Annotated in this window: 35 protein-coding genes and 4 pseudogenes (2 of these 39 running past the window's edge); 22 read left to right on the top strand and 17 right to left on the bottom strand. The window is 61.7% G+C overall.

What is annotated here, in order from left to right:
• Both LE197_RS30320 and LE197_RS30315 read right to left on the bottom strand, forming a co-directional pair.
• Window positions 1-2,028 carry the 5' portion of a tyrosine-type recombinase/integrase gene (locus LE197_RS30320; protein ID WP_003160966.1) on the bottom strand. The gene continues 1,032 nt to the left of window position 1, outside the view, so 2,028 of the gene's 3,060 nt are visible here — the first part of the coding sequence; its start codon is at window positions 2,026-2,028; its stop codon lies beyond the left edge, outside the window.
• Between the two features lie 68 nt (window positions 2,029-2,096).
• Entirely contained in the window at window positions 2,097-3,443 is a 1,347-nt protein-coding gene (locus LE197_RS30315) for a hypothetical protein (protein WP_226033789.1), read from the bottom strand.
• 296 nt (window positions 3,444-3,739) lie between these two features.
• Here LE197_RS30315 and istA point away from each other — a divergent pair, with 296 nt between their 5' ends.
• A complete protein-coding gene (gene istA / locus LE197_RS30310; protein WP_126621873.1) occupies window positions 3,740-5,425 on the top strand; it encodes an IS21 family transposase in 1,686 nt (561 codons plus the stop codon).
• A pseudogene (gene istB / locus LE197_RS30305) lies at window positions 5,313-6,061 on the top strand (IS21-like element IS1474 family helper ATPase IstB). The gene istA and the pseudogene istB (LE197_RS30305) overlap by 113 nt, the downstream one beginning before the upstream one ends.
• 78 nt (window positions 6,062-6,139) lie before the next feature.
• Here the strand turns inward: istB (LE197_RS30305) and LE197_RS37385 are convergent.
• A complete protein-coding gene (locus LE197_RS37385) occupies window positions 6,140-7,189 on the bottom strand; it encodes a hypothetical protein (RefSeq protein ID WP_413247418.1) in 1,050 nt (349 codons plus the stop codon).
• Window positions 7,186-7,653: a hypothetical protein gene (locus LE197_RS30300; RefSeq protein ID WP_071535073.1), complete on the bottom strand. Its 468-nt coding sequence runs from the start codon at window positions 7,651-7,653 to the stop codon at window positions 7,186-7,188. Before LE197_RS30300 ends, LE197_RS37385 begins: the two co-directional genes overlap by 4 nt.
• A 658-nt stretch (window positions 7,654-8,311) precedes the next feature.
• On the opposite strand from LE197_RS30300, the gene LE197_RS30295 reads away from it, so the two are divergent.
• Window positions 8,312-8,863, top strand: a complete 552-nt coding sequence (locus tag LE197_RS30295) for a hypothetical protein (protein WP_003292749.1) — start codon at window positions 8,312-8,314, stop codon at window positions 8,861-8,863.
• Between the two features lie 122 nt (window positions 8,864-8,985).
• Here the strand turns inward: LE197_RS30295 and LE197_RS30290 are convergent, their stop codons facing one another.
• The 3 genes from LE197_RS30290 to LE197_RS30280 are packed head-to-tail and all read right to left on the bottom strand — an operon-like array spanning window position 8,986 to window position 10,150.
• Window positions 8,986-9,564: a DUF6088 family protein gene (locus tag LE197_RS30290; protein ID WP_306305319.1), complete on the bottom strand. Its 579-nt coding sequence runs from the start codon at window positions 9,562-9,564 to the stop codon at window positions 8,986-8,988.
• A gap of 29 nt (window positions 9,565-9,593) precedes the next feature.
• Entirely contained in the window at window positions 9,594-9,857 is a 264-nt protein-coding gene (locus LE197_RS30285; RefSeq protein ID WP_071535074.1) for a BPSL0761 family protein, read from the bottom strand.
• Between the two features lie 5 nt (window positions 9,858-9,862).
• On the bottom strand, window positions 9,863-10,150 hold the full coding sequence (locus tag LE197_RS30280) for a hypothetical protein (protein WP_044286366.1): 288 nt from the start codon (window positions 10,148-10,150) through the stop codon (window positions 9,863-9,865).
• Between the two features lie 452 nt (window positions 10,151-10,602).
• Between LE197_RS30280 and LE197_RS30275 the strand changes: the two genes are divergently transcribed.
• Window positions 10,603-13,950 carry an STY4851/ECs_5259 family protein gene (locus LE197_RS30275; protein WP_023086886.1) on the top strand — a complete coding sequence of 1,116 codons (3,348 nt, stop codon included), beginning with the start codon at window positions 10,603-10,605 and terminating at the stop codon, window positions 13,948-13,950.
• Between the two features lie 5 nt (window positions 13,951-13,955).
• Window positions 13,956-20,171 carry a DEAD/DEAH box helicase gene (locus tag LE197_RS30270; protein WP_003160970.1) on the top strand — a complete coding sequence of 2,072 codons (6,216 nt, stop codon included), beginning with the start codon at window positions 13,956-13,958 and terminating at the stop codon, window positions 20,169-20,171.
• Window positions 20,172-20,287: 116 nt separating this feature from the next.
• Here LE197_RS30270 and LE197_RS30265 read toward each other — a convergent pair whose 3' ends face one another.
• Window positions 20,288-21,106 carry a hypothetical protein gene (locus LE197_RS30265; protein ID WP_023086884.1) on the bottom strand — a complete coding sequence of 273 codons (819 nt, stop codon included), beginning with the start codon at window positions 21,104-21,106 and terminating at the stop codon, window positions 20,288-20,290.
• Window positions 21,107-21,694: 588 nt separating this feature from the next.
• On the opposite strand from LE197_RS30265, the gene LE197_RS30260 reads away from it, so the two are divergent.
• Window positions 21,695-21,925: a helix-turn-helix domain-containing protein gene (locus tag LE197_RS30260; RefSeq protein WP_023086883.1), complete on the top strand. Its 231-nt coding sequence runs from the start codon at window positions 21,695-21,697 to the stop codon at window positions 21,923-21,925.
• Window positions 21,926-21,948: 23 nt separating this feature from the next.
• On the opposite strand, the gene LE197_RS30255 is transcribed toward LE197_RS30260, so the two are convergent.
• From LE197_RS30255 to LE197_RS30235, 5 genes are read right to left on the bottom strand one after another with little or no spacing between them, the layout of a single operon-like run.
• Window positions 21,949-22,935, bottom strand: a complete 987-nt coding sequence (locus LE197_RS30255; RefSeq protein WP_003160972.1) for a Wadjet anti-phage system protein JetD domain-containing protein — start codon at window positions 22,933-22,935, stop codon at window positions 21,949-21,951.
• A complete protein-coding gene (mukB, locus tag LE197_RS30250; protein WP_003160973.1) occupies window positions 22,935-27,359 on the bottom strand; it encodes a chromosome partition protein MukB in 4,425 nt (1,474 codons plus the stop codon). Before mukB ends, LE197_RS30255 begins: the two co-directional genes overlap by 1 nt.
• Entirely contained in the window at window positions 27,356-28,036 is a 681-nt protein-coding gene (locus LE197_RS30245) for a chromosome partition protein MukE (RefSeq protein WP_003160975.1), read from the bottom strand. Before LE197_RS30245 ends, mukB begins: the two co-directional genes overlap by 4 nt.
• On the bottom strand, window positions 28,033-29,340 hold the full coding sequence (locus LE197_RS30240) for a condensin subunit F (protein WP_003288359.1): 1,308 nt from the start codon (window positions 29,338-29,340) through the stop codon (window positions 28,033-28,035). Before LE197_RS30240 ends, LE197_RS30245 begins: the two co-directional genes overlap by 4 nt.
• Window positions 29,341-29,397: 57 nt before the next feature.
• Window positions 29,398-31,677, bottom strand: coding sequence for an AAA family ATPase (locus LE197_RS30235; RefSeq protein ID WP_003160977.1), 2,280 nt, complete (start codon window positions 31,675-31,677; stop codon window positions 29,398-29,400).
• 929 nt (window positions 31,678-32,606) lie between these two features.
• Between LE197_RS30235 and LE197_RS30230 the strand changes: the two genes are divergently transcribed.
• The 7 genes from LE197_RS30230 to LE197_RS30200 all read left to right on the top strand — a co-directional run bounded on the left by LE197_RS30230 (window position 32,607) and on the right by LE197_RS30200 (window position 40,577).
• Window positions 32,607-33,746, top strand: coding sequence for a transporter substrate-binding protein (locus LE197_RS30230; RefSeq protein ID WP_003160979.1), 1,140 nt, complete (start codon window positions 32,607-32,609; stop codon window positions 33,744-33,746).
• Window positions 33,743-34,345 (top strand): ANTAR domain-containing response regulator, encoded by a 603-nt coding sequence (locus tag LE197_RS30225; protein ID WP_003160980.1) that lies wholly within the window; start codon window positions 33,743-33,745, stop codon window positions 34,343-34,345. Before LE197_RS30230 ends, LE197_RS30225 begins: the two co-directional genes overlap by 4 nt.
• Complete coding sequence (locus LE197_RS30220) at window positions 34,342-35,190, top strand: ABC transporter permease (protein ID WP_003160981.1); 849 nt, start codon at window positions 34,342-34,344, stop codon at window positions 35,188-35,190. Before LE197_RS30225 ends, LE197_RS30220 begins: the two co-directional genes overlap by 4 nt.
• Window positions 35,190-36,116 (top strand): ABC transporter permease, encoded by a 927-nt coding sequence (locus tag LE197_RS30215; RefSeq protein WP_003160982.1) that lies wholly within the window; start codon window positions 35,190-35,192, stop codon window positions 36,114-36,116. Before LE197_RS30220 ends, LE197_RS30215 begins: the two co-directional genes overlap by 1 nt.
• A 19-nt stretch (window positions 36,117-36,135) precedes the next feature.
• Window positions 36,136-37,743, top strand: coding sequence for an ABC transporter substrate-binding protein (locus tag LE197_RS30210; protein WP_003160983.1), 1,608 nt, complete (start codon window positions 36,136-36,138; stop codon window positions 37,741-37,743).
• A gap of 61 nt (window positions 37,744-37,804) precedes the next feature.
• A complete protein-coding gene (locus tag LE197_RS30205; protein WP_003160984.1) occupies window positions 37,805-38,752 on the top strand; it encodes an acetamidase/formamidase family protein in 948 nt (315 codons plus the stop codon).
• A gap of 88 nt (window positions 38,753-38,840) precedes the next feature.
• The gene (locus LE197_RS30200) at window positions 38,841-40,577 is read left to right on the top strand and encodes an ABC transporter ATP-binding protein (protein WP_003160985.1); all 1,737 of its coding nucleotides are present in this window, start codon (window positions 38,841-38,843) and stop codon (window positions 40,575-40,577) included.
• 217 nt (window positions 40,578-40,794) lie between these two features.
• Here the strand turns inward: LE197_RS30200 and LE197_RS30195 are convergent.
• From LE197_RS30195 to LE197_RS30185, 3 genes and pseudogenes are all read right to left on the bottom strand, one after another.
• Window positions 40,795-41,214: pseudogene (locus tag LE197_RS30195) on the bottom strand (NrdJb); the annotation flags it as partial.
• A gap of 192 nt (window positions 41,215-41,406) precedes the next feature.
• A pseudogene (gene istB, locus LE197_RS30190) lies at window positions 41,407-41,982 on the bottom strand (IS21-like element ISPst3 family helper ATPase IstB); the annotation flags it as partial.
• A gap of 163 nt (window positions 41,983-42,145) precedes the next feature.
• Window positions 42,146-43,231 (bottom strand): IS5-like element ISPst12 family transposase, encoded by a 1,086-nt coding sequence (locus tag LE197_RS30185; protein ID WP_031633778.1) that lies wholly within the window; start codon window positions 43,229-43,231, stop codon window positions 42,146-42,148.
• Between the two features lie 1,560 nt (window positions 43,232-44,791).
• Here LE197_RS30185 and LE197_RS30180 point away from each other — a divergent pair.
• The 8 genes and pseudogenes from LE197_RS30180 to LE197_RS30145 all read left to right on the top strand — a co-directional run bounded on the left by LE197_RS30180 (window position 44,792) and on the right by LE197_RS30145 (window position 56,024).
• Window positions 44,792-45,310 carry an Hcp family type VI secretion system effector gene (locus LE197_RS30180; RefSeq protein WP_003083317.1) on the top strand — a complete coding sequence of 173 codons (519 nt, stop codon included), beginning with the start codon at window positions 44,792-44,794 and terminating at the stop codon, window positions 45,308-45,310.
• A 182-nt stretch (window positions 45,311-45,492) separates the two neighbouring features.
• Window positions 45,493-48,552, top strand: a complete 3,060-nt coding sequence (locus LE197_RS30175; protein ID WP_023083885.1) for a type VI secretion system Vgr family protein — start codon at window positions 45,493-45,495, stop codon at window positions 48,550-48,552.
• Between the two features lie 3 nt (window positions 48,553-48,555).
• On the top strand, window positions 48,556-49,053 hold the full coding sequence (locus LE197_RS30170; RefSeq protein ID WP_003118123.1) for a hypothetical protein: 498 nt from the start codon (window positions 48,556-48,558) through the stop codon (window positions 49,051-49,053).
• Window positions 49,050-51,206 carry a DUF3274 domain-containing protein gene (locus tag LE197_RS30165; RefSeq protein ID WP_003118122.1) on the top strand — a complete coding sequence of 719 codons (2,157 nt, stop codon included), beginning with the start codon at window positions 49,050-49,052 and terminating at the stop codon, window positions 51,204-51,206. The genes LE197_RS30170 and LE197_RS30165 overlap by 4 nt, the downstream gene beginning before the upstream one ends.
• Entirely contained in the window at window positions 51,206-52,792 is a 1,587-nt protein-coding gene (locus tag LE197_RS30160) for a DUF2875 family protein (protein ID WP_010792406.1), read from the top strand. The genes LE197_RS30165 and LE197_RS30160 overlap by 1 nt, the downstream gene beginning before the upstream one ends.
• A gap of 41 nt (window positions 52,793-52,833) precedes the next feature.
• Window positions 52,834-53,978 (top strand): annotated as a pseudogene (locus tag LE197_RS30155) (IS3 family transposase); the annotation flags it as partial.
• Window positions 53,979-54,241: 263 nt separating this feature from the next.
• The gene (locus tag LE197_RS30150; RefSeq protein ID WP_226033788.1) at window positions 54,242-55,174 is read left to right on the top strand and encodes a DUF4347 domain-containing protein; all 933 of its coding nucleotides are present in this window, start codon (window positions 54,242-54,244) and stop codon (window positions 55,172-55,174) included.
• Window positions 55,175-55,337: 163 nt separating this feature from the next.
• The gene (locus LE197_RS30145) at window positions 55,338-56,024 is read left to right on the top strand and encodes a YoaK family protein (RefSeq protein ID WP_003106170.1); all 687 of its coding nucleotides are present in this window, start codon (window positions 55,338-55,340) and stop codon (window positions 56,022-56,024) included.
• Between the two features lie 19 nt (window positions 56,025-56,043).
• On the opposite strand, the gene LE197_RS30140 is transcribed toward LE197_RS30145, so the two are convergent.
• Window positions 56,044-56,466, bottom strand: coding sequence for a hypothetical protein (locus LE197_RS30140; RefSeq protein WP_057386692.1), 423 nt, complete (start codon window positions 56,464-56,466; stop codon window positions 56,044-56,046).
• 196 nt (window positions 56,467-56,662) lie between these two features.
• Between LE197_RS30140 and hudA the strand changes: the two genes are divergently transcribed.
• On the top strand, window positions 56,663-57,671 hold the 5' portion of the coding sequence (gene hudA / locus LE197_RS30135; protein WP_057386691.1) for a UbiD family decarboxylase HudA. 482 nt of this gene lie beyond the right edge of the window; 1,009 of the gene's 1,491 nt are visible here — the first part of the coding sequence; its start codon is at window positions 56,663-56,665; its stop codon lies off the right edge, out of view.

Raw genomic sequence — 57,671 nt, 5'->3', positions numbered from 1 at the left:
CCGGGTAGGGCCGTCTGTGGGCAGCATTGCTTTGCGCAATCTGAGGTCATCCCTCAGCCAGCGTACTGTCAGGGGTAGATCATGGAAAAACAGCTCGGGTGAGAGGCGGTTATGCGCCGCCATCAGTTTGAAAAACAGCCATGTCGCGCAGGAATGTCGCAGGTGGTGGTAGTGCAGGAACTCAGAGCCAGTCACTGCGCGCATACAGTTGTGCAGGGCCGGGAACAGAGCGCTTTCGCTGATCCATTGAGTTTTCAACTGCGGGATACAGAACAGGAAATCCGAGGTTGGTTTGATGCGCTCCTCAGCCCGCCGCTCCCGATACCATTCAATCAGCAATTGGAGTTCTTCTGGTTCGAGCAGCACCCGCAGTGGGAGATTCCGGACCGCATTGAGGGTTTTTAGTTGGCGCAGGACATGAGGGCGAATTAGCAGATCAACGGGCAGCTCTAGTCCGGCCAGTTCATCGCTGGATAGTCTGCGCATGTTCGGGTGGCGCGCCTGAATACGTGCTGCGTCCTCTGTCGAATACTCGGGCAAATGCAAATCGCATAGGCGCAGCTTTAGAGCCTCGTTGCGCCGCAAACCCAACCGAAACCCCAGTATCAACAACAGTCTCGCTGCTGTGACCAAGCGCGGTGTACGCAACTCCAGACCGCAGGTGCCAAGCGTCTGCAGAACAGACTGGTACTGATCCTCGCTGATAATGCGAGCATCCACCCGGGGCACGCCTTTGCCGATGCCTAGGATGGAGTAGGGGCTGACTGGCGGATAGTTGAACCGACGCTGCAGAAACGTATGAAACTCGTGGATTGCCTTGGCCAGAGTACGCCTTTTGCTATCTGTGGCCTGCGCATCCAATGTGGATTCATAGACAATTTCCAGCGCGTCAATTTCGAGCTCGAAAATGCTTATGCCATCCAGCTGAGAGGTAAGTGCTGCGCCTAGTACCCGGATATATCGATCTATGGTGCTGCGCCCGGCACTGTGGCCGTATGCAGAGGCGCCGCCCAGCATGTAGGCAATCCAACTCTGGATTAGGCCGGGAAGCTCTCCGGAACCCTCTGCCTGCAACGGCATCTCGATGGGCAGGTTATCCCGGACCCGATCGCGCAGCTCCAGCAACCATGCGGGTGGGTCAGGGCTATCCTCAGGTCCATCCGAAACAGATTCATCGTCATAAGTCCCCGCCGGATCCTCGAGATCCTCTTGGCCGCAGATATTGCCCCACGATGAGGGGCGCAGGGATTGAGAGACAAACTCTTGTCGGCAAGCAAAATTCACCAGCACCTGCGGAAGCCGCAGTTGCATTTGCATCCTAAACAGATCAAACAGCTCACTAAGATTTTGTGGCTGATCCTGTTCAGGTATATCGACCTTCCTCAGAAATGCATCCACACAGCGCATGTGCCAATTCCTACGATGCATCTTGTAACTGCTTTTTTGAACATCATCCGCGCAGCGAATTAACAGGGCCAGCGTGGCGGGGTCAGGGAACCACTGCCGAAATTCCGCGCCGGTCTTGCCACGGATTGATAAAGGCAGACGTATCTCGGGAATTCCCGCCACCCACTCAATGCTTTCCAACGATGAGCCGAGCATCGCATTCAGCTGAGCCACATCGAGCAATCCGCCGCTGTAGGCTGCGCTCAGCAGCAGTAGACCGATACGCTCTTCTCTACTCAGCGCGTCGAGATCCATTTTCAGGCCCTGTTGCAGAGCTTGAACCAGTTGGCCGCTGCGTTGAATTCTCTCGGCTGTGTAGACGTCCGGATTGATCGGGTTCGCTGCCCGCTTGATGGCAATAGCAATTCGCGCTAACGGGAACCCTGGAATCTGATCTCTGATTCGTTGGGTGATGCTACGCAATACGTTACGCAGCGTGTGATTCGTGCCGAGCCACGCCTCAAATTCACGTACGTGCGCCTTCGAAATCCCGGATATGCCACTTTCACTCAGTAGCCATCTTCCGAACGCTGTGCCTGACTCCGCAGCCTTCGATTTCAGAAGTGCCCGCATCTCAGGCATCCATTCCGGCTCATGAAGCAGAGCCGACCATATGACACTGCTCTGCTGATCGTTTAGGCGGGGCAGGTTCATTCGGTCACCCACTGGCTGCTCAGGGCTGACCAGCCAAGTTCCCGCAGTAGCGGGGTAATCCATTCATCGAGAACATTGGCATATGCCGCAGGGCAGAACGACGAATAGGCGTCTTGCGGCTCTTCGCCCCTTAGCCAGTGCCCCATGAGCGCAGTCAGAGCCTCGGGAGGGCAGCCCCGCTCAGTGAGCTCCGTACGTAGGAACTTCCGGTAACTATTGACTCGATGGCCGGTATAACCGGCTACCTGCACCATCTGTTGAACAATTGTGTCCGGGGCAATTTCAGCACGACGTATTCCAGTCGGACTAATCCACAGGAAAAAACCTCGTGACCATCTATCGCGATCATCATCCCGTGACAGATAGCCGATCAATTGCCTACTGATAGATGCGCAGTGCTCGAGGTAATTTGTTATTTGCCGCCTCAACATCGGAGGCATGCAAATCAGCCGACTCATATGACGATCATCGGCATCCTTGTCTGACAGCGCGCCCATACCCAACACAGAATCAAACTCGTCGATGAGCATCAGAGGGTTGCGGATCGCCCTACAGGCTGTAATCAGCGAAAACATCTGCACTGACCATAGGGTGTAACAGTTGTGCCAAGCGAGCATATCGCTGAGACGCCCGTTCGCTTTCTTCCGCAAAACCGCGGCCATTGCACTTACATTGTACGCAATGGTTTCGGGCAGCAGGCAGTGAGTTGCTCCCAGCCCGCCCTGTTGATCAGGATTGAGGCCGACAGGTTCATACGCCAGACCAGCACATGCATAAACCTGCGTCAGCACTCGCACCAGTGAGGTCGTATAAATGTTGCGGAGGTGGTTGGCATCGAGCTGTAGGTAATAGCGCGGGGTTTGCGCCGAGGGGATTTCAACGCCTGACAGCATGGATGCCGCTGCTACGTCCTGAGTGTCAGTGACTATTTGGTGAAACAAATAACTGCGCAGTTTGGTTCGCGTATAGCGTCGGTCGTCTTCACCCAATTCCAGCAGGAGTGCTTTGATCTCGGCGTCCAGCTGCTCAGTTTGATAGGTGAATACCTGGTTGGCAGAGTGAGGAAATGCCTTGAGCAGCTGCTTTACCAACTGGGCACTACCAGCGAGATCGGGCAATAGAATTCGCAGCAACGATAGTCGGACACCAGAAGAGGCCTGCCAACGATCGTCGCCAGCCAGGTCTGGGCGCCTGACGACCATACTGAACAGCGCCGAATCCCCTAGGATCAATGCCAGACCATCGGCGTCATCTGTTTCATCATCAACGACGGATAACTGGACGACCTGCGTCATCGACTGCCCCAGCCACAGGCTGATATGCAGAGCAACAATCGCCTCCATTCGTAGCTGGATCCGAGCTGGGTCTTTTGTGCAGGACAGTTCTTGCAGACACGAGTGGAATAGGTCGCTGGTGCGGATTTCGGAGCATCGTGACCGGCCGTTTCGGTAGATCGTGACCGGTCATTTCGCTAACGCGTGACCGCTCATTTCGGTAGCAACGTGACCGATTTTCCGCCCGTTCCGAAACCGGCGGTCACGGCTTACCGAAATCGCCGGTCACGGCTTAGCGAAAGCCTTCCCTCTCGTTGCGCATGACCTGATGCGCCGTCACCCTCGCCCGATTTCGGGAGGGGAAGATGGCGGCGCCGCGAGTAGCCATGCGAAACATCAAAGAATGTCTGCGCCTCAAGTTCGAGGCCGGTTTGTCCCACGAGAAGATCGCCCGCGCCTTGCAGTTGTCCAAAGGCGTGGTCAGCAAATACGTCACGGCGGCGCGCGTGGCCGGACTGGACTGGCCGGCGCTGGCGGCCATGGACGAGGCCGCACTGGCGGCCGCCTTGTTTGCGTCGGCGCCGACAAACAAGCCGCGCGGTGAGCGGGTGCCACCCGACGTGCTGAGCATCCACCGCGAGCTGCGGCGCAAGGGCGTGACCTTGCAGCTGCTGTGGGAGGAATATCTCGCCGCGCATGCGGGCCAGCCGACCTACCGCTACACCCAGTTCGTCGAGCACTACCGGCGCTACGCCCAGACGCTCAAACGTTCGATGCGCCAGGTGCACCGCGCGGGCGAGAAGCTGTTCATCGACTATGCAGGGCCGACGCTGCCGGTGGTCGACCCGGCCACCGGCGAAGTCCGCCGGGCGCATATCTTCGTCGCCGCCCTGGGCGCCTCGAATTACACCTATGCCTGCGCGACGCCGGGCGAAACCCAGGTGGACTGGCTGACTTCGCTGGGCCAGGCACTGACCTACTTTGGCGGTGTGCCGGAGATGGTTGTGCCGGACAATCCGCGCGCCCTGGTCGCCCAGCCAGATCGCTACGAGCCGGGTCTGAACCGGGCAACGCTGGAGTGTGCGCGGCATTACCAGACGGTGATCCTGCCGGCCCGGCCACGCAAACCCCAGGACAAGGCCAAGGCCGAGGTGGCGGTGCAGGTGGTCGAGCGCTGGATCATGGCGCGACTGCGCCACCGGCAGTTCTTCAGCCTGCATGCGCTTAACCAGGCCATCGCCGAGCTGCTGGAGGAGCTGAATCGACGCCCGTTCAAGCGCCTCGATGGCTGCCGGCGCGACTGGTTCGAGCGCCTGGATCGCCCGGCCTTGCGAGCGCTGCCGGTACATCCCTACGAGGTCGCCAGCTTCAAGCGCTGCAAGGTCAACATCGACTACCACATCGAGGTCAATGGCAGCTTCTACAGCGTGCCCTCCGCCCTGGCCCGGCAGAGCGTCGAGGTGCGGCTGACAGCGCACACCCTGGAAGTGCTGCATGGCAACCGGCGCGTGGCCAGCCATGTGCTGCTGGGCCGTCGCGGCGCCTACAGCACCCAGCGCGAACACATGCCCGCCGCACACCAGGCCCATCGCGAATGGACGCCGCAACGCCTGCTCGACTGGGGCGCGCGGATCGGCCCCTACACGCGCCAACTGATCGATCACCAGCTGACCCACAAGCCGCATCCGGAGATGGGCTACCGCGCCTGTCTCGGCCTGCTCTCGCTGGCTCGTCGCTACGGCAATGCACGCTTGGAAGCCGCCGCCGAACGGGCCGTCCAGCTGCGCGCCTTCACCGGGCGCAGCGTGCGCAACCTGCTCCAGCAAGGCCTGGATCAGCAGCCGCTGCCCACGCGCACCGCCGAAACGAGCTTACCCAGCGACCACGAGAACGTCCGTGGCGCCGACTACTACCACCCCCCGCAACAGGAGCTGTTCGATGATGCTGCAACACACCCTGAATCAACTGCACCAGCTACGCCTGGACGGCATGGCCCGCGCCCTGGAAGAGCAATGGACGCTGCCGGCCAGCCACAGCCTGAGCTTCGATGAGCGCCTCGGCCTGCTGCTCGACCGCGAACTGGCCTGGCGTGACAACCAGCGCCTGGTACGGCTGCGCAAGAAGGCCAAGCTCAAATATGCCAACGCCTGCCTGGAAGACCTCGACCGCCGCCCTGGCCGCGGCCTGGATGAGCGCCTGATCGCCAGCCTGGCAGGCGGCGACTGGATCCGCCAGCAGCACAACCTGCTGCTGACCGGCGCGACCGGCGCCGGCAAGACCTGGCTGGCCTGCGCCCTGGGCAACCAGGCCTGCCGCCAGGGCTACAGCACTCTGTACCTGCGCACCCCGCGCCTGTTGGAGCAACTGCGCATCGCTCATGGCGACGGCAGCTTCGGCCGTACCCTGCAACAGCTGGCCAAGGTCGATGTCTTGGTGCTGGACGATTGGGCGCTGGCCCCGCTGGAAGAAGGTGCCCGGCACGACCTGCTGGAAGTGATCGACGACCGTGCCGGCAACCGCTCCACCATCCTGGCCAGCCAGTTACCAATCGAACACTGGCATGGCTGGATCAACGACCCGACCCTGGCCGACGCCATCCTTGACCGCCTGGTGCACAGCGCTTACCGACTGACGTTGAAGGGCGAGTCACTGCGCCGGAAAAAGCTGAGGAGCAAACCGCATCGTGACCGATGCGATTACAATCCACAACCCGCGCAACCGGGGCGGAAGCACCGGTCACGTATTAGCGAAACGCTCGGTCACGTTCACCGAAATCCGCAGCTGGCGCCAAACAACAAATTCCGCAACTCCACCAAGGTGAGCTGGTTGTACGAAAATGGCAGGAACTGTCTGCTTCGTACTATATGCGCCTCAACATTTTGTTGGCCTAGGAGATCAGCAACATACGGACGCTCGCAACCATCATCATCGAGCACCCAAATCTCAGTTGATGGGCTGATCTCACCGGGTGCCAGATCACTATCAACGGTGTCTGTATGCCCCACTAGGATGTCGTAGTGACCAGGTAGCTGGTCAGGATCATCGGGATCACCCAGCACAAATCCCCGGGGATCCTCTGTTATGAAGTTGATCAGTTCTGGTCGACTCTGCTCCTTACGCTGGCCTCTATGTCCGCCTCCGCCGCCACCCACACGTGGCGACTCGCCGTTGCAGTAACGGACAAATCGGGCGATTGCAGCAAAACTCTCGGCATTCTCTGATCCCGACTTTCCAGGCAAAAATCCTCTACAGCTCACCACAAACTTCTCGGAGGTGTCCCAGACCTTTAACTCAGGTGGGATGAAGAAGTTTCGCTGTTCGCATAAGTTGCCGAGCGCTTTGTAAACCTCGTAGCGCTGACTGATCAGGCGATCGGTGCCTGTTTTATGAGATGCAATGAGCAACTGCGCGAGCAGTCGCTCGTAGTCCTGAGCATTTTCGTAGTCTCTGAATATGTGCAGAAAAGAGGCATAGGGAAATCCAAAAATTTTTACACCGCGCTGGTGGACAGGATTCCTTGCCGACCTGTTGTTCCCCAGCCAAAACTGCTCGCCCAAAAGCACTCGGATGTTGGGTTGGCGGGATAGGGAGATAAGCCATTCGCAGGCCTCATGTAAAACGATGTCATCAGAGTTTTCTAGACCAATCGGCACACCAACATTGCATGTGCGGAGCACTCGTACGAGCTGATCAATCGCACGTGGCAGGTCAATTAGTTCGGGGTGAAAACCTAGCAGATTGAGAATTTCACTGACGATCCAAGGAGACTGTCCCTGCTCAGAGGCGAGCCTCAACAGGATTTCGCGCTTGCTCATTTCTCACCCCCACAGCCCTTGAGCGGTTTTACCCCGACCAGCCGAGCTAGGTGGGCGTGACTCCGATATTCGTGAGGCCACTGCTCCTTTGCAGATCCGATGTTGGCGTATAAATCTCGTACCTGTTGCCGCGTAATCTGAGCCAGGGCAGGTGCAACCAAGCGCTCAATCAGTACGAGTTGGTAGGCGAACTGCTTGATTCGTCCCTTCGGCCACTCAATACAGCGCACTGGTGTTTCGGGATCCGTGTGCGCCTTGAGCCAGCGATATAGCGTCGTCTGGCCGATACACAGTGCATCTGGGCCACAGATCACCAATGGGTAAACCTCATTGATCCGAGTGGCCAACGCCTTGGGTATCAGAGCTGGATCAGGAAGGCCTATGGGGGCCAGATCCAACTCGCACTCGACACGAGAAAAATCGGGATGAATTCCGTGGATGTCGCCTAATTTGATCGTCAGCATGACGCCTCTCGCTAGTGTGGGAACTACTAGACAATGCGAGGCGTTAGTACCCTGTTTGAGGGGTGAATTGATGGACACGTGAGCTTGGGTTCGGCCGGATGGCGTGAAATACCCACTCAGTGCCAATAGCCGTTTCTACTGATTCCGCGCATGCGCGGAAAATTCCCCATGTCCTGACCGGGAAACCACCCTGGCGCGATGGAAGCCTGAGCGACGAATTCAGCCAGGATGGGGGCTTTTTGACCAAACGGGGCATCAACCAGCCAACCATCACCACCTTGCTCATGCTGGCTAAACCCCTGGGCTGCACGGGCAGCAGAAATCATCGACGAGGTAGAGCAACTCGTTGCACACCATCCCTGAGCATCGCTGCCCTTCGGCTGACCACACACCAACTGAAACGGACGTCTTGGTGGCCTATCTCCTGAGCCCTCTCTACCCCCAATCCAATCCTGCTCACCCTTGCGAAATTCCGCGCATGCGCGGAATTTCCTCCGCCTTCCCGCAAGCAATTTCATTAGCGCTGTTTCCTTGGCAGGACCTGGAACCGAAAGCTATGCCAATGCGATCTGGTAATCAGGGGTATTTCAAGGGGCACTCTTAATACAAGGCCGTATGCAAATCGAGCGAGGCCAGCCTCGGATTAGGAGCGAGCACAATGAGTGACTGGAAATCATACGCAGGGGAAATGAGCGATCGTGAAGTGGCCAGGCGTTTTGGTATCGGCGCCAGCACTGTTCGGCGCTTCCGTCATTCCAGCGACATTCCAAAGTTCTTCCCCGGAAGGGCCGAGCTTCCCGCGGCGCTGGTTACGCAACTGGCGATGGAAACCAATCATCGACTTGCGAAAGGATTCGGTGTTTCCATCAAACGTATCGAACAAGCCAGAGCAGAGCTTAAGATCCCAGAGCCAAAGACAATTCGAGAGCGCTTCAAGCCTCTCGAGGACATTTGGACCAGCGAGGCCATAGCACTGCTAGGAAGAATGCCGGACACAGAGGTTGCTGACCGGCTCGGCGTCAGCAATTTCCCGGTCAAGAAAAAGCGCAAGGAGCTTGGAATACAGTCGTACAAACGACCGCTGCCAGAAATAACCCCCGAAATTGCATCGGAGTTCGGGGGCGTTTCTGATGCAGAGCTTGCGCGCCGGTTCAATGTGTCGGTGAGCTTTATACGCAGGGCGCGGATAAAGATGGAAAAGGGCAGCTAGCAATAGACGCAGATCCGACACTGATTGGATGGGCAGCCAAACTGACTGGCTGGCTGCCTCTTACCGGTTCATGCAAGCATGCCTGCGCCATGTCAGCGGCATATCGACCAGATTCGGGCGGCTCATGTTGTCTCCAGCGCTGCGCGCATCCATTTCGGCATTCTGCAGGCCACTAATTTGCTCAGGTCTTCGGGGCTGAGAGCTTTTTTGATTACAGCAACATGTTCCGGAGTAGTACCACCTTTGCCGAGATAAAACAGTGCGCTGATGGCCACCCCCACCCTGGTCCCTGCATGCTGCATCAGCATTGGGGCGGCATGCACGAGCCTGATCTCGGCTTTCCCCACAAACAGAGATCGACTGGAGCCGCTCGTGTAATAGATCGGGATGACCGGCATCTGTGTACTCAGCCCGAAACGTCTCACGGCATCAGCGCCATGGATCTGCAGTGCCCAACGGTTCTGCCTGGCAATCAGATGCACCAAGTCCCAAGGCCCAGAACGACGAACCCGGCCGGTGTAGTGGCTGTATTTCGGCCGCATGTAGATGCCACGGTACACACGCTCAAGCTCACCGCGACGAACCAGTTGGGCGACTGCCTTGGAGATGGCCGAGCTCGAACCAAGCTCTGCAAGACACCTGATGCTGAAAGGCCTCCCCTTGCGCAGAAACTTAACCCGCTGCGTGACGAGGTGAGACACCGGCGGCTCAGAATGAGGGCGGGACATTGCTATCGTGTCGACTCCAGCGACGAGCAGAGCAACGGCTGATGGAAAGCGATTACCCGACGTCGATACTCATCTTCAGGCCCATCGCTTACCAGGCATTCCTCAAGGCGCCCCAGCGAGAAAATTTGATCGGCAGATGGATAGTGCCTGAGCAGGCTTTTCGCATAGCTGCGGATATCCTGCGGTAACCCCGAATGACGGGAGAGTTCACGCAGGAACTCCTCTGTTTTGACGATGGCGCGTGTTCTTTCATAAGGAAGAGTCAATCTCGTTATCTCCTGGTCATGAACTCAAAGTCCCAGACAGCTGGCTCGCCAGCGCCCGCCACCCAGCGCGCAGTTAAGCGCCGCGGCCATTGAGGCGAAAGTACCAGCACGCCCTTGATTAGCTCCAGTGGGTAGAACAGCAGTCCATCAACCTGGAATTCCTGCAGGCCTTCCCGCCCGCTGTGAAACCGCTCCAGATAAGGTGCAATGCCAATTAGTGTTTGCCGTGCAGAAAGCGGCAAAGCCTGCAGTCTTGGGCATGCAGACCAACCCGGATCTGTGTGCTCAATCATGACTGCACTCCGTCTTGGCCTCCTGCCGCTCCATCCACTTGGCCAGGCCCCACATCGTGCTTCCTAGCGACAGCAAAGACCAAAGCAGCCATTGCGGGATTTGGTATTCGGTACTTAGCCAAAGCCCGATGCCACCGCAAAATATCGCTACGCAAAACCATCTCATCAGCGTGCACTCCCACTCCCGATTACCTACGAGATACCACGGTAACCCGATGTTCGGTTGTGTTAACGCTGGTGCCAGAAATTTCGTCAGATCCCAGGCTGGGAAACGAGAATGATCTATTGGTGGATATGAAACACCGCCATCCAACATGGCCCAGTTATCGGACACCTCGTCCCAAGCACCACGAGCTAGATGAATCTGTCGCCTTGTTTTGAGATTGAAAAAAGGACACGATCCAAGGACAGCCTTTGAGGCAGCTCACTCGTTCACAAAAAAGGAATTATGTGTGCCGCTTGTCCAATGGATTTCAGACTTTTTATCTAGGCGTGGACTGCAAGAGCCGGATGGTCGCCCCCTATTCGCCTATAAGACCTCATCAGAAGAATTCGAGACACTGCGTCAGCTCTTGCATGGGCTCAACCTGGGGCAACACGCGCATCCCGAATATGCTCAGGCCTGGCTACTCTTTGCGGCCGAATGGTGGAAGCGCGAATATCCGGGAGGAGCATGGCGTTGGGGACCACTGTGCGAGGCAGCTGGCCAGAGAAAGGTAGCTCATGAGAAGACCCGCAGCCTGGTAATTGATGGGCGTCGTCAGTGGCGTCTGCAAACCACTATAAAAAGTGAAGGCAAACGTTTCATCGGCCTGGTCGCGGTGAATGGCGGCCTGCCCATGCGCCTTGTCGAGTCGGCACAGGGCGGGTTATCCCGCCTGCTACGCATGGTCACTGAGCAGGCACTGGAATACCGCCTGCAGGATGAGCGTCTGCGCCAGGCCATCGAGGCCCAGGCCGAGCTTTTGCCCGCCTGCTACCAGCAGGCGCCGGTCTACGAACTGCTCGACAGCTTGGTCAAGGCGGTGCTGCACATCCGCAAGGCCTATGCCCTGCAGAGCGCCCAAGACCCAATCGCCCGGCTGCAGGAAGAGTGCCCTCACTGGGAAGAGCTCTTCCCCATCGCCCTCGATTCCCAGGCCGCCGCCAGCCTGATCAAGGGTCTGGTCCGGGATACAGTCAGCATCACGCCCCAGTCGCGGCGGCCTCCTTTCCAGATCCAGCGCGGCCTGCGCTTCAGTTCCGATGGCTCCATACCCGTCTACGAGCTGTCCTTCGTGATGCAGGCTCAGGCCAGGCGCGATCAGGTTGCCGAGGCGCTGGGGATGGCCGTGGATGCGCTGCCGCCACACTTCCAGCTCCTGCTGCGCATCGGCGAGCGGGAATACCTGGTCGGCGAAGCCCTGCTTAGAGACGAGGAATACCAGCTGATCGCCAGGCCGCTGCCGGCCATCCACAGCCTGCACAATGCCGCGCAGCTGATCGTCAGCCGCTGGGGCGCCACCCTGCACATTGCCAACCTACCGGGCGGCGAAGCCTTGAGCCATGACGAGCCGCTGATCTTCGAGAATACCTACCCCTTTGCCCGCCTGCTCGCCCAGGGCGATGCGCTGGTCAAGGGCGAGTCGGCACTGGCGGCCATGCCGGCAAGAACCATCGTGTATGCCGAAGAAGGCGAGGCTCGCGAGCTGCATGACTGCCTGGCCGACGGGCAAATGCTGATGGAACTTCCCGCCGGTACCACCCGGCTCACGTACAAACAACAGCCCTTCGTTGTCACCATCAGCGCCAGCGCTACCCGCCACCCGGAAGCCTACTGGCATGGCAACAGTCTGGAGGCGCTCTCCGTGCCGGGGCTGCTGTTCCGTGGCACGCCGCGCCTACGCATTGAGCAGGGAACGGGCTTTTCCAGCTATGCGCCCGCCCATGAGCTGTTTGTCCGCACGCAGGGCAAGGAGCTGCCGCTCGCCCAAGCCCGGGCGCCGGGGCTGTGCCGGCTGATCTGGCGCAAGGATGGCCAGCGCCTGCTGAACACCCGCGCCGTGCTTCTCCCGGACGAAGCCTCCATCACCTACGCGCCGGGCGCCACTACCCTCGAGGGCAGCATTCGCCTTCACCACTGGCCTGATGTGCCCGTGCGCTGCGAGAGCGAACAGATCGCGCTGGAGCGCCGCCATGATGGAACAGGCCTGACCCTGCGGCTGAAGAGCACCGGCAGCCGGCCGGCCACCACGGTTCCGCTGTGCCTGCAGTGGCCCGACGGCGAGCAGAAGCTCACTCTGCCCTTCCCCGGCTATGGCGTCACGCTGCTGCGCAACGACACTCCTCTCAAGCTGAATCAGGCCCTGACCATCGAAGAACTGATCGGCTGCCGCGCGGTACTGATGTCGGCTCAGGGCGCCGAAAACTGGCGGATTCGCCTGACCTCCAGCGGCACCGACTCACGCTCCACCCTGTCGCAGGAAATTCGCTACACCGGGATCCGCGAAATCCGTCTGTTCGAGCTGATTCCGGCGATCCAGCAGATGATGTCCTGCCACCCGGGGCTCGATCATGTCGTGCAGCTAGAGTTGATTCATGCCCACCAGACCCACGCTCGCCTACAGGTGGGCCGCTACTCGACGCGCATCCGCCTGCACAGCCAGCGCGAGATGGCGTCACTGAACGATAGCGGCTCCGACGTTCTGCTTGAGCAGCCGCATGCCGAGGGTCTGATATTGGGCCTGCCACTGGCAGAACCGGAACATGACCCGGTCAGCCTGCCGCTGCATTTTTCCGAACAGGTGTTCACCGGCAGCTGGCTGGTCAGCCTGCCAGACGATGCCGTCGGCCCTTGGTTGCTGTACACCTCTGCCGAGTCACCGCTACACAGCCGTGCGACCATCGTGCCACCGACCGCGAGCCAACTGTCGAAGCCCCTGACCCCGCTGCGCGAGGCGCTCTGCGAAGGCGATGGCGAAGAGCGCATGCGCCAGCTCAGGGCCGCGCTGCGCGCCATGGCCGCAGACCCGCAGGCTGATGACTGGCAAACGCTGGAGCTGCTGCTGGATCGGCTGCACCACCTGCCGCTGGCCAGCCTGGATATCTGCCAGGCACTAATCCGCGAGCCGCAGGCGCTGACCATGGCCACCCTGCTGCTGGATGATTTCTCCAGCCGCCTGGCCGAGCGCCTGCCCTGCGAGCTGCCCTTCGAGTGGCTGCTGATCGCCCCGGAGCACTGGTTCGGCACCTTCGCGACACTGCGCCAGCAACTGGCCGCCGACAATCCGCGCATGCTGTCGGTAATCCGCAACGACATCCAGAGCAAGAGCCAGTTCCTGTCCCGCTGGCAGCCCGCGCTGCGCTTCATCTTCGATCAGGGCCTGCACCACTCCTTCGATCTGCAAAGCCCGGATGTGGGGTTCTTCCTGAAAAACCCGGCGATGCTCACCGCCTCCTGGCAGTCGTACCTGTTTGATGGCGAGAACTCGGCCATGCAGCAGATGTTCCGGCGCAACCCCGCCGAAACCCATCAATATCCCGGCAGCGGCAATACGGATATCGGAGCCTTCCTGAAAACGCCCCACGGGCAAATGCTCCTCCGCTGCTGCAAGCTCCCGGCCAATGACTTCAAGCTGGCCACGGTCATGCTGCCCTTCATGGCCGCCTTCGATACCTACGCCGGCCGCGGGCAGCAATGGCAAGCCGACCCGCCACGCCTGTTCAGCCTCAGAAACGCTCGCCAGTTCGATACCGTCTGGTTCGACTCGGTCTATCAACTTGGCCTGGCCATGGCGCAAGCCGCCTCGATGCAGAAGTGAATCCCATGCTCTATCAGAAGAACTATTTCTCCGCTCTCACCGGCAACCTGAGCACCCGCAGCGAGCGCGCCGCCCAGGGCCTGCTCAGTCTAGGCAATCCGCAGCTGCGGCAGTTCCTGCATGATCAGCTGACCGCCGCCCCCGGCACTCCGGGCGCCTGGCTGGCCGACCCGGTCTTCGAACCGACCTTCGGCTGGCAGGAAAGCTCTGAAACCATGAGTTCGCTGGCCGGCGGTGACCTACTACACCGACGCCTTGCCGAAGCCATGGCGGCCCCGCCCAAGGAGCCCCATGATCTTGCAGAGGAATATGCCTTCCCCAGCAATCGCCATCCTTTCACCCACCAGTTGGCGGCCTGGGAGATTCTCAACCGTCCCGAGCCGCAATCGCTGGTGGTGACCAGCGGCACCGGCTCGGGCAAGACCGAATGCTTCCTGGTGCCGGTCCTCAACCAGCTGGCCAAGGCCATCGACGCGGGCGAAGACCCGGAAGGCGTTCGCGCCCTGTTCATCTATCCGCTGAACGCGCTGATCAACTCGCAGCAGAACCGCCTGGATGCCTGGACAGACGGCTTCGGCGGGCAGATTCGCCACTGCCTGTACACCGGCGCGCTGGAGAATGAGCGCAAGACGTCCGACCAGCAGTACAAGGGTCAGGTGATCGACCGCAAGAGCCTGCGCGCCAGCCCGCCGCAACTGCTGGTGACCAACGCGACCATGCTGGAGTACATGCTCATCCGCAAGGATGATGAGCCGATCCTGCAGAAGTCGGCCGGCAAGCTGCGCTGGATCATTCTGGACGAGGCGCACACTCACATCGGCTCCCAGGCCGCGGAGATGGCGCTGCTGCTGCGCCGGGTGATGCTGGCCTTCCAGGTCAAACCGCAGGATGTGCGCTTCGTGGCGACCTCGGCCACCTTCGGCTCGGATACCCAGACCATCGAGAGCCTGCGCACCTTCCTCGCCGATATCGGCGGAGTGGATCCGCAGCAGGTGCATGTCGTGCAGGGTCATCGGGATATCCCGGCGCTGCTGAACGCCACGCCCGATGCCGAGCAGGACACCCCTGAAGCCATCGGCGCCATCGAGGCGGACCAGGAGCAGTCGACGCTGCGCTACCGGCGTCTGGAGGCCAGCCCCACCGCTCGGCGGCTGCGCGCCCTGTTCATGCCTGATGGCCAGGTGAAACCACAAAGCCTGCAAGGGCTGATCCGTGAGTCCGGTCTACCCTCGGCGCAGGTGCTCGCCTGGCTGGATCTGCTGTCCGGCACCAAGAGTGCCGAGGGCCTGTCCTTCCTGCCGCTGCGCGCACACCTGTTCCATAACGTGATTCCGGCAATCCGCGCCTGCGTGGACCGCCACTGCAGCCACAAGGCCGGCACCGCGCTGGCACATGCCGACTGGCCGTTCGGCATGGTCTATCTGGAGGAGCGGACTCACTGCCGCTGCGGCGCGCCGCTGATGCCACTGGTGTCCTGCGAGGAGTGCAACGAGAGCTTCCTGCAGGCGGCCACCAAAAGCAGTAGCAGTGCTCTGGTCGATCCGACACAGCAACAGGACGACGAGTTCGCTCTCGAAGATGAAACCACGGAGGCCGATGATCAGACCAAGGATAAGGATACTGTGTCATCCATCCAGATCCTGATCACCAATCGCGCCGTCAAGAATGGCAGTGCAGACTTCCTCGATCGCGCCACTCACCGACTGACGCCCAATCGTCCGGCGGATGGTGGCATCGAGCTGCAGCTCTTCCGCACTGCCAAGAACGAATGCCCCTGCTGTGGCGCCAATATCCAGGGCCGCAGCCTGCTGCGCCCCACGCGCATCGGTACGCCCTTCACCCTCAGCACGGTGATCGGCACCCTGCTGGAGTTCTGCCCGCCGGATCCGATGCCGACCGGCAAGCCGTTCCAGGGCCGCAAGCTGATCTCCTTCACCGACAGCCGCCAGGGCACCGCACGGATTGCCATCAAGCTGCAGCAGGACTCCGAGCGCAACCGGATTCGCGGGCTGATCTATCAGCGCCTGCTGCAGGCACAACCCGTCAATGGGCTGTCCGCAGAGGACTTGCAGGACCTGCAAGACCTTCAAACAGCAACGCAACTGAGTCGTATCGAGCAGAAACACCTGCAGTCTTTGCTCGACAGGCAGGCTGAAGCTACAAAGGGCGCGGAAATAAGCTGGACAGATATGGCCAACCATCTGGCCGGCACGCCTGAGCTACAGATGGGCATGCTCGACTACTACAACAACCTCGCGCCGAACACCTTCGGCAAGCAGGACAGTGTCGCCCTGGCCAGCATGCTGCTGGCGCGCGAGTTCTATCGCCGCCCGAAGCGCGCCAACAGCTTGGAAACCCTGGGCCTGGTACAGGTCTGCTATCCCAAGCTGGCCAACGTCACCGGCAAACCCATGGCCTGGCCCGCGCACCTGGATGCCGAGTCTTGGCGTACCTACCTGAAAGTGCTGCTGGACTTCTTCGTCCGCGAAAACACCATCCTGAACATCAACGAACGCTGGCAGTCACTGATCGGCGCACGCATTCGCCCCAAATGGGTAGTTGCGCCGGTCTTGGGGGAAAAGCCTGAAAAGCTGCAGAGCCGCTTTGTCCGCTGGCCGGCGGTCAATACCGTCAATGGCATCCAGTCGCGGGCCATCCTGCTGCTCTGCAAGGCGTTCAACTGGTCGACCGCGGCCCATCAGGACCAGATCGACTCGATCCTGAGCGAGGCCTGGCGGGTACTGACCCAGCAGGCAAAGCTGCTGATTTCGTCAGGCGACGGCTATCAGCTCGACCTCAAGGACCTGAGCTTCCGGCTGCCCGAAACGGTCTACCAGTGCCCGGTATCGCGGCGCTTCATCGACACCCCGTTCGAGCAGCTCAGTCCCTATACGCCACGTACCGACCGCGAGATGGTCGTCAAGGTGACGCCCTACACTCTGCCGCGTCCGCCCGAGGCGCTCCTGCATGTGCCGGGTGATGAGGGCCTGCTGGCGATCCGCGACTGGCTGAACAGCGAGCCGCAGATCCAGCAGCTGCGCAAGGACGCGCTCTGGTCGGACGTCATGGACCGGGTCATCGAGGGGGGCCACTACTTCCGTGCCGCCGAGCACTCGGCGCAGCAGCCGAAGAGCAAGCTGGACAGCTACGAAGGCCTGTTCAAGACCGGCAGGCTGAACCTGCTGAGCTGCTCGACCACCATGGAAATGGGCGTGGACATCGGCGGCATCAGCGTGGTGGCGATGAACAACGTGCCCCCGCACCCGGCCAACTACCTGCAGCGTGCCGGCCGTGCCGGGCGCCGCCGCGAGGGACGCTCGCTGGCCCTGGCCGTCTGCAAGAACACCCCGCACGACCAGAGCGTGTTCAACAACCCGCTCTGGCCGTTCAACACGCCCATGCGCATGCCCAAGGTGTCCCTGCAGAGCCCCGATCTGGTACAGCGCCACGTCAATGCCTGGCTGCTGTCGCACTGGCTCAAGCACGTGGTCGCCGCCCAGGAAATCAAGTCGATGACCGCCGGTGCCTTCTTCCTCGACGGCGAACTGCCTATGTCGCTGGCCGCGCGTTTCTGCCTGTGGTGCGACAACCAGGCGGTCGATACCGAAACGCTGGTGGGACAGGCCCTCAAGGACATCACCCGCCGCAGCATCCTCGACACCACCCCGCAGCCCGAGCTGTTCAAGCATGCCAGCCGCCGCATGAAAGAGATCATGCAGGCATGGCAGCAGGAATACTCGGCCAGCCACGCCCAGCTGCTGCAGATTGCCGACAAGAAGGCCGCTGCCTACCGCGCCATGGATGCACAGCTCAGCCGCATCGCGAAGGAGTACCTGCTCAGCGAGCTGGCTGACCGGCGCTTCCTGCCGGGCTACGGCTTCCCGACCGACATCGTCAGCTTCGACAACCGCTGCATGCAGACCTTGAAGCGGGAGGACGGCGACCAGCGCGAGGACAACCGCGCCCGTTACCGCTCGCTGGCTTCCCGCGACCGCATCACCGGCCTGCGCGAATATGCGCCGGGCGCCGAGCTGGTCATGGATGGGCTGGTCTACAAGTCCTCCGGCATCACCCTGAACTGGCACGCTCCCGCGTCTGCCGAAAACGTCAAGGAGCTTCAGCTGTTCAAGAAGGCCTGGCGCTGTGGGCAATGCGGTGCCAGTGACTCGGCCATCAATCCCGGACTGGAGATCAACTGCCAGGAATGCGGCGCGCCGATCGAGCGCGACAACATCCGTGAATACCTGGTGCCTGCAGGCTTTGCCGTGGACTTCTTCGACGAGCCGCACAACGACATCAGCCGCCTGCAGTATGTGCCGGTCAATGCGCCCTGGCTGAACGTGCCGGCCAGCTGGGTCTGCCTGGCCAACCCGGCACTCGGCCAGTTCCGCGCCAGCCAGCAGGCGCAGCTGTTCAACTACACCTCGGGCGCCAACCAGAAGGGCTTTGCCATCTGCCTGGAGTGCGGCAAGGCCGAGCCCATGCTGAGCTATCCCGATGCATCCGCCCCTGCCAATGAACAGTATCTGCCGGCTATTTTCCGCCAGAAGGCACAGCACCGCCGCCTGCGCGGTGGCAAAAGCAATGAACAAGGCGACGGGACAAACATCTGCCCCGGCAGCCACAACAGCTGGAAGATCAAACAGAACGTCCACCTTGGCCATGACAGCCTGACCGATGCGCTGGAACTGGTGCTGCGCAACCCTACCAGCGGCGAACTGCTCAACGACGATATCACCGCCTACTCGATTGCCGTGGCGCTGCGCGAGGCGATTGCCGCCGATCTGGGCATACAAACCGAAGAGCTGGGCTGCGCAAGCCATCCGATCAAGGTCGATGGCCAGCCAACCCGCGCCATCCAGGTGTTCGACCTGCGCAGCGGTGGCTACACCACCCAGGCCGCGGAGCGGCTGAATGAAGCCAGCCTGTGGCGAAAGGTCATCGCTCGTCTGGACAGCTGCAACTGCTCGCATGCCTGCCAGAACTGCCTACTCAGTTTCGATACCCGCTTCGAGGCCGAGCGCCTCAATCGTCACGTCGCGCTGGAGTGGATCAATCAGACTTGGCTTGCCGGCCTGGCGCTGCCCGCCGAGCTCGCTGTCTTTGGTCCGAAAAGCCAGGCAGAAATCGCCACTCTACAGGAAGCGGTCGAAAGAGCGATTACTAGGGACGACAACGCGAAGACCGTAGCCATTTACTTCACTGCACCCGCCGAAGAGTGGGATCTTGCTGTCGCACGCCGCCTGAGGCATCAACTGCATAGCTGGGAAAGCGTCGGACACCTAGTGCAATTACATTTACTGGAAAGTACCGTTTCCAGCCTGCCAAGAGACCAAAAGGAATGGTTGGCAAAGCTAGCCTTCAACGGAGTACAGATATGCCTACACAATTCCATACCGGATCTCGGGGCGCTGGCACTCAATGTCTCACTGCAAGGCCCACAAGGCTGCATTGCCTGGGCTAGCGACAATACGAACCTGGCCGCACCTGGCCACACATGGGATCTAGCGGAGGCCGGTGCACGGATCATCCGAGGCACCCCCTCCGACCTCAAGGCAGAGCGCATCTTGAATGCTGCCGATCTCATGCCGGCCCCACCCCCTGGCTTGATCAAGATCGAGATCGGCAATCAGCTGGATGGCTCGCTCGACAACTTTGCTCGTCGGTTCTGGGAGCACCTAGGTACTGAGGCCAATGGCCTGATTAATGATGCCCTCACAGGCAAGGATCCAATTACAGAACTGGTTTACAGCGACCGTTACGTATGCAGCCCGCTAGTTGTGAATCTGTTGGTCAGCGTGATCCACGAGCTCGGACGGCTGAGTGATGCAGATTTCGCTATCCGAATCCTAGGCCGACAATATCAGCGGGAAGACAATCGCTCGCCTTGGCAGTACCGGCATGACTGGCACTCAGCTCGCGAGCGCGATGAGGCCCTCCGCCAGGCTCTGGCGTACTGCGGCCGCGAGGGAGAGGTGCTAAGCCTGCCTACCTTGCCGCACTACCGCCGGCTACAGCTTAAGCTGCGCTCCGGTAATCAACTGACCATCCAGTTTGATCAGGGGCTTTCGTATTGGGAAGCCGAGCGCAGCGAAAAGTCTTACCAGCTCAGGTTCGACTTTGCATCACGCGAGCTTGGAGAAGAAATCATGGAGCGCATCAGGTGTAAAGTTTCGGCGGCTGGGGAGGAAAACACTCAGATATTCCTCTCTTCCTCTTGAGAGCGGCTCAACTGGTATGAGTATCGGAGGCAATTGCCCAAATTTCAGAACTCCGATACGCACAGTAGCGAAATAAGCCCCTGTTCAATGCAAATTTGGACAGGGTCTCTTACGATTTACGGATTACCAGCCATCTGTCGAGCGTAATTGCGATCGCTGAGGTCTTTCTTGGGGTCAGCTTTGACCCAGCGCTCAGGTCTGTTGCAGGTCGCGCAGGTCAGTATCTGCTTATCAGGGCTGAGGCTATATAGGCGGTTCTCAGAGCCGACTTTGACTTTCAATCCAACATCTGAGACCTCGAACCCTGGTGCTTCCTGCCCTATGCGATCCATGGATTCAAATCGGAACGACCAGCGTTTAATCTGATTTTTGCGCCAGATAGTCATAATGATCAAGGGGTCTTGTTTCGTTGTCCTCTGATAAACCCAGTCCCCTTCATATGCACCTAGTTTGGTTGCTTCCTCGTCTCGTTTGGCCTGCTCATAAATTTGCTCCTGCATCTTGAGCAGTTCGGCATTTAATGCTTTTTCATCCTTAAGTGCTTGGTCTTTCAGCATCCGCTCTACGTCATAGGGCCCTTGAGGGTCATATTTCCAAACCGCCGCATCATTGATTCCAAGCACCTTGCAGTTTAGACAATCGACACTCTGCTCATCTACATTTCGCGTTAGAGCCAAGCGCTCGGAGCTGTTAACGTCGTCAAGGAGAAGTTTTTTATCTTTTACTGAAACTTTCATTTTAACCAGCGGCTTGATGCGACCATCTCTCGCGTCCTCTCCAAATATCTCGGCCTCATCACCGTGAACGTTGAGAACAATGACTCTCTCCCCACCAGCTATCTTATAACGATATGCACCTGTGAAATCCTCGCTGCCGCAACCAGCAAGAATGGAGCTAACAAAAGCTAATGAAATTAACCTAGAAAAGCCTCGCATAATATCCTTTACGGCAAGCCGAATAATCAATGGCGTACGACTAGACTGACGACTGTGGAAAAACTAATCAGCCGCACTGCCCTGCTATTAATCGAACCTTAATGCTGTAGTCCATATGGCGTTCAGCTTCATGTAGATCCTTTGGCTTGAAGTCTCGTCGAGAAAAATTAACGATCTCCGAATCAGAGAACCCATACTCCTGCATCTGCTTCAGCGTACACGAGCAGAGTGCAGGTGATGTCCCACGCGCCTTAGAAGCAGACTCGCATCTTTTAACAAGCTGCTGAACTCCAGTTTCGCCAGCGAAGGCTCCTGACTGCAAAAGTATTGCAAATGATGCGAAAGCAGCTATGCCAATAATCCTCATATATTTTTAACATCCTTCTATTTAACTGCTTAATTATCGGCAATTAATCGTTTGCACCTGAATTACAGCCGATTGCGAAGACGGCATGTGTAGGAAAGCGGCCCTGCAATTCGCTGGAGGGTGACGCCATGCCATAAAGTCACGTTTTACCAAATTCACAATATACTGTGAAGACCAGAGATGACGCCGCCCAGATAGTCCTCCCTTTTGGGGAGTCATCTGTGGAAGTCGGATTGGCGTTCGGAAAGGTCCTGCGCAGACGCCGTGTCGAAGCAGGATTCACCCAGGAGCAATTGGCCCATGAGGCGGAATTGCAGCGTAACTACGTCAGCCTGATGGAACGGGGCATCAATCAGCCCACGATCACCACCTTGATCAAGCTAGCTAACCCCCTGGGCTGCACCGCAGCTGAGATCGTCGCCGAGGTAGAACAACTCGTTGCGCATCCCTGAGCACTCGGTGTCCTTCGAGCCCCTCAATCGACGACTAGTTGAATGGTCGACTCAAGAGCACTTCTCATCCTAGAGTCGACCACCAAAGGCTCCTGCTCCAACCAAAGACCTTTGTCCACGAGATCATGCACCAGCTTGGGCGCATGACGAAGATCAAGCCCAGCAGGCCATGGCTTTTTCAACTTCCTAGGCTCAACGCACTCGGTCCAGAAGGATGGAACGAACCAGCACAGATCCGACCGAAGCTCTCGTAGTTTCAGGAAGATTCGTACGCCGTTCGGGTCGAGATCACCAAAGTGAACGACAGGAACCTCGGGCTGCACCTGAGCGAGTAGATGCACAACAGTGGCTATGTCCCAGCCAGGGACATGAGCCAAAAGCCATCCGTCCAGCATCGGCAGGTCACGCCAAGCGCCAGAGTTTTCCACCAGCAAGACCGCTCGCAAGGGACCTTCCAAGATGAGGCCATCCAGGAAGGCCCGCTCCGGGATCGGTGCTTCACCAAGAATACGGGCAAGCTTCCACAGATCCAGGACACCCTGCTCGGTCTGTGCCACCAATCCACGCGGTGGTCGCAAGCGTAACAATCCGTCGTGGGTCGCTTCGGTGCCGGCAAGCGCGGCTTGCCGGCGCGGCGTGAGTACCGCTTTGGAGTGGGGCGCGGTTAGCGCGGCTGCAGTCCGGCGATTGAGACGTCCTGGCAGCGCCGGAAGCCGCCCTGCGCGGCGCGCATCTTCCAAGCGAGTCCAACCATCAGGCGTGGGGGAAAACCCACCCGCTGTAAGTGCCGCCAGCGCTTCCTGCCAGTCCGGCCATACCCGCTCAAGCAGCGCAACGAGTTCAGTGCGGCGAGCCTCTACCAAGGCAATCTGATCACGCCGGCCGGTCGAGCGGATCCAGGATAGCTCTGCCAGAGTGTCATACGCTTTCACCTGTGAGGCGCGGCGCTTGAGCGTCCCCTGCACCAGCAACTCGAGCAGAGCGATGCGCTGCTGCGGCGTCTGCCACATTAGCCTACGCTCCTAGTGCGACGACCGAACACCAGAACTTCCTCGCGCCCCTCGGGCGTCACCTGGCGCACCAAGCGATAAGTCGTATTGCCTTCGGCACGTGCCACTTCGGGGGCCGCGATCATCAACTGCAGATCCAGTGTCTGACACAAATCGAACAGGACGCCGAGATTGTCTGGCGACAGGCGATTGGCTTCGTCCAAGAACAGGAAACGCAGCGAACCGTGAGCGCGCTTACCGCGCAGCAAGGTCGCATCGCGCTCCCACTCGGTGAGAACCACCATCATCAGCGCAGCGCCGACACCGATCGCCTCGCCGGTCGACAAACGTGTCGGGTTGGCGACTTCCCACTCGGTGCCGGACTTGCGACGGATCTCCACCTGCAGATGCACGTATTCCCGATAATCGAGCAGACGCTGCCCTGCTGAGCGTCCACCGCCGTAGCGACGAAAGATTTCGTCGAGCGCCTCCTCGATCGGCATGTCCGCCTGGAATAGCAGCTCCTGAGCCGCACCTTCACGCAGGGCGCGAAGGATCTGCTCCATACGTTCGACAGCCTGCATGCGCACACGGATGCCCTGAATGCTGCCGAAGCTGACCTTTTCTAGATTCTTGGTCAAGCGAGTGACTTGGCCACGCGCCTTGCGGATCTGTACGTCAATGCCTCGTGCTACGTCTTCGCTAGCTCCACGCAGGTCGCTTTCCTGACGGGCGAGACGCTCTTCGAGGTCAGATAGTTGGTCACGCAGCCGGATGAGCGCTTCGCGCGGGTCATCGACCTCGGCCACCTGTGCCGGCAGGCGGTGGCGCAGCCAGTCGCGCACAGCCAGCCAGAGTTCAAGAATAGGATCAGCGAAAGCGGCGTCTGCCGATGGACTTCGTACCAGTTCAAGCTCAGAGAGCAGAGCGTCCCCGCCTCGTGCGTTGTGTAACCGTTCTAGCAAGACGTCACGCCGCGCTGTCGCGATCTGTACGAGATTGACATGGCCGCGAATACCGCCTGGCCCATCGGGATCATTGCCGAGTAGATTGCCTATGAGGCCGTGGCGCTGTGCCCGATCATGTAGTTCACTCCACCGCCTCGTTGCAGGCTCGGCCTCACGGCGCTCGCTGGTGAGTTTCTCATCGGCTGCGATCAGGCGTTCCTGCGCTGCTCGCTGGGCTTCCTGCTGCGTACCGACGGTTCTATTCAATTCCTGTCGTCGGTGCTCTAGAGCACGCAGCGATTCTTCCTGCCGTACGACCTCTTTAGCTGCATCCACTACCGCTTCTTCCGTCGGAGCAGGGATACCTATCCCGTTGAATCGAGTCGTTGCAGCCGCATGCTCCTGACTGGCGATTTGACGTCGGCCTTCCACTTCTTGGAAGTGCTCGGTAATTTGGTCATATCGTGCCTCAGCTTGGCTCACCCTTTCCTCGGCTGCCTCTTGCAAGCCTTCCGCTTCGCTCAGTTGCTCCTTCAGGGCCGGTATTAATTCCTGCGAGTCTTCGAGCCGGCGCGGCGCTTCCTCCCAGGCGAGCGCCTCAGCGTTGTCGCACAGGTATTCGAGGGCTTCGATCCCTGCATCGAGTTGCCGGCGCCGGCCTTCCAGAGTGTCGGCGTGGCGCGTCAGATCCTCTATGTCCGTGTCCGACAACGGAAGCTGGCGCAAATCACCAAGTCCGTTCTCCACATACAGAACATCCTCTTGGTTGGCGGTAACCCAGTCCCTGGCCTCGCCTGCCTGCGATGCCCTTTCACTGAGTATCTGCGCCCGCTCGCCGTGGTCAGGAGGATCAAGCAGAATCGCCTCGGCCAACAGCGAACGCAGCCTGCCAATACGGGGTTGCAGTGCCTGTGCAGCCGCAGCATGGCGATCAGCCATGTCGCTCTGTCGCTCGATCTGTTCACCGACCAAGGCGATCGCCTGCTGCACCTCGATGATGGCGTCCGCGGGGTCACCTGCCAGCCAGACCTCCAGCCCGGCGAGCAGCGTGTCGCCATTCTCCTGCAACCGTTCCAGTGTGCGGCGCTGGCTCCTCGCATTCTCTAGTTCGAACGTTTTCTCTTCGGCCTGCGCCTGCAGCTCGGCCGCCCGTCTCTCGCGCGCACGCCGTCCCAGCCGCGGCTTGGCAGGAATACGCGACATACGCAGGGCAATCCCTTCCTGGACGAGCAAATCACCTTCGTTAGCCATCGTAGTGTCGGAGGAATCGGCCAGACGGTAGAGATCGGCATCACGTGACACCAGTAGCACGTCTGTCAGTTCCTCTGGCCGGTCGACAGAGGCACGAGCTGCCGCAGCGGGATCATCGACGACCAGTGCCTGTGCCAGGGGGCCAAGTCGGGCCTCCAGCACAGCCGCTTCCTCGATCGCCACTTCTTCGTAGCTGCCAGCCAGCAGCTCGGCGCCGAGCCTGTCCTTGAGCTGCAGCAACGCGGGCGAGAACGGCCCGCCGGCCGACAGCAGGTCACGTGCGTCCCGGAGCAGCTGCTCCTGTACATGCCGTGCCCCCTGTTCGACCCGGGCTGCCTCGGCGTGCTCTGTGCTCAAACAGGCACGAGCTGCATCCAGACTGGCCCGGTCCGTCACATGGGTATCGAGGTGATCGGAAATGCGGACGGCGCACTCCGCCAAAGTCTGCCATTGCGGCTCGCGTGCCATTAACTGCCGATGCTGTTGCTGCAGCTCCTCACGCCGGCGCCGTAGCTCAGCAAGTTCTTCATTGGCCGCCCGTTGTGCCTGTTCATGTGTGGATTGCTCGACTTCAGTATCACTCAGCAACGCGTCGACGACTTCAATGGCAGGCGCCTGGGTGAGAACCACGCCCAGCTCCCTCGCCGTTGCACACACCCGGGCCTGCCGGGCCTGCAGCTGTTGCGCTTCGGCCAGTTTCGCCTCAATGTCGGGAAGCTGCTCGGCAAGTACGCTCAGTGTCCGATGACGGTGCACCGCTTCGGTGGTCACATCGTACGCAGCGGTGATTTCGACATCCCGTCCCGCTAGCCGCCACACAGCCTCCATGAGCTGCTCATGACGCGCACGATGCTCCAGCGCATCGGACAGGCGCGTCCTTGCCTCCCGACGTTCCTGATCGACGCATTCGAGCATGTGGCGTACCGACATAAGCTGATCGGCGAACTGCGCAGGAAGCAAAGGTACGGTCTGCAAATGCGCCTCGGCTTCCCGTAGCCGTCGAATTGCCTGACGATAAGCAGCAGCCCGGCGATGCAACTCTTCGATGCCCTGCTGCAGATCGGCGAGCCCCTTGGCAGCGCGTTTGTAGCCCTCCCGGGCACGCTTGAGTTCCTCGCGATTGCGAGTCCGCAACGTTTCAGATTCGCTTCGTAGCCTGCCCGCTTGTTGTGCCGCTGTCTCAGCTTCCGCGAGCAGGGAGACACATTGTTGCAGGTTGCGTAGCGCCGCTAAGGAGTCCTTCAGTCTGCCGTGCCAGTCGCGGGCGGTTCCAAGTACGCGGTCGAGTTCATCTTTGCAAGTATCGAGCGTATTCAGCTCGGCCAAGGTTTCGTCGAGTACTCTGCGCGCTCCCTCTTGCGCCTGGAAGGCTTGATCGCGTGCGCTCTGCGCCTCGGCTACCCGGCGTGCCAGCTCATCGGCCCGTTCACGGGTGGCAAGGAAAGCTGCTGCGAACATGGCCTGGCCGGCTTCGAAGATACTGCCGATTTCTTGCTCCAGGCGGCGCGACTCTTGCACTTCTACCCGCGTGCGCCGGCAGGAATCCAGATTCGATCGCATCCTCTGCAAGGTATCAGCGAGGCCACTTTGCTCCCTGAGCAGGAACGAGCGTAGCTCCGAAGTGAGCACCCTTGAGATGCCGCCGGTCATGCTGGTACGCAACATATCGTTGAACTTATTGCGCTCCTCATCGGTACCAAGGCGCAGGGGCATGACTCCCTGATCGAATAGCGCGGCGAAGTACTCCCGGGCGGATGGATAAGATTGTAATCGCCCACCGAGCCGCGCCGCGTTGTCGCGCAACTCCTGTAACTCCGGCACGGACTCGACGCCCCCCTGTGCAACCAGCAGCAGATCCTGCAAGCGAACCGCAGGTTCGAGGCCCCAGACTATAAATGGGGTGGGCTCCACGGAGGGTTCACCTTTGCGTTCCAGATGTACCCCAGCCAGTAGCCTCTGTGCACCCGCAAGGGCAAAATCTACCACCACGTAGGAAGGGCGTCCGGGATCACCGAGACGTCCCCAAATACCCTTGTCGCCGCCAGTCGCTCCAGTCTCGCCGAGATTGGTGAAGCGCAGGCGGGACATGTCGGGCAGCAGAGCGACATAGGCGGCAATCATCACCGTGGTCTTGCCGGCACCGTTGCTGCCCTCCAGCGCAGTGACATGCCGATCGAGTAGATAACGCTCGTAGAAGACACCTTTCCAATTGACCAGGGCTAAAGCATCGGCACGCGTTCGACTCATGACAACATTTCCTCCCCCTCCGCGTCGCCGCTATCGTCATCCATGTCGTTAGCATCACCCAGTAATACCTCTCCACGCGCAACCAGCCGCTCTAGGGCGTCGCTGGGATCTGTGAGCCCGCGAACTGGCTCGGCAAAGCGCATGAGTGCCGGACGCAGGCGCAATCTGGCCGCATCAACCACATCGATGAAACCCAGTTCAGCTAACTTACGCAGCGCCTCGTCCGCTTTCCCTCGCACAGTTTCAGCGGCAATGCGTTCGTCATACTTGCGTCTACGCGGATTTAGCGTACGCACCAGCACATCGGTGCCCAGTAATCCGGACAGCCGCTGCAATAGCGCTTCACGTGTCGCCATGCCGCCATGCTGCAAAGTCGCGGGATCGAGATACATCAGCGCCAGCACCTGCCCGATAAGCATTTCGCCGACGGATAGCTGACGTCGCCCCAGCCGCTCGCCGCTGGGCAGCAAATAGAAATAGCCATCGCTCTGCTGGATCAGCTCACAACCGAAACGCCGATAAAAAGGTTCGAGCAGCGCCTGTGCCTCCACCAGGTAATCATAGGGGCAGCCATCATCTCGACCGATATGGCGTCCACGTCGCAGCATCAGATCCACCTCGGGGAATCGCTCGTCGACAATCACCTCTTCCAGAGAATCGAATACGGCATCGCTCACTCCACTTTCCTCCGGCCCTGGACAGTCCATTCCTCGACTTCGAGCTGTTCGCCCACTTCTAGCCATAGCCGCTCGCGGCTTGAACGCAATCGGGCTAGCCTTGCAGCTGCGTCAGCGATGCGACCCGCAGCCACGTATTGGCTATCGTCGGTCAGCGTGGCGAGTACCTGCACCGTTAGCCCCGCCAAGGTATCTACGCCCTCGTCGAGCGCCCGACTCACCAACACTTCGATATCTGCCAGCGCATTTTCAGCTTCCACCCAGGCTGGTTCGGCCTCACGATCAGTCTTTGGCCTGGCCACCACCGGACGCTCGACGCGTGCTTCAAGTGTACGTAGCAGGCAGATAGAGCCTGCATGCGCAGCTAGTAGATGGAAAGGCCTGTTTCCCCACTCCGCAATCTGATCGCGCAAGCGCTGGCTCAGCGCCCGATCAGGATCCAGTCTGACCACGTCGCGCAGGTAGCGGTGTACATACTGGTAGTATTCGGACCATGCCTTTTGGCGTGCACCGCCCCAGGCTCCGATCCGGTCTACATGTTCGATGACCCGCTGTGCGGCTCCCTCGGCTTCGACATTTTCTGCTGAAACGGCCAGCGCCTGGATGTCCTGGAGCAACGCAACGAAATGGTGTGTGTCTCGCAGCAGGATTTCATTGAGCTCGCGCAATGTGTGGGTCGTTGCGTCGAGCAGGCTCTGGCATCGATCGATTGCGCTAAACCAGTCGTTCGACAGCAGGCTAGCGATTTCCGCCTGGATTTCCTCCTGCTGGGCATCAAGCCCCCGCTGCCGACGTTCGATACCCGCCACCATGTCACCGACCGTGATCCTCAGGGGGGCGACCACGCGCTGACGCCAATCCTCATCGTTATGGGCCTTCCTGGCTGTCGCCAGGATGTCGGCAAGTTGAGCGCGCAAGGTACCGGTCAGTAGGCTGAGGCTTTCCCGAGTCAGGGCCTCGTCCGCCAGAAAGTATTCGATAACCGCAGCAGCAAGTCGTGTCAGCGCATACTCGCCCGCCCGAACGATGCCGGCGCCATCAACTCGGGCCAGCATGCGCTGCTCGCGTAATCGTTGAATGGCGTGCGTCGCGCGCTTGCGCGGATTTTCGGCAGCGGGTTCGACGACATCGCAGACCTGTTCAAACAGGTCGATCAGCAGATCTTCCTCGAACGACGCAAGCCCAGCCTTGTCCGCTCGCAGGTACAGACCTGCGAGAAAGCAGACATCCGCTGTTTTCAGGTCAAGATTGACCTGATCCCGTACCAGCGAGGCGATAAGGCGATTCGGATCGGATGCTGTCATAAGCGCTGAGTAGGCTTCTCTGCTACGCAGTATGAATGTATCCAAGCCTCATATTGTTCAGGCATGGACGGCCCCCTGTGCATCGGCCTGCTGTTCCTGAGTTTTGGCCGCGATCTCAGAATCGTCTGAGTATGCTTCTCGCATCATCATCTTGTAGTGAGCCAAATGCCCGGACTTGACGAAGATCGCCTTGAAGATATTCAGGTAGCTTTCCACCATTGCATCGTCGACAGCGACATATAGGTCATCGTGTGCGAAGTGAGAACCATCGTTGACCCATGAAAAAAGCGATCGGCATATGACCTTCTCACGCCCCTCGAACAGGTTGCAGATGTCGTCGGTATCGGATCCACCCAGGATCTTGAAGTAGTTTTCAAGAATGCGCCTGAGGGTGTTCTGGATTGAAAGGTTGGATCGGTCGGCCCGTCGTACCTCCGCCCACAGCAGTTCGTATGAGGTGACTATCGGGTTGCTTGTGTGGGCCTCTACTCTTGAAGAGTGATGAGATTTTCGGACGACCCAGAAGGTTTCCTCGCTGCGCATCGCATTTCTATCAGTGCGCCGGGCGTTGAAGGTCACTTCCTTGTGGAAGTAGACGTTATGGGTCAGTACGAAAACCTGTTTGATGTGACCGGTTCCTTGGCGCACCTCATCGAACAGCGCCTTGATCAGGCTGCTAACGATGAAGAGGATGTCGCTATCCAGACTCGACACAGGATCGTCGAAGACCACTATACGGTCAGTCGTCACGCCGCTTTCCGAATCGCTGCCTTTGAGCAGATGGTAAAAATAGAGGAAGGTGACGAAGGTACGTTCGCCTTCGCTCAAGGTTTCCTTCGCATCCATACCATCCGGTCGCCGCAGCACATAGGCGGTACCGCTATCTGCCTTGGCTAGGGAGAAACCATGAAAACCGAACGAGGCTAGCAAGGTATTTATTGCATCGATGGTCGGCTGGATGCTGGTGGTCGCACGCTCCAGCTCAGCTATTTCTTTCTCCACCTGACGCCGGTCTGCTTCCGCCGCTTCGATCTTTCCGTTCAAGGCAGTGATCGCGCCCACCAACCCTCGCTTCTTCGTCGAGCAATCCTGCAATGCGGGCGCCAGCTCGATGGCGACGATGTGTTTCCACACCTGGCTTGCCAATTGCTGCTTTTCTTTGCCCAGATTAGCTACCGTAGCGTTGTGTGACTCGATCTGCTCGTTGGCAAGCGCCAGTGCCTGGGAGATCGCGCCCAGAGCGTCAGCCAGAGGTTCCAGTGCAATGAGCTGGCTTGGCTCGCGTTGCTTATCGGCAAGATGCTGACGATTGAGGGCAATCCGAGAAGCCAGCAGCGCCACTTCTGTCTTCAGTGTTTCCGCATCGAGGAATCGGGAAGGCGCATTAAGGATCTCGGACAATTGCGCCAAAAGGTGATCGGCCGCCGCGGCATAGGTCTTAGCCAGTTCATCAATGGCACGACTGTCATCCAGAAACGTTTCGTCGAAATAGGCCTCCAGACTGGCCGCGAACGAGGCTTCTGTGGCTTGCTGGCAGAAAGGGCAGACTCCTGTCGCCTCATCGAAGTAAGCCCGGCCCTGCCGCACCCAATCGCTGTTGCCCAGCGCCTTGATCATTGCCGCGATATCGACATCTTCCCGGCCCAGAACGCGCTTGCTCAGGATCGGATTCGATTCGTGGGACAACAGCGCATCGAACGAAGGCAATACGACGTGGGGCTCCAACATAGGTGAGGGGCCAAAAATGGTCTTGGCTTTCTCCTGGAGATCGGCCAACGAAACCAATGCTGCAGAATTCCCAGCATGCTCCTGCAGCACACGGACCTTGAAGTTCTCGGCATTGTTGCGTACGCCCTGGAATGCCAAAGCGAATGCACTATCGTGCTTTTTTTTCTGGGCCCAGCATGTCTCCTGAAACCAAGCCTCGAGATCGGCGAGTTCTTTGCGTTTTCCTCCCAGACCATCCAGCCCTTCTAGAGTCTCCCTCAGACTGCTGATGCGTCCACTACAGCTACCGGACTCCTGTTTGAGTGCCGCGATCTTGGCAACATTCTCGACGTTCTTTTCACCGAGGGTGAAGATGCCTTTGAGCTCTGCGGAAGGGCCGAAATTACGTGCAACGAAGTCGCGGTTGTAGACCATAGCCTGAAGGGGCACGCCGCTCTTCCAGCCAACATGGCAACTCGGATAACGAGTGGGGTTGTCGATCACCCTGGAAATTGTGGTTTTGCCACACCCATTGGCACCGTAGATAAAGTTGAACTTCGTCAGCCCATCAAGCGCTTGTACCTCTTGTCCATACGAAGCCACCCCCACTATCCGTATTGACTCAATCATTCGCCTCTCTCCCTAGGCAATCGGTGCCAATCTCTGGCCGGCTATTCGTTATATAGCTTGCAATGTCATTCGAATAGAGTGAGTGAAAGACTAGACCAGTCGAGGTCTAGTGATCTATTCCGGAGGCGCACGCTGGATATGGGCGATTTGGCGGAGAGTTCTGTCGTCACGAGGGTGTATTTGGCTAGTTCGGCGGAGGTGCCCCAGTGAGCGCTTGTGGCGGGTCAGTGGTTTTTGCAGGACTGCCACCGACATTTTGCGGTAGACGAGTGCAGCCACGGTGGCTACGGAGCGAAGTCTCGATGACCCATCAATGAACTGCCGGTGGATTAGCTGAATGTCCTCAACCTGTTTCGGCTCGACCCCACTGGCAAGAAGGGAGGTATCAAGACCCGCCGCCTGGTTGCATCCACCTCCGATACCTATCGCGCTGCACTTCTCGGGCTTGGCCAGCCTTCAAGCGATTGCCCTGCGTCGGTGCCCTGGAAGATTGCAGTTTCTGCGGGCTGCACGGCACTGCGATGCGAACAACGCAACGCTTGCGAGGATCGCCTCACGGCATTCGTCGTCGCTCGACAGCGAGAAGTGGCGTTTCGTGATGCGCTGATGGATACGCGGTGCGCACGGCGCACCCTGCGGGCCCGGCGAGGCTTGAGCGGCTGCATGCATTTCGCACCAGGCTGGCGCGTGACAGCGATTGTGCGACCTGTTGTGGTGCGGGCTGGGCGGCTGGGCGTCGCCCCACCGCCTGCCCAGGGCCGTTGTTGGCGATCTGGCATACTTTTTTCATGGGCAAGCGCATCCACTGCAAGCCGGGCTCTGCCTCGTAAGCCTTGTGACCATTCGCGCCCCCGGGCGCCGGGTAATGAAGCCCGATCCACCAGCCTGCTGGTCGATCGGGCTTTTTTCGTTTCTGGGAACACGGAAAAATGCGTCGAACACTGCCCATCGGCCTGCTGCTCTCCACCGACGGCACCTACCGCCGGATGGCCCGCCATGCGTTGGCTGGCGCCCGCGATGCCTTGGCCGAGATCAATGCCGACCCGCAGCTGGACTTCCAGCTGGCCGCCACCCACTGCAACCCGCGTGGCGAGCTGAGCCGCTACGGCGAGGCAACCGCCGCGCTGATGCAGCAGGGCGTGCGGCACCTGTTCGGCACCATCACCTCGGCCAGCCGCAAGGAAATCATTCCCGACCTGGAACAGCAGGGCGGGCTGCTCTGGTATGGCTGCCCCTACGAGGGCTTCGAGAGCAGCGAGAGCGTGCTCTACCTCGGCGCCTGCCCGAACCAGACGCTGGTGCCGCTGCTGCGCTACGCGCTGGCCACCTTCGGCGCGCGCGGCTACCTGATCGGCTCGAACTACGTGTGGGGCTGGGAGAGCAACCGGATCGCCCGCGAGGTGCTGGAGCTGGCCGGCGGCCGGGTGCTCGGCGAGAAGTACGTGCACCTGGGCGGCACCGGCTTCGCCGAGGCGATTCCCACGCTCATGGGCCAGGCGCCCTCGTTCGTGCTGAACAACCTGGTGGGCGAGTCCTCCTACGCCTTCCTGCGCGAGCTGGACGCCGCCTGCGCGCAGGCCGGCATCCGCCTGCCGGTGCTCAGCTGCAACCTCACCGAGGCGGAGCTGGGCGAGGTCGGCGAGCGGCCGAACCTGCGCCTGCTGTCCTGCGGTCCGTTCTTCGAGAGCGTGCATGCCGAATTCAGCCGGTGCCAGCAACTGGTGCACGGGCTCGACCGCTGCTCGCACTACTACACCGGCGCCTACGTGGCGGTGCACGCCTTCGCCGAGGCCCTGCAGCACACCGGCAGCGACGCGCCCGAGGTGATCTGCGACTACCTCTACCGGCATCCGCTGCCCGGCGTGCTCGGCGAGCTGCGGGTGTCGTCGCGCAACAACCATTCGAGCCTGCCCTGCCACATCGCCGAGCTGCGCGCCGGCCGCTTCGAGCTGCTGCACAGCGAGGCCGCAGCGCTGCCCGCCGACCCCTACCTCACCGCCACCGACCTCGGCGCCTTCCAGGCGCTGCGTCACGAGGTCCCCCGGCAGCACCTGAGGATCGTCAAATGAAGTCCCTGTCGCGTCCCGATTTCGAGAACGGCCGGCTGCTGCTGGTCGACTGCGACGAGCGCACCCTGGCCAGCCTGCATAAGAGCCTGCGGCGCCTGGGCATCACCGCCGAGGCGGTGGCCGCCGACACGTTGCCGGCGCTCGATGGCTGCTTCGCCGCCATCGTCGAACTGGAGCATTTCGCCAGCCCGGCGACCCTGGCCCGACTCGAGGCCGCCGGCGTGCCGCTGATCGCGCTCACCGCCCACGAGACGCTGTCGCAGATCCAGCGAGCCATCGAGCTCGGCGTCACCGCACTACTGAACAAGCCGATCACCCAGGGCTCGGTGTACACCACGCTGATGATGGCCATCGGGCTGCGCGCTCGGCTGGCCGAGGCGAACCGGCAGCAGGCGGCGCTGGCCCGGCGGGTCGAGGCCGGGCCCTTGCTGGCGCGCACCCTGGCGCGGCTGATGGTGGAGCGGACGCTGACCGAGCAGCAGGCCTACGAGCAACTGCGCGAGCTGTCGATGCGCCTCAACCGCAGCGTCGAGGCGCTCTGTGCCGAATTCGAGGTCGACCGCCTGGGCGCCGATCCGCGGCAGGAGCGGCAGCGATGAACATCCTGCTGGCGCTGCTGCGGCGCCCCTCGGTGGCGCTGTCGCTGCTGTTCGTGCTGACCGTGGTGACCTTCGCCGTGCTGGCTCCCTGGCTCAGCCCCTACGACCCCTCCGAGCAGTACATCGAGGGCCTGTCGCTGGAAGGCGCGCCGCTGCCGCCGGATTCGACCTACTGGCTGGGCACCGACCTGCTCGGCCGCGACCTGTTCTCGCGGCTGGTCTACGGCGCGCGCACCTCGCTCTTCATCGGCCTGGTTGCCAACGGCCTGGCGGTGCTGATCGGCACCCTGGTCGGGCTCACCGCCGGCTTCGTGCGCGGCTGGCTGGGCAGCGTGCTGATGCGCTTTACCGACCTGATGATGGCCTTCCCGGCGCTGCTGCTGGCGATCGCGCTGGCGGCGATCTTCCAGCCGAGCGTGTGGATCGTCGCGCTGGTGATCGCCATGGTGAACTGGGTGCAGATCGCCCGGGTGATCTACTCGGAGACGGTGGCCCTGGCCGCGCGCGACTTCGTCGCGGTGGAGCGCACCCTCGGCGCCAGCGCCCGGCGCATCCTGTTCAGCCACCTGCTGCCGCACCTGCTGCCTACCATTCTGGTCTGGGCCACGCTGGGCATCTCCACAACCGTGCTGCTGGAGGCGACCCTGTCGTTCCTCGGCGTGGGCGTACAGCCGCCGACGCCGAGCTGGGGCAACATCATCTTCGAGAGCCAGACCTACTTCACCGAGGCGCCCTGGCTGGTGTTCTTTCCCGGGGCGGCCATCGTGCTGCTGTCGCTGGCCTTCAACCTGGTGGGCGACGCATTGCGCGACGAGCTCGACCCGACCCTGTCGGGGAGACGCTGATGGCTCCTTTCATCCTGCGCCGCCTCGGCTACTCGCTGCTGATCCTGCTCGGCGTCACCCTGATCACCTACCTGCTGCTGTTCATGCTGCCGGCCGACCCGGCGCGGCAAATCGCCGGGCGCAGCGCGACCCCTGAGGTGGTGGCCAGCATCCGCGCCCAGCTCGGGCTCGACCAGCCGTTCTACGTGCAGTACGGGCGCTACCTGGCCGGCCTGGTACAGGGCGACCTGGGCCGCTCGTACATCCAGCGCAGCGAGGTGGCCGAGCTGATCGGCGCACGGCTGAAGCCTTCGCTGCAGCTGATGGCCGCCGGCATCGGCTTCGAGCTGCTGATCGGCATCGGCCTCGGGGTGATCGCCGCGCTGCGCCGCGGCGGCTTCGCCGACAAGCTGCTGATGGCCTTCTCCTTCGTCGGCGTGTCGGCGCCGCAGTTCATCGCCGCCATGCTCGCGCTCTACTTCTTCGCGGTGAAGCTCGGCTGGTTCCCGCTCGGTGGCTACGGCGGCGTTGAGCACCTGCTGCTGCCGGCGCTGACCCTTGGCGTGCTCGGCAGCGGCTGGTACGCGCGCATGACACGCTCCTCGATGATCGAGGTGCTGCACCAGGACTTCATCCGCACCGCCCGCGCCAAGGGCCTGAGCCGGCTGAGGGTGATCGCCCGCCACGTGCTGCCCAACGCCATCGTCCCGGTGATCCCGATGATCGGCATCGATATCGGCATTTTCATGGGCGGGCTGGTGGTGGTCGAGTCGGTGTTCGGCTGGCCGGGCATCGGCCAGCTCGCCTGGCAGGCCATCCAGCAGGTGGACATCCCGGTGATCGTCGGCGTGACCACCGTGTCGGCACTGGCCATCGTCCTCGGCAACCTGATCGCGGACCTCACCGTTCCACTGGTCGATCCGCGCATCGACGTCAAGAAACACTAACCAGAAAGAGGCAAGGAGCATGAAGCGCAAGGCAATTTCCCTGGCCATCGCGGCCACCCTGTTCGCCGGCCCGCTGCTGGCCGCCGAGCCCAAGGCCGGTGGCGACATCGTGGTGACCTACCAGAACGACGTGGCCACGCTAGACCCGGCGATCGGCTACGACTGGCAGAACTGGTCGATGATCAAGAGCCTGTTCGACGGCCTGATGGACTACAAGCCGGGCACCACCGAGCTGGAGAAGGACCTCGCCGAGGACTACGACATCTCCGAGGACGGCACCGTCTACACCTTCACCCTGAAGAAGGGCGTAAAGTTCCACAACGGCCGCGAGATGAAGGCCGCGGACGTCAAGTACTCGCTCGAGCGCACCGTCAACCCGAAGACCCAGAGCCCGGGCGCCGGCTTCTTCAACTCCATCGCCGGCTTCGACGCCATGGCCGAGGGCAAGGCCGAGACCCTGAGCGGCATTGAGGTGCTCGACGACTACACCGTGAAGATCACCCTGAGCGCGCCCAACGCCACCTTCCTACACGTGATGGCGATCAACTTCGCCTCGGTGGTGCCCAGGGAAGAGGCCGAGAAATGGGGCGCCGATTTCGGCAAGCACCCGGTCGGCACCGGCGCCTTCACCCTGGCCGACTGGCAGCTGGGCCAGAAGCTGGTGTTCAAGAAGAATCCGGACTACTACAAGGCCGGCATCCCGCGTCTGGACGGCATCACCTTCGAGGTCGGCCAGGAGCCCATGGTCGCCCTGCTGCGCCTGGAGAAGGGCGAGGTCGACATCGCCGGCGACGGCGTGCCGCCGGCCAAGTTCCTGCAGTTCCGCAAGGACCCGAAGTACAAGGACCTGCTGGTGGTCGGTGACCAGCTGCACACCGGCTACCTGACGCTGAAGACCACGCTGCCGCCGTTCGACAACCTCAAGGTGCGCCAGGCGGTGAACATGGCCATCAGTAAGGACCGCATCGTGCGCATCATCAACGGCCGCGCCACCCCGGCCAACCAGCCGCTGCCGCCGGCCATGCCCGGCTACGCCGAGGACTACCAGGGCTACGCCTACGATGTCGAGGACGCGAAGAAGCTGCTCGCCGAGGCCGGCTTCGCCGACGGCTTCGACACCGAGCTGTTCGTAATGAACACCGACCCGCAGCCGCGCATCGCCCAGTCGATCCAGCAGGACCTGGCCAAGGTCGGCATCCGCGCGCAGATCAAGTCGCTGGCGCAGGCCAACGTGATCGCCGCCGGCAGCGAGCCGAACCAGGCGCCGATGGTCTGGTCCGGCGGTATGGGGTGGATCGCCGACTTCCCGGATCCGTCGAATTTCTATGGGCCGATTCTCGGTTGCGCCGGGGCGGTCGATGGCGGCTGGAACTGGGCGCTGTACTGCAACAAGGCGCTCGATGCCAAGGCCGCGCAGGCTGATGCCATGGCCGACCCGGCGCAGGAAGCCGAGCGCATCGCGCTGTGGAAGGAGGTGTTCCTCGAGGCGATGGCCGACGCACCCTGGGTACCGATCTTCAACGAGCAGCGCTTCACCGTGCGCTCGGCGCGCATGGCCGGCGACGACGCGCTCTACGTCGACCCGGTGCACGTGCCGGTCAACTACGACTACATCTCGGTGAAATAACCGCCGGGCAGCGGGCGCTCGCCGTCCCGCTGCCGCGGACCTGCTAGGAGGGCCTCGCCCCATGTGTCAGAACTGCTTGGTCAAGACGATTCACAGCGTCCACAGCCACTTCGGCTGGGACAACAGCTTCACCCCGGTGGAGCGGGTGGCGCCCGGCACTACCCTCGAGTTCGAATGCCACGACTCGTCCAACGGCCATTTCACCAAGGACTCCGTCGTCGCCGACGTCACCAGCATGCCGTTCGACCGGATCAACCCGGTCAGCGGCCCGGTGTTCGTCGAAGGCGCCATGCCCGGCGACGTGCTCAAGGTCACCATCGACAGCTTCAAGCCGTCCGGCTTCGGCTGGACCGCCAACATCCCCGGCTTCGGCCTGCTCGCCGACCAGTTCCTCGAACCGGCCCTGGCGCTCTGGCAGTACGACACCGAGAGCCTGGCGCCGGCCGCCTTCGGCGACTTCGCGCGGATACCGCTCAAGCCCTTCGCCGGCACCATCGGCGTCGCCCCGGCCGAACCCGGCCTGCACTCGGTGGTGCCGCCGCGGCGCGTCGGCGGCAACCTGGACATCCGCGACCTGGCCGCCGGCACCACCCTGTACCTGCCGGTGGAGGTCGAAGGTGCGCTGCTCTCCATCGGCGACACCCACGCCGCCCAGGGCGACGGCGAGGTCTGCGGCACGGCCATCGAAAGCCGGATGAACGCCGTGGTCACGCTCGACCTGATCAAGGGCGAGAAGCTCGCCGCGCCGCGCTTCAGCACTCCCGGGCCGGTCACCCGGCACCTCGACGGCACCGGCTACGAAGCCTTCACCGGGATTGGCCCGGACCTGATGCAGGCCGCCCGCGGCGCGGTCAGCAGCGCCATCGACTGGCTCTGCCGCGAGCACAGGATGCCGGCCGAACAGGCCTACATGCTCTGCTCGGTGTGCGGCGACCTGCGCATCAGCGAGATCGTCGACCTGCCCAACTGGGTGGTGTCCTTCTACGTGCCGAAGGTGGTGTTCGCCTGACGGCGACGCCCTTCCTCGCAGGAGCGAGCTTGCTCGTGAAAGGCGCTGGCGTCCCTCGCTCCTGCCAGAACATCTACAGAGAACCGCCGTGAACACCTCGACATCCCCCGACCGCCCCGTGCTCTCCGTCGAACGCCTGACCATCGACTTTGGCCCCAGGCGGGTGGTCGACGAGCTGAGCTTCGCCCTGCAACGCGGCCGCACGCTGTGCATCGCCGGCGAATCGGGCAGCGGCAAGTCGCTCACCTCGCTGGCGATCATGGGCCTGCTGCCGCGCGCCGCCAGCGTGCCCGGCGGGGCGATCATCTTCGAGGGCCGCGACCTGCTCGGCCTGCCCGAGCGGCAGCTGCAGCCGCTGCGCGGCAAGCGCCTGGGGATGATCTTCCAGGAGCCGATGACCTCGCTGAACCCGCTGATGACGGTCGGCCAGCAGCTCGAGGAAACGTTGCGCCGGCACGAGCCGCTGGGGCGCCGCGAGATCGCCCGGCGCGCCCGCGAGATGCTCGACGCGGTGCGCATGCCGCACGCCGAGAAGCGCCTGGCGCAGTACCCGCACGAGCTGTCTGGCGGCATGCGCCAGCGGGTGATGATCGCCATGGCGATGCTCTGCCGACCGGACGTGCTGATCGCCGACGAGCCCACCACCGCGCTGGACGTGACCATCCAGGCGCAGATCCTCGAACTCATGCGCGAGCTGCAGCAGAGCTTCGGCACCGGCCTGCTGCTGATCACCCACGACATGGGCGTGGTCGCCGAGATGGCCGACGAAGTGGTGGTGATGAACCAGGGGCGGATGGAGGAGCGGGCGCCGGTGCGCCAGCTGTTCGCCGCGCCCGCCGCGGCCTATACGCGCAAGTTGCTCGCCGCGGTGCCGGTGCTGGGCAGCGCCGGCGAGCCCGAGGCGCTCGGTGAACGCCCACCGCTGCTGGAGGTGAACGACCTGTGCGTGCGCTTTCCGGTGCGTGGCGGCTGGCTCGAACCGGTGCGCAACGTTCACGCGGTGGAGCACGTCAGCTTCACCCTGCGCCAGGGCGAAACCCTCGGGCTGGTGGGAGAGAGCGGCTGCGGCAAGTCCACCACCGGCAAGGCGCTGATGAACATGCTCGCCTACCAGGGCAGCGTGAAGCTCGACGGCCGCGAGCTCAACGGCCTGCAGGGCGAGGCGCTACAGGCCGTGCGGCGCGACGTGCAGATGATCTTCCAGGACCCCTACGCTGCGCTCAACCCGCGCAAGACGGTGCTGGAACTGGTCGGCGAGCCGCTGCTGATTCACGACCGCCTGCCGCTGGCCGAACGCCGCGAGCGGGTCGCCGCGCTGCTCGAGGACGTCGGCCTGGCCGCCGACGCCATGACCCGTTACCCGCACCAGTTCTCCGGCGGCCAGCGCCAGCGCCTCTGCATCGCCCGCGCGCTGTCGCTCAACCCGAAGCTGATCATCGCCGACGAATCGGTCTCGGCGCTGGACGTCTCGGTGCAGGCGCAGGTGCTGGAACTGCTCGAGCGGCTGCGCGAGACGCATGGTCTGAGCTACCTGTTCATCTCTCACGACCTGGCGGTGGTCGAGCGCATCTGTCACCGGGTGGCGGTGATGTATGGAGGGAAGATCGTCGAGATCGGTCGCCGCGACCAGGTGCTGCACAATCCGCGGCATCCCTACACGCGGCGCCTGCTAGAGGCGGTGCCCATGCCCGACGTCGACCGCCGGCGCGACTTCAAGGCGCTGCTCGAGGCCTTCGAGGCGCCCGATCCGATCAAGCCGCAGGGCTTCCGGGCGCCGCCGCAGCGCTTCGACGCGGTCGGCGAGGATCATCTGGTGGCGGTCTGAGCGCTGCGCCGGCAGGAGTGAGGGGTGCCAGCCCGCGCCTCCGTATCCAATACCAGACGCTGGATAGCTTCCATGAGAGTGGTAACGCTAACGACGAGGGGGTCTCCCTTCACAAAAGCCTGTGTTTTGATCGTATGAACGAGAACGGTTCTCTTCATGCGATTGCCCTGGTAAAGGGGGGCCTGACGAAGCCGGCTCGCGAATCAGCGAAACCGGATCAACCACACTTGGAGTTGCCGCAATTGAGGCAGGTCGCGCAGCCGTCCATCTGCACCACCGCCTGGGTGTTGCACTTGTTGCACAGCTGCGCGCCGGCCGGGAAACCCTCGCCCGGCTCGACCGCCACCGCACCCTGGCTCGCCTCGTAGGCGGCACGCTTCTCGGCCAGGTACTTGAGCTGGGTCTCGTCCAGCGCATGGCCTTCGAGCATGCCGATGGCGATCAGATGGCGCTCCAGCACTGCGCCGATCTCGGCGACGATCGACGGCATGTAGACGCCGCCCTTCTTCAGGTAGCCGCCACGCGGGTCGAATACCGCCTTCAGTTCCTCCACCAGGAAGGTGCAGTCGCCGCCCTTGCGGAACACCGCGGACATGATCCGGGTCAGCGCGACGATCCACTGGAAGTGGTCCATGTGTTGGCGCTGATGGAAAATTGACCCACCCTGCCGATTGAAATTTGACCCAGGGCGGATTGCTGATTTTGTTACCAGCAACTGTGGATAAGTCTACCAGCGCAGCTGCTTTTGAACCCACTCCTTCGCTAGCCCAGTTCAGTTGTTTAAGACCTGCCACACGCAGCCACGTAGCAGGCCGTCGTCGCCATGAAATCAGAACGGCTCATCGTCCTCCGGTTCCTGGCCGCCCTTACGCTTTCGCTCCCGTGATTTGATCTTGGCCTGGGCCGCCAAGCTACTGTGTTGCAGGCGATAGGACTCGTTACCGGTTTCGACGATGTGGCAGTGGTGGGTCAGCCGATCCAGCAGGGCGGTGGTCATCTTGGCGTCGCCGAACACGCTCGACCATTCGGCGAAGCTCAGGTTGGTGGTGATCACCACGCTGGTGTGTTCGTACAGCTTGGACAGCAGGTGAAACAGCAACGCACCGCCTGCCTGGCTGAACGGCAGATAACCCAGTTCGTCGAGGATGACCAGATCCATGCGCAGCAGTGCCTGGGCGATCCGCCCGGCTTTGCCGTCGTGTTTTTCGCGCTCCAGCAGATTGACCAGATCGACCGTGGAGTAGAAGCGCACGCGCTTGCCATGCCGGGTGATGCCGGACACGGCCAGCGCGGTGGCTAGGTGGGTTTTACCGGTGCCTGGCCCACCGATCAGCACCACGTTCTGCGCGGTGTCGGTAAAGGCCAGGCTGGCCAGCTCGCTGATCAGGCGTGCGTCGGCGCTAGCAGGCCGTTGAAAAACTCGGCTTCAACTGCCCCAACCCGTCCGGTTTGGCGCTTTTTCAAGCGCTTTGGCCTAACGGAGTCCACACAAGGCCTGACTTCAGGCCTTTTTGACAGGTTTCAGCACCACGTTCACGCCTTTCGGCGTTTTTTGGGCGTAACTCGCCCTATACATGCGATCCTCGCCACCAACCCGACAGGCTACCCAGTCGGATCAGGTTGTAGACCGAGAAACCCAGCAATAACTGAGCACTCAGCTTGGCGCGACCGATCAGCTTGGTCTTGCGCAGGCCGCCAACCGTCTTCAGCCAGCCAAAACCTTCTTCGATCCGCTTGCGGATCTTCTGGCTGGCGGCATACCCCGGATGCCGCGTGGTGCGCCCATCGATGGCGCTGCCCTTGCGCTTCTGCGCCACATGCGGTGTCACTTTCAGCTCGCGCGCCCTCTGCACGAAACGCTTCTGGTCGTAATTCTTGTCTGCACCTACCGTGCTGCCCGGCTTGGCCGTGCGCTCCAGCATCTCCAGCGCCGCCTCTACCTCGGTACGTCCATTGAACTCGGTGCATTCCACATCCACGATCAGACCGTTGCGGTGCTCCATCATCGTGTGGGCCATGTGCGCCAGACGACTGGCATCGCCATTGCTCTTGCGCGCCAGCCGGGCCTCGGGATCGCTGGTCGATTGGTGGGTCGCGTTGCTGCGCTTCTCGCCCTTGAAGTCGGCATCGGGGTTGCGCGTGCCATCCTCCGGTGGGTCGCCGCCATCCTTCTTGATAAAAGACTTGTGCGAGGCCCAGGCGTCGATCAGCGTGCCATCGACGCTGAAATGCTCGTTGCTGGCGTACTCGGACCATGCGGCCAGCGACTTGATGCGCTGGAAGAACAGCCGCGCTACATCCTGGTTGAACAAGCGGTCACGGTTCTGGCTGAAGGTCGAGTGATCCCACATGCGCTCGTCCATCGACAAGCCGACGAACCAGCGAAACAGCAGGTTGAAATCAATCTGCTCGACCAACTGCCGCTCGGAGCGAATGGTGTAAATCACCTGCAGCAACGAGGCGCGCAGCAGCCGCTCCGGCGCAATCGAGGCCCGTCCCAGGGTGGAATACAGCCCGTCGAAGTCCCGATCCATCGAAGCCAGAACGGTATCGACCAGGCCTCGCAGGGGACGCAGCGGGTGATCGTTCGGGATGCGCTGCTCCAGCGTCGTATAACTGAACAGCTCGTTTTGTTTGAGGTCGAGTCCACGCATCGGCTTGGGCTGGCTTCGGCAGAAGAGGATGGCCGCCATTTTGCCAGAGCCACACGGGCTCTGGCTTTTTTCAACGGCCTGCTAGGGGCTGGCTAGGTGTCAAAAAGCGCTGGGCCCCATTTCTTTTTTGTGCCCTAGATACCCACCCTTAGATATCGCTAAGAGCTATAAACTGCAGGCAGTTAGATAAGGCCAAAGCTTTGCGGGACGGCACTTAGAGGCATTTTTGAACGCTTGCCACCAACCAAGATTCCTGTACCGCATTACCCTCCGAAGGCAGGGGTCGTGGGTTCGAATCCCGCCGGATGCGCCATACAAATCAAGCACTTACCAAAAGTCATTAGCCACAAGCCACCTCTCATGGGTGCATGGTGGGTGCAGTAAGCCTAAAGGAAAGCCCCGTCCTGAATCGCTCAGGCGGGGCTTTTTTATGCCGGCCAGCTCAAATGTCTGTCGTCATTTCCAGCAGGGCAACCGGGTGGCCTGCGTCGCTCCCGGTAAGTTCGATCCCCTGGCGATTGGTCAGGCAAGGTGGGATTTCCTCACTTCCCCCATTGGTGGTTGTGAGATAGCGCCGCGTTAGCCCATGGCTCAGTTCGGAGCCATCGCTGGTCGCGCCAAGGGGCGCACTTGAAATGCGCCCCTTCCCGGTAACGCGATCAACGTTAGTCCACCGTTAGCCAACGTTGCTCCAACGTTAATGCCCGAGGCCGTAACTCAGCGGGGTCGCCATCTCCACAAAATTGCGGCCACGGTCGCGCGATCATCTCCTGAAAAATCAGGGCATGTTCACTACGAATATTTTGTAGTGGCGGCTTCAGCCGGTGGCTGGAGTGAGAGTTTTACGAGACTCTCGTAATACCCCGAATCTGGGGGATTTTGTGCGTCCGAAATTCGGACGCACAAAACACCGACTGACGACGAATTTCGTCCGCAGTCAAAAGGACGTTTTGCGTACTTTTGAAGCCGGGTTTTCAAATGCGGGATATTCCCGTATTTGCGCTTGAACGCAGCGAGCCTTTGCCTGCAATGCAGGAGATCCAAAACCGGCGATTTGCCGGTTTTGAGGTCAGACTATCCGACTTCAAGCCGGCCACCCGCATTTGAACGGCGGTTGGCCCCCATTGGGGGAATACCGGCTGAGGGAGAGGTCACGCATACGGTGGAAAGGTGAGCTTGTACCGGCTGGGCTTGGTGAACGTTTGGACAATCAGACTACGCGTGCTGAAGCGTTGTTTGGATAGGGGCAGAAAATACTCCGACCATTCAGCCTCACAATCCAAAAGCCATTGTGCAACTTTTTGGTGGATAAAGCTGTGGATAGAACGCTAGGGAACAAACACCCAAAGGGCTCCGAGAGAGTGCGCAACTTTTTGCAAGCGGTGCGCAAAAAGTTGCGCAATTTTCAGTGTTCTTCCCATGAGAATCGCCAGCGAATTTTTGGCTTCCCCCAATAACGCCTTGATGGAAAAGAGTTTCAAGACTAGTGGCACGGTTCTTGTTTAGCTCCGATGCCCCCGGCATATCGCCTGGGCACTTTCAACGACAAGGAACGTATCCATGGCAACCCCCGCCTACATGTCCATCACCGGCACCAAGCAGGGCCTGATCACCGCCGGCGCCTTCACCGAGGATTCGGTCGGCAACACCTACCAGGAAGGCCACGAGGACCAGGTGATGGTCCAGGGCTTCAACCACGAAGTGATCATCCCGCGCGACCCGCAGTCCGGCCAGCCGACCGGCCAGCGCGTGCACAAGCCGGTGGTCATCACCAAGGTCTTCGACAAGGCCTCGCCGCTGCTGCTGGCCGCCCTGACCTCCGGCGAGCGCCTGACCAAGGTCGAGATCCAGTGGTACCGCACCTCCGCCGCCGGCACCCAGGAGCACTACTACACCACCGTCCTGGAAGACGCGATCATCGTCGACATCAAGGACTACATGCACAACTGCCAGGACCCGGGCAACGCCCACTTCACCCACCTGGAAGACGTGCACTTCACCTACCGCAAGATCACCTGGACCCACGAAGTCTCCGGCACCTCCGGCTCCGACGACTGGCGCTCGCCGGTGGCAGGGTGAGTTGACAGGCACACCGGTCGTACACCTGTACGGCCGGTTCTCCGTCGAGCCGAAAATGTCCGCTACTTCGCGAAATAGACACAGAGCCAAGACTTTCGGCAGCGGCTGAGCAAGAGTAACGTGGGGCTCGCTTCTCCAACGGAGGGGGGGAGGAACCGCCCGCCAGGAACAAGGAACGATCCATGCGTCAAAGGGACCTGAAATTCACCTTCGTCGTCGGCGAAGGGAAACTCGCGTTCGATGTCGTCGAGTTCGAACTGGAAGAAGCGCTCTGCGAGCCTTTCCGCCTGAACCTGAAGCTGGCCAGCGACAAGAACGCCATCGATTTCAGGCAGGTACTCGACCAGCCGGGCACCTTCACCCTCTGGCAGGACGGCCGTCCGGCCCGCTACGTCCATGGCATCGTCAGCCACTTCACCCAGGGCAGCTCGGGTTTTCGCCGGACCCGCTACGAACTGCTGCTGGAACCGCAGTTGGCGCGCCTGGAGCTGTGCTGCAACTGGCGAATCTTCCAGGAGAAGAGTGTTCCGGAGATTCTCCAGGCGCTGCTCAAGGAGCACCGGGTGCTCGACTACGAACAGCGTATCTACCACGAGCACCTGCCACGCGAATACTGCGTGCAGGCCGGCGACAGCGATCACTACCTGCACGACCGGCTGGCCTTCGAGGAAGGCCTGGTCTACTACTTCCGCTTCGACGAACACCGCCACACCCTGGTCTGCAGCGACCGGCTCTACGTCCAGGAGCGTATCGCCGGCGGCCCGGTGCTGTTCAGCGCCCAGCCGGAGGGCGACAACCCGCAGCCGGTGCTTCATTCTTTCCGCTACAGCGAAAATGTTCGTACGGCTCGACAGACCCAGCGGGACTACAGCTTCAAGCGCCCGACCTACGACCAGGAGCATCATCTCGCTGGCGAGGCGCTCGAGCATCAGGGCTCGTCCTACGAGCGCTACGACTACCCCGGTCGCTACAAGCGGAGCGGCGCCGGCCGGCCTTTCACCGAAAGCCGCCTCAGAGGGCACCGGCGCGATGCGCGGGTGGCATCGGTCAGCGGCGACGACCCGCGGCTGATCCCGGGCCACGCCTTTGCCCTGGAAGGTCATCCGCGTGCCGACTTCAACGCCTGGTGGCGGCCGGTGCGGGTGGTCCATCGCGGCACCCAGTATGCCGGCCAGGAGGAAGAATCCGCCGACGCCCCTCTGGGGGTGAGCTACGACCTGCGCGCCGAACTGGTACCCGAGGACGTCGAATGGCGTCCCGCACCGCTGCCTCGGCCACGTATCGATGGTCCGCAGATCGCGACGGTAGTCGGCCCGGCAGGGGAAGAGATCCATTGCGACGAGTGGGGACGGGTGAAAGTCCAGTTCCCCTGGGATCGCGAGGGACGTCACGATGAGTTCAGTACCTGCTGGATACGGGTCGCGCAGAACTGGGCGGGTGCCGACTGGGGACACATGGCGATCCCGCGGATTGGCCAGGAGGTGATCGTCGATTACCTGGACGGCGACTGCGACCAGCCGATCGTCACCGGGCGCACCTACCGGGCGACCAACCGACCGCCCTACGCGCTGCCCGACCACAAAATCCTCAGCACCATCAAGAGCAAGGAGTACAAGGGCAGTCGGGCCAACGAGCTGCGCATCGACGACACCACGGCGCAGATCAGTGCGGCGCTGATGAGCGACCACGGTGCCAGCGCGCTGCACCTGGGCTACCTGACCCATCCTCGGCCCGAAGGCGGCAAGCCGCGCGGCGAGGGCTTCGAACTGCGCACCGACGAACATGGCGCGGTGCGTGCGGCCAAGGGGCTGCTGCTGAGCACCGAGGAGCAGCTCAGGGCCGGCGCCGGCCATCTCGACCGAGGCGTCGTGGTGCAGGTGCTGGAGGCCGCGCTGGAGCTGGCCCGCGAGCTGGGCGACTACGCCGGGGAGCACCAGGGCGTGGGGCACGACGCGGCGCCGCAGCAAACCCTCCAGGAAGCCGTGCGCGACCTCGGCCACGGCGCCAACGACGAGTCCGGCAAGAGCAACGGAGGCAAGCCGGCGATCGCCTTGAGCGGTCCGGCAGGGATCGCCGCGGCGACGCCGGCGAGCCTGACCCTGGCCGCCGGCGAGCACGTCGACAGCGTGGCCCGGCAGAACCAGCAGGTGACCGCCGGGCAGAAGGTGGTGATCAACGCCGGCAGCGACATCGGCCTGTTCGCCCAGGGCGGCGAGCTGCGCCAGATCACCCACCAGGGCCCGATGCTGCTGCAGGCGCAGAAGAACGACATCCGCCTGGAAGCCGAGCAGAGCGTGGAGGTCAGCGCCAGCCAGCAGCACGTGCTGGTCACCGCGAAGGAGCACATCACCCTGATGTGCGGCGGCGCCTACCTGACCCTCAAGGGCGGCAACATCGAGCTGGGCATGCCCGGCAACTTCGTGGTCAAGGCGGCGAAGCACAGTCATGTCGGCGCGGCCAGCCTGGAAGCCGAGCTGCCGCAGTTCGAGGTGGGCGAGACGCAGCGGCGGTTCGTCCTCAAGCAACTGGACGGGCAGACGGCCATGCCCAACGTGCCCTATACCATCACCATGGCCAACGGCGAGGTCATCGAGGGCGTCACCGACGCCGAAGGCGCTACCCAGCTGCTGCAGAAGGATGCGATGAACATCGCCAAGGTCGATATGAAACACACGAAATCGCCCGCCTCCGCAGTTGCCGGGATAGCAGCGGCGGTTGGCGCGGCGGTTGCAGTCGGCAAGCTCCTGAGTGGCCCCGACGCCGAGGCCGGACGTGCTCTCAGCGAAGGGGAAATCAGCCTGGCGAAAGGCGTATTCGGCGATTCCATCGACTATTCCACGGTCCGCCTGCGCGACGAGGACTATGTCCCCTGGCAGGGCAAGGACTACGTGATGGCGCCGAACGGCCACATCTACTTCGGCGAGGAGTTGCGCGGCGTGGCGGACTGGAGCCTGGAGAGCCTGCAGCGCCAGGGTCTGTTCATTCACGAAATGACCCATGTCTGGCAGCACCAGCATGGCGTCAACGTCCTTCTGGTGGGGGCCTACCAGCAAGCCAGGCAGTTTCTCCTAGGCGACCAGTACGCCTACCGGTTGGAGCCGGGAAAGACGTTGAAGGACTACAACATCGAACAGCAGGGAGACATCGTTCGAGATTATTTCCTCGAGAAGAACGAGTTCGGGGAAGCCTCTGCGAACAGCAGGTTCGCTGGCGTACTGAAAAACTTCCCAACGGGATACTGACCAATGAAATGCAAGACCTTGCTCATTGCCTGCCTGTTCGGCCTGGGAAGCGCCCAGGCCCTGGCCGTTTCCAAACTGCCACCGCAGATCCCGGTCCACGCCGGCTCCGGGCGCGTGACACTGGATCTACGCCCCTTGCTGGCGGAAACCAACGACGTCGAGATCACCCGTGTTTCGGTATGTCGGCGGGTCGGCAGCCATTGCCAGGAAACGCTGTGGCGGATCGAGCTCCCGCCCGGGTGGCGTGCCGGGGAGATCGAGGTCTTCGGCGACTATCCCGGCTCCAGCGTGCTCCTGCGCCGGCCGGAGCGCTTGCAGCCAGATGGGAGCTACAACGCATTCATTCATTTCAACGAGCGTAGCCGTCGGCACCAGCAAACGGTTTCCAGCATTGCCGTCGAATTCTGCCTGGCCGGCGAACCTGGCAACTGGATGCTGCTCGACGAAGCGACCTGCCTGGCACGACGCAACGCCGAGGAGCGGCAAGGAGAGAAGCCATGAACGATAGGGTTCGGTCGAGGACGATCGTCTCTGCCCAGTCCATCACCTTGCCCAAGGGCGGCGACGTGCACCTGGTGCCGCCTCCGCCCAAGCCTTGCGTGACCATCGTGGTGCATGGCGTCAACGATCTCGCGGGTTGCTACGAACGGATCGAGCGAGGGCTCTGCCAGGGGCTCAACGAACGCCTGGACATGCCGCCGACCTTGCCCGGCGGGCAGGCCAATCCCGGCTACCTGACGCCGGCGGGCTACAGCCTGCCGGCGGACGACGAAGGCAAGGCAGAGAACCCCGACGTCGTCTACTACCGGCGCAAGTTCGCCAGTGGCGCCGGCGGGGCCGCCGTACGCAGCGTAGTCGTACCTTTCTACTGGGGCTTCCGCGAGGAAGAGCAATACATCAACAAGACCGCGGCCCACGGCGAATGGCTGGACCGCAACGGCAACCGGCTGGACAAGTCCGGCACCAAGGAAGGCGGGCAGTTCGTCAATGCCACCACCAACCTGCCGGACATGTGGGGCCAGGGTTTCAACGGCAAGCTGTTCGGTTTCATCTCGCTGGACTGGTTCGGCGGCACCATGACCCATCCGCTGTTTTCGGCGGCAGGGCGCAAGTACATGGTCCTTGCGGCCATGCGCCTGGCCATGTTGATCAAGATCATCCGCAAGCGTTACCCGGACGACACCATCAATGTCGTCGGGCACAGCCAGGGCACCCTGTTGACCCTGCTGGCACATGCCTTCCTCAAGGATGACGGCGTGGCGCCGGCGGACGGGGTGATCATGCTCAACTCACCCTACGGCCTGTTCGAACCCCTCAACGAGAAGCTCCAGGGCTGGAGCAGCCAGCAGACCAGAGAGGCGCGGCTGGCCACGCTCAAAGGTATCCTCGAGTTCATCTGCGGCCGACGCCATCCGGTCCCCGCGCTGAGCAGCGTCGCGTTGCGCAACTGCCAAGGCTACGGCGCGATAGGCGGCCCCGGCTGGGTGGGTGGCCAGGGCTGCCAGACGACCATCGACGGGGAACGGCTCAGCTTCGATGAGCGCGACAATCGCGGCAGTGTCTACCTGTATTTCACGCCCCAGGACCAGACGGTGGGACTTGCCAACGTCCAGGGTATCGGCTGGCGCGGCATTGCTGAGCAGGTCAAGGGGCTCCCGGGAAGGACCGGGCTGCCGCAGGGTTTTCACCAGCGCATCTTCACCGTACGCAAGCGCAATGGCGAGAAGGAAAAGATCGGCGGGCACGCCCCTCCCCATGTCTATCCTCTTCTGCTGGCCGGCGAGAAGACCTGGGAAGACACCGGGCTGGGCGGCAAGGACAGATTCGGCCGGGCGAACTTCGACCAGGGCGACAGCGTGCTGCTGACCGCGCCGCGTCTGCCGTTGCCGACGGAAGCGCGATTCGATTTCGACGGAGCCGTCACGGCGCCGGGAGAGAACTCCGCCAGCGGCGTCTATCAGGTGCGCGATACCCTCGATCCGATCGACGCCGCCATCGGCGTAAGCAACGGCGGCTGGAAGGAAAAGGACAGCGGGCACGCCGTCGCGCAACAGGTGGACGCCGCGCTGGCGTACCGCTACGGGCGCGACGCGCGCAGCGTGGAGAGGGCGTTGAACGAAGGCAAGGAATTGGCCCAGCAGACCCATGTGTTTTCCGCTCGTGAACTGGGCACCGGCATGGTTCTGGTCACCCGCGCGGAAACTCCCTACGAGGCCCGGCTGCGCCTGCAGACGGCGGAGGGCCATCTGGAGCCCTTGTCGTTCCACTCGGCCATACCCAACAACCCGGAGCATAACCGGCGGGTACTGGCCTATGACCTGGCCATCGGGGCCGGGGACAGCGTGGATGATGTGGTTTTCTATCAGTATCTGTGTCGGGTGGCGGATTGGCGGTTGGATTGGAATGCAACTCGCGCAAAAGGAAGAGCGCAAGTTGAGTCAGATACCGAACTAGACCTGCCTGATGAAGATGTTCGCGCCTTATATCGCGCGGAAGAAGCTGGAAACCGTAAACTGATCGATTCCACAGAGATTTATCGCAGAAGTGGGGCCATTCCCTCGATTGTTGGAAATACCTTACCTAGCTTAGTGGCGACGCAAACGATAAATGATCGCTATTACGATCGCCCTGTTTGCTTTGGAGGGCCGATCTAATGCGTTTGACGTTTCCTGTCTTGTCTCTCGTTGGGATTCTGTTGAGCTGCTCTGTCGGGCAAGCAGCCGAGCCGCAATTGTCCTCGATGCGCTGCTTCGCCAGTCCGGCGGCGCCCGTTACCGCCTACGCCCCGGCCAAGGAGGCCGCCATGTCCGCTGATGCTTATCACGCTCCGAAAACGTCGCCGCGCCTGGAAACCCTGGATGTACTCAGCGTAGGCATGAGTCTGGATGTGTTTCGCCAGGGGCAGGTGTGGAAGGCCTTGCAGGAGCAAAATGCCATGCAGGCCGAGGCCTTACATGTCGGCAGCATCCTGCCGATGGACCCGAGGAAGTATCCGGTTACAGCCGATGACAAGGATATTGCTTCTGAAAAGCGAGAGGCTGATGCTCTGGAGCTAGGACTGAAGAACTTTCTGGAGAAATGGCCTATTCCTACCGTAACGGTGGTACGTGGTTGGAACCCGAATACACCGAATTTGCGCTTCACTCCTGAAGAGACTCAGGGAAGCCTATCAGCAATGGTTAATGACATGCGCATTCCAGCAGGACTGCACTGGCATCGTATTGTCAATCTGCAGGATGGCATTATCTGCAACGATACGCCTGAAGGAGTATTGGAGGCGTTGTTCAGATTGTTCGAACGCAATCCTGACTTGCCGGCAGTACTGATATATGCCAATGAAGGCTTCAACATGGCCCTGTCCCTGATGGCAAAAGGAGAGAAGCCCATCGGTGTGGGAACTGGCCCAAGACAGCCGGGCGAGTTGACTGACACCATGGTCGCCCTGATCGTCGGCCGCCCCGAGCGGGTCGACTGGCTACGCCAGTTCGCCCCCTACACCAAGGTCAACGAAAACCGGATCGACCCCGAGTTCCGTGGCTGGGGCTGGCGCAAGCCGCCGGTGGAGTTCCGCCCCACGCCGTTCATTCCCCAGCCCTGGACCGAGCGGGCTCTGGAGCAGTGGGATGCGTTGCCGGTGCTGGCCAGGCTGCATCGGCCGGTGAGTGTGCCGCTGACCCGCCCGGATACCGGCGAACGGCTCAAGCGCGAAGCTCTCACCGCACAACTGGCCGCTGCCTGGAAGACGGCCAGTGCCGGGCTCAGGCCGGCGCCCGCCCGGCTGTTCTACGACGGCGGTTTGAACGCCACGCCGCTGGCCGAACTCACCCCGGCGCTGGGCGCCGCGCAGAGTTCGCTGGACTTGCTGGACTCGCGGGAAAGCTACGACCTGACCCAGCGCCTGGGCGACACCGGCGCGGCCTCGCCCTTCGTTGGCATCGCCCTGGCGACCATGGCCAGCTACCTCAACGGCGACAGCAGCATGGTGATGCCGTTGCGGCGCAAGGACCAGGCGACCCTGATCGGCATCAGCTCGCCGACGCCTGGGAAGAAGCCCGCTCACGACCCGTTCGGCGTCGACCTGCTGCCGCAGACCGCCAGCGGCGACGGTCCGCCGCCATCGGCCGACCCGGTGGCGCCCGCCAGTCGGCTCACGACCCGGTTGCCGCCCGGCGAAGACTATGCCCTGGAAGAGTTCCTGAGCAGCCTCAAACCCAGCACCGACTGGCAGGACGATTTGTAGGTCGATGGTGTCCCGCGCCAGATGGAGTTTTCGTCAGATGACAAGGACCGGTGACCTACAAGCAGGCCCAGGTGCGGTATGGCATCCAGGGCCGGTCGACGGTTCTGGTATGGTTGCGCAAGCATGGTCGGCAGGATTGGAGCCAAAGGGCGTCGATTCGGGCCGAGAGGAGTTGCGCGATGTCTGACCCCAAAACGCTCACTCCAGAGCAGCGGATCAAAGAGCTTGAGCAGCAGCTTGAGTTGATGAGCCAGAAGGCTCAGTTCTTCGAGACCGTCGTCGATGTCCTGAAAAATGATTACGGTGTATCGGTCGTAAAAAAGCGATCCGGCAAGTCCTCTCGCAAGGTCAAGTCGCAGGACTGAGCATTGCCAGGGCTTGTCAGTTTCTTGGCATGAGCCGACAGGCTTACTACAAGCGCAATCGAGTTGCTGATAGCAAAGCACGCCAGGCAGATCGGGTTGTCGAATTTGTTCAACAAATCCGGATACGTCAGCCACGACTAGGCACACGAAAGCTGCACTATCTGCTGCATTGCCAGCCTGATAGGCGGCTCCAAATTGGCCGAGACCGACTATTTCAGGTCCTGGGAAAGCGCCGTTTGCTGGTGTTGCCCAAGCGGGCGTATCACAAGACAACACAAAGCTTTCACCGCTTCTACCGCCATCCGAACCTACCCAAGTCAGGCCCGAACCAGGTTGTCCCGTCAGGACCGGAGCACGTTTGGGCGGCGGACATTACTTACCTGCCAGCCAGTAGCGGCCCGCTGTACCTAAGCCTGGTAACGGATGCGTATTCCAGAAAAATTGTTGGCCACCATGTGCATGAAAGCCTGCATGCCAAGTCAGTTGCACAAGCCTTTAGGCAGGCCTTACGCAAACGGCAGCGTCGCCAGTCACTGGTCCACCACTCGGATCGCGGTATTCAATATTTCTCGGCGCTGTATCAGTCACTGCATGCACGGCATGGCGTCCAGTGCTCGATGACTGACGGATATGACTGCTACCAGAACGCGCTAGCTGAGCGCATCTACGGGATCCTCAAAACAGAGCTGCTGCTGAGTAGCCCTGAAAATCTGGAGCAGGCAAGGAAGATGGTTGCTGAAGCCGTGCAGATCTACAACACAGAGCGGCCTCACATGGCCCTGAAAAACAAAACGCCCGATGCGGTGCATCGGGCGTTTTGAGGCCTATCGGCCTACCTGAGCAGGTGTAAACCTATTTCAGGACTAGACAAGACCTGCCTCACCGCCACCCGCTCCGCCGAGCAGCGCCTGTCCCTCGCCGCAGAGACCAGAGCAACCGATCCTGTCCGGCCGGGAATGGCACCCAAGGCCGGGGCCAGATGGAGGGTCGATCGGCGGATAGTTCCTCGGGGCTGGCCGTTTCACGTCTATAGTTCTGCATGCTCGGATGCCGTTCCTACCAGGACTCCCACAGGAGCAACAGGATGCGCTCATGGCATGGCGTAGTCACGAAAATCGCCAAGCAAGGCAAGGGCGCCGTGGTCAAGAATCGACTCGGCCCGGAAGAGCTTCTGGTGCCCTTCACAGTGAGTACGCTCGTCGAGGTCGACCTGGACGCAAGGATCTACGGAACGGATGTGGACGACACGCCCTGGGCGGAGGGCGACGAACGAAAGGAGGTGCTGGTCGGTACCGAAGTAGAACTGCTGACCGATACGGATACCTTTCCTACCCATGCGTCCCAGGTGCTCAGCGCCAATTTCCGTTTCGCCCTCGACATCGTCAAGGGAGGGCTCAGCGGCCCGGTCAGGAAAGGGGCGGTCCTGGTCATCTACCACGACTTCCAGCAGGAGATCCGGAGAGGCGACTCCGGCAGCGCCTTCGCGGAGGCGGTCGTCGCCTATGCGCGGAACAAGCTCTACAAGCCGGCCTTCGCGATCAAGGCAGATACCAACTACGCCCAGTTGGTTCGGGATCTAGGCAAGGTTGCCGCGGAGAGCGGCGAACAGTACTTCATCGATACGATCCTCATCGCCACCCACGGCACGGCTGGCCAACTCTGGCTGGGCAACCCCCACGGCGAGAGCACCGCGGACGTCATGGCCCGGCGTGTCCAGGGCAAGCAGTTCGTCGAGCCCCAGGCCTTTGGTGCGACCCTTCTCGAACTGTTCGGCAAGGAACTGGCCATCGCCCTCTACGGGTGCGACTTCGCCGGGGACGAGGACGGAGAAGCGGCGGCCCTCGAGCTGCGCATCGCCGCCAACGCGAGAGCGGTCTACGCCGGCAAGGGCACGGTGTATCTCAATGCCAGCAAAGAGGGTCGTTCCACGGTGACCTGCAGCATGGCGATGGTGGTCTACCGGACCGACAAGATCGAGGTACTGGGTGGAAACCAGGTACCGGTATTCGATATCTGAGGCCCCGCCCCGCACTGTCATTGCCGATTGACCAGGATCTTCGGCCCCAGACGCTCCGCCTCGCCCCTGGCCTTTTCCCTGGGGAGAGCCTTAAGATCGGGAGTCCGCACTGGGGCGGACCTTCTCTTCCTGCGGGTGGTTTCTCCGGATGCTTCCAGACAGCATGGTGGGTAGCAGCGCGCGGCGCCTTCGTTTGCGGCGGACGCGCGGGCGTGTCGGGCTCGGCCTGGTGGCCGGGCTGTCGGTACTGGCAGGCATGACCGACGCCATCGGTTTCCTCGCCACCGGCGACTTCGTTTCCTTCATGAGCGGCAACACCACGCGCCTGGCGGTATCGCTGGGCGAGGGCGACTTCGGCGGGCTGGTGCGGCTGAGCGTCGCCCTGGCCAGTTTCGTCGTCGGCAACGCGCTGGGAGTGATACTGGCGCGCTTCAGCGGGCGCCGGGCGGCGCCGATCCTGGTCTGCTGCGCGATGCTGCTGGCGTTGTCGGCGGTCTGGCCATTCGACTGGAACGTGCCGGCGCTGGTCGCCGCGATCCTCGCCATGGGCATGCTCAACGCCGTGGTCGAGCAGGTCAACGGCCTGCCCATCGGCCTGACCTACGTCACCGGCGCCCTCTCCCGCTTCGGCCGCGGCCTCGGCCGCTGGCTGCTAGGCGAGCGGCGCAACGGCTGGCGGGTGCAACTGGTGCCCTGGAGCGGCATGTGCGTCGGCGCGGTGCTCGGCGCCCTACTGGAACAGCAACTGGGCCTCGCGGCGATGGCGGCGAGCGCAGCGCTGGCGGCTCTTCTCGCGTTGCTGGCACTGGTGATTCCGCGGCCATGGCAGATGGACTATATGGTGCGTTGAGCGGCCGGGAGCTGTCCCATCAAGATTTCAGAAAATCGTTCAGGTAAGCCTGGGAAAGCAGATCCCGGGCGATGGCGCAGGTCATTTGCCCTTCGAATGTACATTTCTCATGAACGAAATGAGCCTGGCGCCAGATTTGCTCATAGGCTTTCATTCGCTTCCGCGACACCAGCTCGCGCATGACCATGTAGCTTTTCACGCACCGATAAAAACGCTCTGCGGCCTGGTCGATCTCGTCCTTGTGCGTCTGGTAACCCCATATCACCGGCAGATTGGGAAACCCGTAGGCGTAGTCCACCAGATCGGCCTTCCACGCCAATATCGCTTTCTGACGCTCTTGCCGGCGCCACGAAAACAATGCTGCCCACGCCACCAGAAGGGTGAGTACGCCGGTGACAGCCGTGATCGCATCCATAATGCCCGCTGTATCGCACGCTTCCATGTTTCCTCCACGACGGCGCTCGCCGATCCTGTGCCGCGACTGCGCAAGGAAGCTTGCCAGGGCTTCCAACCAGCCATATATCTTGCCTAGGTGGCGACCTTCCGGCCAGCCCGCGAACCGACCGGGCTCCGCTTGCCTAAAGAACGCATCAGCACATAAGATGCATGCACACGCACTTATATGGAGTGGCGAGCCGATGAACCGCAGCGCCCTGGATTTCCGCCACTTCGTCGACCACCTGCGTCGCCAGGGTGACCTGGTGGACGTGCACACCGAGGTCGACGCCAACCTGGAGATCGGCGCCATCACCCGCCGGGTCTACGAACGCCGCGCACCCGCCCCGCTGTTCCACAACATCCGCGACAGCCTGCCCGGCGCGCGGGTACTGGGCGCGCCGGCCGGCCTGCGCGCCGACAGGGCCCGCGCCCATTCGCGCCTGGCGCTGCATTTCGGCCTGCCGGAACACAGCGGGCCGCGGGACATCGTGGCCATGCTGCGCGCCGCGATGCGCGCGGAACCGATCGCGCCGCGCCGGCTGGAGCGCGGGCCGGTGCAGGAAAACGTCTGGCTCGGCGAGCAGGTGGACCTGACCCGCTTCCCGGTCCCCTTGCTCCATGAGCAGGACGGCGGGCGCTATTTCGGCACCTACGGTTTCCACGTGGTACAGACGCCGGACGGCAGTTGGGACAGTTGGTCGGTGGGCCGGCTGATGCTGGTGGACCGCAACACCCTGGCGGGTCCGACCATTCCCACCCAGCACATCGGCATCATCCGCGAGCAATGGCGCCGCCTGGGCAAGCCGACGCCCTGGGCGATGGCCCTCGGCGCACCGCCGGCGGCACTCGCGGCGGCCGGCATGCCGTTGCCGGAGGGGGTCAGCGAAGCCGGCTACGTGGGCGCCCTGGTCGGCGAGCCGGTGGAGGTGGTGCGCACGCAGACCAACGGCCTGTGGGTTCCGGCCAATGCCGAGATCGTCCTGGAGGGCGAGATCAGCCTCGACGAAACCGCGCTGGAAGGCCCGATGGGCGAATACCACGGCTATTCCTTCCCCACCGGCAAGCCGCAGCCGCTGTTCCACGTCCATGCGCTGAGCTTCCGCGACCAGCCGATCCTGCCGATCTGCGTCGCCGGCACGCCACCGGAGGAAAACCACACCATCTGGGGCACCATGATTTCCGCGCAACTGCTGGACGTGGCGCAGAACG

Source organism: Pseudomonas sp. PS1(2021), from assembly GCF_020405165.1.
GTDB lineage: Bacteria > Pseudomonadota > Gammaproteobacteria > Pseudomonadales > Pseudomonadaceae > Pseudomonas > Pseudomonas aeruginosa.
The sequence above is the reverse complement of the archived record's forward strand: the minus strand, read 5'-3'. Positions and strand labels throughout refer to the sequence as shown.

Excerpts from the sequence above, each read along its gene's own strand:
- LE197_RS30230 (WP_003160979.1), top strand. The coding sequence starts at position 32,607 with ATGCGTCGAACACTGCCCATCGGCCTGCTGCTCTCCACCGACGGCACC.
- LE197_RS30175 (WP_023083885.1), top strand. The coding sequence starts at position 45,493 with ATGCGTCAAAGGGACCTGAAATTCACCTTCGTCGTCGGCGAAGGGAAA.
- LE197_RS30270 (WP_003160970.1), top strand. The coding sequence starts at position 13,956 with ATGCTCTATCAGAAGAACTATTTCTCCGCTCTCACCGGCAACCTGAGC.
- LE197_RS30210 (WP_003160983.1), top strand. The coding sequence starts at position 36,136 with ATGAAGCGCAAGGCAATTTCCCTGGCCATCGCGGCCACCCTGTTCGCC.
- LE197_RS30140 (WP_057386692.1), bottom strand. The coding sequence starts at position 56,466 with ATGGAAGCGTGCGATACAGCGGGCATTATGGATGCGATCACGGCTGTC.
- LE197_RS30255 (WP_003160972.1), bottom strand. The coding sequence starts at position 22,935 with ATGTGGCAGACGCCGCAGCAGCGCATCGCTCTGCTCGAGTTGCTGGTG.
- LE197_RS37385 (WP_413247418.1), bottom strand. The coding sequence starts at position 7,189 with ATGAGCAAGCGCGAAATCCTGTTGAGGCTCGCCTCTGAGCAGGGACAG.
- LE197_RS30170 (WP_003118123.1), top strand. The coding sequence starts at position 48,556 with ATGAAATGCAAGACCTTGCTCATTGCCTGCCTGTTCGGCCTGGGAAGC.
- LE197_RS30240 (WP_003288359.1), bottom strand. The coding sequence starts at position 29,340 with ATGACAGCATCCGATCCGAATCGCCTTATCGCCTCGCTGGTACGGGAT.
- LE197_RS30235 (WP_003160977.1), bottom strand. The coding sequence starts at position 31,677 with ATGATTGAGTCAATACGGATAGTGGGGGTGGCTTCGTATGGACAAGAG.
- LE197_RS30185 (WP_031633778.1), bottom strand. The coding sequence starts at position 43,231 with ATGCGTGGACTCGACCTCAAACAAAACGAGCTGTTCAGTTATACGACG.
- LE197_RS30225 (WP_003160980.1), top strand. The coding sequence starts at position 33,743 with ATGAAGTCCCTGTCGCGTCCCGATTTCGAGAACGGCCGGCTGCTGCTG.
- LE197_RS30145 (WP_003106170.1), top strand. The coding sequence starts at position 55,338 with ATGGTGGGTAGCAGCGCGCGGCGCCTTCGTTTGCGGCGGACGCGCGGG.
- mukB (WP_003160973.1), bottom strand. The coding sequence starts at position 27,359 with ATGAGTCGAACGCGTGCCGATGCTTTAGCCCTGGTCAATTGGAAAGGT.
- LE197_RS30165 (WP_003118122.1), top strand. The coding sequence starts at position 49,050 with ATGAACGATAGGGTTCGGTCGAGGACGATCGTCTCTGCCCAGTCCATC.
- LE197_RS30280 (WP_044286366.1), bottom strand. The coding sequence starts at position 10,150 with ATGATTGAGCACACAGATCCGGGTTGGTCTGCATGCCCAAGACTGCAG.
- LE197_RS30265 (WP_023086884.1), bottom strand. The coding sequence starts at position 21,106 with ATGCGAGGCTTTTCTAGGTTAATTTCATTAGCTTTTGTTAGCTCCATT.
- LE197_RS30215 (WP_003160982.1), top strand. The coding sequence starts at position 35,190 with ATGGCTCCTTTCATCCTGCGCCGCCTCGGCTACTCGCTGCTGATCCTG.
- LE197_RS30295 (WP_003292749.1), top strand. The coding sequence starts at position 8,312 with ATGAGTGACTGGAAATCATACGCAGGGGAAATGAGCGATCGTGAAGTG.
- LE197_RS30160 (WP_010792406.1), top strand. The coding sequence starts at position 51,206 with ATGCGTTTGACGTTTCCTGTCTTGTCTCTCGTTGGGATTCTGTTGAGC.
- LE197_RS30205 (WP_003160984.1), top strand. The coding sequence starts at position 37,805 with ATGTGTCAGAACTGCTTGGTCAAGACGATTCACAGCGTCCACAGCCAC.
- LE197_RS30300 (WP_071535073.1), bottom strand. The coding sequence starts at position 7,653 with ATGCTGACGATCAAATTAGGCGACATCCACGGAATTCATCCCGATTTT.
- LE197_RS30220 (WP_003160981.1), top strand. The coding sequence starts at position 34,342 with ATGAACATCCTGCTGGCGCTGCTGCGGCGCCCCTCGGTGGCGCTGTCG.
- LE197_RS30180 (WP_003083317.1), top strand. The coding sequence starts at position 44,792 with ATGGCAACCCCCGCCTACATGTCCATCACCGGCACCAAGCAGGGCCTG.
- LE197_RS30150 (WP_226033788.1), top strand. The coding sequence starts at position 54,242 with ATGCGCTCATGGCATGGCGTAGTCACGAAAATCGCCAAGCAAGGCAAG.
- LE197_RS30315 (WP_226033789.1), bottom strand. The coding sequence starts at position 3,443 with ATGGAGGCGATTGTTGCTCTGCATATCAGCCTGTGGCTGGGGCAGTCG.
- istA (WP_126621873.1), top strand. The coding sequence starts at position 3,740 with ATGGCGGCGCCGCGAGTAGCCATGCGAAACATCAAAGAATGTCTGCGC.